37 protein-coding genes (2 of these 37 only partly in view) are annotated in these 57,671 nt (G+C 32.8%); 3 read left to right on the top strand and 34 right to left on the bottom strand.

Annotated elements, in window-relative coordinates:
- The 25 genes from EHE19_RS09695 to EHE19_RS09575 form a co-directional block, all read right to left on the bottom strand.
- Positions 1-545, bottom strand: the 5' portion of a protein-coding gene (locus EHE19_RS09695) for a methionine ABC transporter ATP-binding protein (RefSeq protein WP_137696128.1). The gene continues 466 nt to the left of window position 1, outside the view; only the first 545 of its 1,011 coding nucleotides appear in the window; its start codon is at positions 543-545; its stop codon lies off the left edge, out of view.
- Between the two features lie 189 nt (positions 546-734).
- On the bottom strand, positions 735-1,631 hold the full coding sequence (locus tag EHE19_RS09690) for a MetQ/NlpA family ABC transporter substrate-binding protein (RefSeq protein WP_137696129.1): 897 nt from the start codon (positions 1,629-1,631) through the stop codon (positions 735-737).
- Positions 1,632-1,877: 246 nt separating this feature from the next.
- Positions 1,878-2,756 (bottom strand): thiamine pyrophosphate-dependent enzyme, encoded by an 879-nt coding sequence (locus tag EHE19_RS09685; protein WP_137696130.1) that lies wholly within the window; start codon positions 2,754-2,756, stop codon positions 1,878-1,880.
- Between the two features lie 683 nt (positions 2,757-3,439).
- Entirely contained in the window at positions 3,440-4,609 is a 1,170-nt protein-coding gene (locus tag EHE19_RS09680; RefSeq protein WP_137696131.1) for a transketolase C-terminal domain-containing protein, read from the bottom strand.
- Entirely contained in the window at positions 4,602-4,898 is a 297-nt protein-coding gene (locus tag EHE19_RS09675) for a 4Fe-4S binding protein (RefSeq protein ID WP_137696132.1), read from the bottom strand. Before EHE19_RS09675 ends, EHE19_RS09680 begins: the two co-directional genes overlap by 8 nt.
- On the bottom strand, positions 4,895-5,425 hold the full coding sequence (locus EHE19_RS09670; RefSeq protein WP_137696133.1) for a 2-oxoacid:acceptor oxidoreductase family protein: 531 nt from the start codon (positions 5,423-5,425) through the stop codon (positions 4,895-4,897). Before EHE19_RS09670 ends, EHE19_RS09675 begins: the two co-directional genes overlap by 4 nt.
- A gap of 315 nt (positions 5,426-5,740) precedes the next feature.
- Complete coding sequence (locus tag EHE19_RS09665) at positions 5,741-6,898, bottom strand: pyridoxal phosphate-dependent aminotransferase (protein ID WP_137696134.1); 1,158 nt, start codon at positions 6,896-6,898, stop codon at positions 5,741-5,743.
- A gap of 55 nt (positions 6,899-6,953) precedes the next feature.
- A complete protein-coding gene (locus tag EHE19_RS09660; RefSeq protein WP_171003486.1) occupies positions 6,954-8,270 on the bottom strand; it encodes a phenylacetate--CoA ligase family protein in 1,317 nt (438 codons plus the stop codon).
- A 1,140-nt stretch (positions 8,271-9,410) separates the two neighbouring features.
- Positions 9,411-9,872: a 2-amino-4-hydroxy-6-hydroxymethyldihydropteridine diphosphokinase gene (folK, locus tag EHE19_RS20065; protein ID WP_137696136.1), complete on the bottom strand. Its 462-nt coding sequence runs from the start codon at positions 9,870-9,872 to the stop codon at positions 9,411-9,413.
- Complete coding sequence (folB, locus tag EHE19_RS20060) at positions 9,862-10,239, bottom strand: dihydroneopterin aldolase (protein WP_137696137.1); 378 nt, start codon at positions 10,237-10,239, stop codon at positions 9,862-9,864. Before folB ends, folK begins: the two co-directional genes overlap by 11 nt.
- A gap of 2 nt (positions 10,240-10,241) precedes the next feature.
- On the bottom strand, positions 10,242-11,078 hold the full coding sequence (gene folP / locus EHE19_RS09645; RefSeq protein WP_137696138.1) for a dihydropteroate synthase: 837 nt from the start codon (positions 11,076-11,078) through the stop codon (positions 10,242-10,244).
- 47 nt (positions 11,079-11,125) lie between these two features.
- A complete protein-coding gene (gene folE / locus EHE19_RS09640; protein ID WP_137696139.1) occupies positions 11,126-11,710 on the bottom strand; it encodes a GTP cyclohydrolase I FolE in 585 nt (194 codons plus the stop codon).
- A gap of 513 nt (positions 11,711-12,223) precedes the next feature.
- Complete coding sequence (locus EHE19_RS09635; RefSeq protein WP_137696140.1) at positions 12,224-13,984, bottom strand: hypothetical protein; 1,761 nt, start codon at positions 13,982-13,984, stop codon at positions 12,224-12,226.
- Positions 13,985-14,006: 22 nt separating this feature from the next.
- Positions 14,007-18,899, bottom strand: coding sequence for a hypothetical protein (locus EHE19_RS09630; RefSeq protein WP_137696141.1), 4,893 nt, complete (start codon positions 18,897-18,899; stop codon positions 14,007-14,009).
- A gap of 122 nt (positions 18,900-19,021) precedes the next feature.
- Entirely contained in the window at positions 19,022-22,867 is a 3,846-nt protein-coding gene (locus tag EHE19_RS09625; RefSeq protein WP_137696142.1) for a hypothetical protein, read from the bottom strand.
- A 2-nt stretch (positions 22,868-22,869) separates the two neighbouring features.
- The gene (locus EHE19_RS09620; protein ID WP_137696143.1) at positions 22,870-26,379 is read right to left on the bottom strand and encodes a DUF6603 domain-containing protein; all 3,510 of its coding nucleotides are present in this window, start codon (positions 26,377-26,379) and stop codon (positions 22,870-22,872) included.
- A gap of 219 nt (positions 26,380-26,598) precedes the next feature.
- Positions 26,599-29,811, bottom strand: a complete 3,213-nt coding sequence (locus tag EHE19_RS09615; protein WP_171003487.1) for a M23 family metallopeptidase — start codon at positions 29,809-29,811, stop codon at positions 26,599-26,601.
- A 198-nt stretch (positions 29,812-30,009) separates the two neighbouring features.
- Complete coding sequence (locus EHE19_RS09610; protein WP_137696145.1) at positions 30,010-30,615, bottom strand: HDIG domain-containing metalloprotein; 606 nt, start codon at positions 30,613-30,615, stop codon at positions 30,010-30,012.
- Positions 30,616-31,199: 584 nt separating this feature from the next.
- Positions 31,200-35,543 carry a cellulose binding domain-containing protein gene (locus EHE19_RS09605; RefSeq protein ID WP_137696146.1) on the bottom strand — a complete coding sequence of 1,448 codons (4,344 nt, stop codon included), beginning with the start codon at positions 35,541-35,543 and terminating at the stop codon, positions 31,200-31,202.
- Between the two features lie 121 nt (positions 35,544-35,664).
- Positions 35,665-38,259 carry a dockerin type I domain-containing protein gene (locus tag EHE19_RS09600; protein WP_137696147.1) on the bottom strand — a complete coding sequence of 865 codons (2,595 nt, stop codon included), beginning with the start codon at positions 38,257-38,259 and terminating at the stop codon, positions 35,665-35,667.
- 585 nt (positions 38,260-38,844) lie between these two features.
- Positions 38,845-39,114 carry a hypothetical protein gene (locus EHE19_RS09595; protein ID WP_137696148.1) on the bottom strand — a complete coding sequence of 90 codons (270 nt, stop codon included), beginning with the start codon at positions 39,112-39,114 and terminating at the stop codon, positions 38,845-38,847.
- A gap of 6 nt (positions 39,115-39,120) precedes the next feature.
- Positions 39,121-39,414, bottom strand: a complete 294-nt coding sequence (locus tag EHE19_RS09590) for a hypothetical protein (protein ID WP_137696149.1) — start codon at positions 39,412-39,414, stop codon at positions 39,121-39,123.
- Positions 39,415-39,650: 236 nt separating this feature from the next.
- Positions 39,651-41,588 carry a DNA topoisomerase 3 gene (locus EHE19_RS09585; RefSeq protein ID WP_137696150.1) on the bottom strand — a complete coding sequence of 646 codons (1,938 nt, stop codon included), beginning with the start codon at positions 41,586-41,588 and terminating at the stop codon, positions 39,651-39,653.
- Positions 41,589-41,833: 245 nt separating this feature from the next.
- Complete coding sequence (locus EHE19_RS09580) at positions 41,834-42,952, bottom strand: GGDEF domain-containing protein (RefSeq protein WP_171003488.1); 1,119 nt, start codon at positions 42,950-42,952, stop codon at positions 41,834-41,836.
- 517 nt (positions 42,953-43,469) lie between these two features.
- Positions 43,470-43,904 carry an RrF2 family transcriptional regulator gene (locus tag EHE19_RS09575; protein WP_137696152.1) on the bottom strand — a complete coding sequence of 145 codons (435 nt, stop codon included), beginning with the start codon at positions 43,902-43,904 and terminating at the stop codon, positions 43,470-43,472.
- 796 nt (positions 43,905-44,700) lie between these two features.
- On the opposite strand from EHE19_RS09575, the gene EHE19_RS09570 reads away from it, so the two are divergent.
- Both EHE19_RS09570 and EHE19_RS09565 read left to right on the top strand, forming a co-directional pair.
- The gene (locus EHE19_RS09570; RefSeq protein WP_137696153.1) at positions 44,701-45,840 is read left to right on the top strand and encodes a trans-sulfuration enzyme family protein; all 1,140 of its coding nucleotides are present in this window, start codon (positions 44,701-44,703) and stop codon (positions 45,838-45,840) included.
- A gap of 66 nt (positions 45,841-45,906) precedes the next feature.
- Entirely contained in the window at positions 45,907-47,076 is a 1,170-nt protein-coding gene (locus EHE19_RS09565; RefSeq protein WP_137696154.1) for a MalY/PatB family protein, read from the top strand.
- Between the two features lie 197 nt (positions 47,077-47,273).
- Here the strand turns inward: EHE19_RS09565 and EHE19_RS09560 are convergent, their stop codons facing one another.
- From EHE19_RS09560 to msrB, 3 genes are all read right to left on the bottom strand, one after another.
- Positions 47,274-47,729 (bottom strand): hypothetical protein, encoded by a 456-nt coding sequence (locus EHE19_RS09560; protein ID WP_137696155.1) that lies wholly within the window; start codon positions 47,727-47,729, stop codon positions 47,274-47,276.
- A 239-nt stretch (positions 47,730-47,968) separates the two neighbouring features.
- Complete coding sequence (locus tag EHE19_RS09555; RefSeq protein ID WP_137696156.1) at positions 47,969-48,322, bottom strand: arsenate reductase family protein; 354 nt, start codon at positions 48,320-48,322, stop codon at positions 47,969-47,971.
- Positions 48,323-48,532: 210 nt separating this feature from the next.
- Positions 48,533-49,513 carry a peptide-methionine (R)-S-oxide reductase MsrB gene (gene msrB, locus EHE19_RS09550; RefSeq protein ID WP_137696157.1) on the bottom strand — a complete coding sequence of 327 codons (981 nt, stop codon included), beginning with the start codon at positions 49,511-49,513 and terminating at the stop codon, positions 48,533-48,535.
- Between the two features lie 596 nt (positions 49,514-50,109).
- Here msrB and EHE19_RS09545 point away from each other — a divergent pair.
- Positions 50,110-50,343 (top strand): DUF3892 domain-containing protein, encoded by a 234-nt coding sequence (locus EHE19_RS09545; protein WP_137696158.1) that lies wholly within the window; start codon positions 50,110-50,112, stop codon positions 50,341-50,343.
- Between the two features lie 988 nt (positions 50,344-51,331).
- Here the strand turns inward: EHE19_RS09545 and EHE19_RS09535 are convergent.
- The 6 genes from EHE19_RS09535 to nifH all read right to left on the bottom strand — a co-directional run.
- Positions 51,332-51,823, bottom strand: coding sequence for a NifB/NifX family molybdenum-iron cluster-binding protein (locus tag EHE19_RS09535; protein ID WP_137696159.1), 492 nt, complete (start codon positions 51,821-51,823; stop codon positions 51,332-51,334).
- A gap of 53 nt (positions 51,824-51,876) precedes the next feature.
- Entirely contained in the window at positions 51,877-52,860 is a 984-nt protein-coding gene (locus EHE19_RS09530; RefSeq protein ID WP_137696160.1) for a PLP-dependent cysteine synthase family protein, read from the bottom strand.
- 132 nt (positions 52,861-52,992) lie between these two features.
- Complete coding sequence (locus EHE19_RS09525) at positions 52,993-54,291, bottom strand: nitrogenase component 1 (RefSeq protein ID WP_137696161.1); 1,299 nt, start codon at positions 54,289-54,291, stop codon at positions 52,993-52,995.
- 158 nt (positions 54,292-54,449) lie between these two features.
- Positions 54,450-55,907: a nitrogenase component 1 gene (locus EHE19_RS09520; protein ID WP_137696162.1), complete on the bottom strand. Its 1,458-nt coding sequence runs from the start codon at positions 55,905-55,907 to the stop codon at positions 54,450-54,452.
- Positions 55,908-56,418: 511 nt separating this feature from the next.
- On the bottom strand, positions 56,419-57,351 hold the full coding sequence (cysK, locus tag EHE19_RS09515; RefSeq protein WP_137696163.1) for a cysteine synthase A: 933 nt from the start codon (positions 57,349-57,351) through the stop codon (positions 56,419-56,421).
- A 28-nt stretch (positions 57,352-57,379) separates the two neighbouring features.
- Positions 57,380-57,671: the end of a nitrogenase iron protein gene (nifH, locus tag EHE19_RS09510; protein ID WP_137696164.1), read on the bottom strand. Its footprint extends 572 nt past the window's final position; the window shows 292 of its 864 coding nt (coding positions 573-864); the start codon falls outside the window, past its right edge; the stop codon is at positions 57,380-57,382.

Genomic DNA, 57,671 nt, shown 5'->3' with positions numbered 1-57,671 from the left:
TCCAAAATTTCATCTGTGGTTTGAACATCTAGTGCAGAAGTAGCTTCATCACACAATAGTACCTTTGGGTTAGTTGCTAATGCTCTTGCAATACCAACACGCTGCTTCTGACCTCCACTGAGATTCGCCGGATAAACATGCTCTTTTTCTGTCAATCCTACAATTTCAAGCAACTCTTTAACTCTTGTCTTTCTATGCTCTTTAGGATACTTTTGAATTTTAAGTGCATACTCAATATTTTGACCAACCGTCTTTCTTGAAATTAAGTTGAAGTGCTGAAAAATCATTCCGATTTTTTTTCTTACTGTTCGAAGCTGTTTACCACTGATATTGGTTATATCTTCACCATCAACAAACACATGACCACTAGTAGGCTTTTGCAAGCCATTTATTGTTCTGATGAGGCTGCTTTTTCCAGCCCCACTCATACCAACGATACCAAAAATTTCTCCTTTTTTAATATGTAGTGATACATCCTTAACAGCAGTAACCTTCTTATGCTGTTTTTGCTCAAATTCTACACTAACTTTCTCAAGCCTAATCATAATAATTCTCCATTCTTATGTAGTATTCAGCGAAATAGTAATTAAAAAGTGTATGTTCTTTGCTTGATTGTATCAAACTAACAAAAAGCTGCTTGCGGCTTTTTGCAATGCGAAGAAATCCATGTATGCACTAAATGTTAACTTCGCATTTTTCAAGCTTAATCATATTTATTCTCCATTCCAGCAAAATTATTTAAACCATTCTGGGAAATCAAAATCCTTAAAAATGTTTTTGCTATCAAGAATTACTGTTCTAAATGCTTCAGATCTTACTATTTCCTCAATATCCTTAACAAACTGTGCATCCTTATCAGCTGTTCTCACTGCAATAATGTTTTTATAGGGCTCTTCAAGTTTTTCCTTTGCAACAGCATCGGCCAAGGATAAGCCTGATGAAATAGCATAGTTTCCGTTAATTATTGCAATATCAGCACTTTCTAAGGTTCTTGGCAATTGTGCTGCTTCTGCAGGGGTAAACTTCAACTTTTTAGGATTTTCTGCAATATCCTTTTCAGAAGCCTTTGTTAAGTCAATATCAGGCTTTAATGTTATTAAATTTTCTTGTACTAGGAACCTTAGAGCTCTTGCCAAATTTGGAACATCGTTCGGAAGAGTAACAACTGCTCCTTCAGGAAGTTCTGAAAGTGTCTTATGTTTTTTTGAGAAAATTCCCATACCAGCAGTTGGAATACTGATAACTCTACTTAATTCTAATTTATGTTCTTTTGCAAAATTCTCTAAGTATACAGAATGCTGAAACATATTAACATTTACTTCGCCATTTCCCAGAGCAAGATTTGGCTGAACATAATCACTAAACTCAATGAGCTTTACAGTGTATCCCTTTTTCTCTAATTCAGGTTGAATAGCCAATTTTGCCATATCACCATATGGTCCTGGCGCTACTCCAAAAACTATTTCCTTTATCTCTTTATTTTCAGCATTTTGGGAATCTGAACTTTTTGCTTGTTGTTTTGTCGAGTTTGTTGCTTCTTTATTGTCATTACTATTTCCGCAGCTTACTGCATCTAATCCTAATGCTAAAGTTAAAATGATTGCACTACTTATTCTTAATATTTTTTTCATAATTTTCTCCACCTTTCATAAATTAACTTTTTAAACCTTAGTCTTCCAAGCAAAATTTTGAGCTTTTTTATTTAGAAGAAATCAGACTTTAAATTTTAATATTTTTATAAGGCATCAGCCTTCTTCTAACTCCAAAATATTAATATTAGAATTTATAAAGCAGTAATTTCTGTATTAAAATGACTTAATCAAGAAATTGGTAAGCAGTTTACTGAAATTAAAATTCTAGTTATGGAATAGGCCTTATTAACTGCACATTCGCTCTATAAATTCTAGTTTTTGGTCTCTTTGTTTTTTAATTATTTCAATGTCTTCATCAGTTACATGCTTAAATCTTGATTGCTTTTTTAAATATTCTTTAATGCTTGTAAATTCATGTTTTTTCTGATTCAATTTATATACACCGTCTTCATATTCAGCTAAATACCATAGCCCGCATTCAATAGCTTCTCTAGCAATTGATACTGTATCGCTACTATCTATTCCCCATCCTGTTGGACAAGGTGCTGCAACATGAATATAGGATGTGCCATTTGTATTTTTGGCTTTTTCAACTTTTCTGATATAGTCAGGTATATTTCCGATACTTGCTGTTGCAGCGTATTTTATATGGTGGGCTGCAACAATTGCAAACATATCTTTCTTATTATTAATACTTCCATGTATGTAATCACCCGGAGGTGTTGTTGTCGTTCTTGCACCGTAAGGAGTCAGACTACTCTGTTGAACTCCCGTGTTCATATATGCTTCATTGTCATAGCATATATAAATTATTTTGTCGCCTCTGTCAATTGCCCCTGATAATGCTTGAAGTCCAATATCTGCAGTGCCTCCATCACCTGCAAAGCCTACTACATTACAATCCTGTATATTCAAAGCATTTGCAGATGCTCGTATACCAGAAAGCATTGCTGCCGTACTTGCAAAAGGTGATATTAATGCATTAACACCAAAGCATAGCTGTGGATATACAAAGCCTACTGCTGACATACAACCAGCAGGTAATACAACAAAAGTATTTTTCCCAAGCACCTTTAGTGCAAGTCTTACTGCTAAGCTTCCTCCACAGCCTCCACAACCCTTATGACCGTAGAAATATTCTTCTTGTTCTAATTTATTTAGCATACTAACCTCCACGTCTAAAATTGACATAAAGAAAAATGAACTTTTTGTGGAGGTACGCATCTGATTTATGACTGCATACACATTTTTTTCAAGCTAACCTCCACGCCTACTTTAAGCATAATAAACAGTGTAACTTTTGTGGAGGTACGCATCTGATTTATGACTGCATACACATTTTTTTCAAGCTAACCTCCACGCCTACTTTAAGCATATTAAACAGTGTAACTTTTGGGAGGTACGCATCTGATTTATGACTGCATACACATTATTTTCAAGCTAACCTCCACGCCTACTTTAAGCATATTAAACAGTGTAACTTTTGTGGAGGTACGCATCTAATTTATATTTGCATACACATTTTTTTAAGCTAACCTCCACGTCTAAAATTGACATAAAGAAAAATGAACTTTTTGTGGAGGTACGCATCTGATTTATGACTGCATACACATTTTTTTATAGCTAACCTCCACGCCTATTTGGTAAATAAAAATGGTAAATCCATCAATTTGCATATTAATTAAAAAGTATATATCTATTGCTTGATTGATAAAAAACTGCAAAATAGCTGCTCAAATTTTTCTGTAACACGAAGAGAACAACTATCAAAAGCTATACGAAGCATTTTGAAGTAAAAAATAACTATAATACGAATAATTTAAGAAATATAAACTTCACATTTTTAGCTAATCCGTAACACCTACAAAATTTAATGTTTGCACTTTTCTCCCAGAATCTATACTAATTAGTTCTCTAAATATATTCTCAATATCATTAAAGCTAATATTTTTACCGCCCAAACCAGCAATATAGTTAACCAACTCTATTCCTGCTGACTTTAGTGCATCTGCAACATTTGTATAAACTGTACCATGATATCCAAAGGAAATATCTTTTTCTAGAACACCAACTTTTTTTGCGTTTTTGCAAAGTTCAAGAATTTCTTTATCTGGAAAGGGGCGCATAAATCTTATTTTAACAACACCTACTTTAAGCCCCTCATTTCTAAGACTATCTACTACGTCCTTAACCAAGCCAGTTATGCTGCCTAAAGTTATTATTATAGTATCAGCATCCTCAGTTTTATAACCTACAGCTAAGCCTCCATAGCCTCTTCCTGTTATCTCTTTATATTGTTTATCCAACTCTGCTATAATTTCTTTGGCGTCCTCTATAGCTTGCTGTTGCTGAAATTTAAATTTTATATTATCTGCAGGACTTGAAGAAAAAAATAAGTTCTTTGGATTATTTAGATCCATTTTTCCTTCTAGGTTAAACTCAGGCAGAAACCTTGAAACCTGTTCTTCGGTAGGTACCTCTATTGCTTCAAAGGTATGTGTAAGTACAAATCCATCTAAATTTATCATCACTGGAGTTAGTACCTTATTATTCTCTGCTATTGCATAGGCTTGAATTATCATATCCAAGCTTTCCTGAGCATCCTCCACATAAGCTTGTATCCAGCCGCTGTCAAGCAAAGACAGCGAATCTCTTTGGTCTCCAAAAATGCTCCAAGGCAATGCTAACGCTCTGTTGGCATTCATCATAACTAGTGGTACTCTTCCTCCGCTTGCATAATGCATAACCTCTGCCATATACAGAAGACCTTGAGAGGACGTTGCTGTGAAAGTTCTGGCTCCTAGTACACTTGCTCCCATAACAGCAGCTAATGCAGAATGTTCAGACTCAACGTACATATACTGTGCATCTAGTTCACGCTTTTCAACCATTTCTGCTAATCTCTCAACAACTATCGTTTGTGGAGTTATAGGATATGCAGCTATGACTTTTGGCTTTGCAAGCTTTACAGCAAGCGCAACAGCTTCATCGCCAGAAACAAAAACCTTATTACCCATTAGCTGTAACCTCCTTCTCCATTATAATTGCAGCCCTCTTGCACTCTTTCGCACAGATACCGCAGCCCTTACAAAAGCGATAATCTATTTGTATCTGATTATTCTCTGAAAAAATAACTCCTTCTGGACATACTAAATAACAAAGCTTACAGTTATTACAAGCATCAGCACTTATAACTGGTTTTTCATTTCTCCAACCCTCCAAGGTTTCCGTTAAGTGCATTGCAGGACCATAAGTACCAACGGGAATTTCTCCGGAGAATTTTTTGTTTACAATTGCTCTAGTCATATCTTTACTCCTTCAATAGCTTCAAAAATGTTTTCTACAAGAGTTTTATTTTTTACAGCTAAACGCTGAGGCATATCGTAATCTATTGCAGAAAGCAGATTCTCACGGGAAACAATCTTTGTATTTGCCACTAATACCGCAAGCATTGCAGTATTTGATATTGGAGCACCTAGAAATTGTTCTGCTGCATTGTTAGCATTAAAGCCTATAATATTTTCTGACTCTATGTTCTGTGATGTATTAAGAATTATTTTTCCATTTGGCTTAAGCTTTGTAAGCAGTTTGTCAGTATATAAGCTGTCATCAAGTATTACAAAATAATCGCTTAATTCACTTTGACTTCTATCCCTGATGGGTTTATTATCAATTTTGGTATATGCAAATACTGGAGCACCGCGCCTCTCAGGTCCAAAGCTAGGAAAGCTTAGTGCATATTTGTTTTCATAGAGACTTACAGCTGCTCCTAAAATTCTAGAGGAAGTAAATGCCCCTTGCCCTCCTCTTCCTAAAAAAGTTATCTCAATCATTTTTTAATACTCCTTTTAATGCTAACAGATGGGCTTTGTTAGTTTACATAAACACAAGCTAGATATATTTAAATTAACTGCAATATATTATGAAATGGATAATCAAGAAAACATTAACATATGATACTTCGTTTGAATTACATACATCCAGCATTGATTCAACAGTCAATATGAATCAATATCAATAGAACTATATGATAATTTTCCAGTGTAGTATGGCAACATTTTTGTTTCTATACAACAACCTTGAGTACATCTAAATTTGTATGTTATTCTATAGATAATTTAAAATATATAAAAATAAATATTAAAAAATTAAAAATGTTTTCTTATATTTTGCAAACGCTCAAGTGCCTGTTCTAGAGTTTCTTTTTTCTTTGCAAAGTGGAACCTAATATAATTATTTATATTTTCTTTAAAAAAGCTGGAACCTGGAACACCTGCAACACCTACAGTTTTTGCTAATTTTTCAGCAAACTCGTTATCATTCTTTATACCAAATTCGCTTATGTCTACCATTACATAATAAGCACCTTCAGGTTTATGATATTTAAGACCTATTGCATCAAGTCCATTTAAAAATAGCTCTCTCTTTTGGGTATAAAGCTTATTTAATTCTATGTAATATTCATCTCCGAAGGAAAGTCCCGGTAAAACAGCTTTTTGCAATGGTGCCGCCGCACCTACAGTAAGAAAATCGTGTACTTTTTTACAGTTATCTATAATATTTTTGGCAGCTATAACATAGCCGAGTCTCCAACCTGTGATGGAATATGTTTTTGAAAGTGAACTGCAGGATATGGTTCTTTCAAACATACCCGGTAAGGAGGCAAAGTATATATGCTTGTTTGGTTCATATACAATATGTTCATATACTTCATCAGTTATTACAAAAGCATCATACTTTGTCACCAATTGAGCTATAAATGTAAGTTCTTCCTCTGTAAATACCTTTCCTATCGGATTGGAGGGATTGCATAATATTAATGCCTTAGCACCTTGTTTGAACGCTTCTTCAAGCTGTGCCTTGTCAAAGGTAAACTCAGGTGGATTTAATGGAACATATATTGGCTCCGCACCACAGAGAATTGTATCTGCTGCATAGTTTTCATAAAAGGGTGAAAATATAGCTACTTTTTCTCCTACTTCACAAACAGACATCATAGCAGTCATCATGGCTTCTGTGCTGCCACAGGTGACCACTATATTTTCATCTGGATTTATCTTAATATTCATAAATTTCTGCTGCTTCTGTGCCAGAGTTTCTCTAAAAAGCTTGGAACCCCAAGTGATTTCATACTGATGCGGTCCTTCTAAAGCAACCTTTTGAAGTTCTTCTATTAATTCCTTTGGCGGGTCAAAGTCTGGAAAACCCTGTGCAAGATTTATTGCACCATATTGATTTGCAATTCTTGTCATTTTTCTAATAATAGATTCTGTAAATCCGTCTAATCTGGTACTTAATTTTGGCATATATACAACCTTCCTCTGCATCCATAATTGGTACTATAAAATAATGAAATTGTGCTTACTTATTTTCTCTAATATCCACTATTCTTTTTGCTTTATGAGTAGCTCTTGGAAGTTCACCGTCATTAAGCAAAATAATTTCTTTAGGCTTTATTCCAAGATGTGTTTTAAGTTCTTTTGAAATAATGTCTATTAATTTCTCATTTTCAATTGTTGAAGTTTTACGTTTTTCAACCTCTACATTAAATTTAGTAATGTGATTATCAGTAAGTACTGTAATCCTATATTCGCCTGTTAAGTCCTCTATATTTCTGATTACTACTTCTATGTCACTTGGAAATACATTTACGCCACTGCAAATAAACATATCATCTACTCTTCCAACAATGTTAATTCTCTTGTGGGTACGTCCGCATCGGCACTTTTGATTGGTATATGTAACAATATCTCCAGTTTTAAATCTAATCATGGGCCTTGCTTCTTTTCTAAGTGTGGTAAGCAGCATTTCGCCTCTTTCACCTTCTGCAACAGGCTCTCCTGTCTTTTCGTCCACTACTTCAACTAATATATGATCTTCTGCAATATGAAGGCCGTCATGATATTCACATGCACCTGCGCAAGCTCCAAATATATCAGAAATACCATAGAAGTCATATACTGTAGCACCCCATAAATTTTCAATAGCTTCTCTAGTTGCTGGTATTGAACCACCGGGCTCTCCTGCTACAATAATTGTTCTTATTGCTAACTCTTTTTTAATATCTATACCTTTTTTAATTGCTGTTTCTCCAAGATACCATGCATATGATGGCGTTGTCCAAATTATATTTGGCTGATATTCCTTTAGAATAAATAGAAGTCTGTCAGCTGGAATTGTACCGGCCCAAATACAAAGCGCTCCTAAGTTTTGTGCTCCGATTACATCCGGCCCTCCAACAAATAATGAAAAGTTTAGTGCATGTATGTATCTATCCTTAGGCCTCATGCTTGCTGCCCAAAAAAGCCTGCTCTGTACATCCTGAAATTCATCAAAATCAATCTTGGTAAAAGGACTAGCTGTAGGTACTCCTGTTGAGCCACTGGATGAAGAAATAAAAACAACCTGTTCTTCATCTACTGTAACTAAATCACCAAGTATAGGTTTTTGGCTTTGTCTATCTCTTATAGTTTGTTTTGTTAATATCGGAAACTTTCTTATATCGTCAAGTGTTTTTATATCTTCTGGTGATAAACCAGATTCATCAAAGACTTCTCTGTAGTAAGTGGATTTTTCATATGCTAATTTAATCTGAGACTTTAGTTTTTCAAGCTGATATGCTTCTAATTCATCTCTTCCTATAGTTTCAATTTCTTCTGCCCAATATTTTTTCCCCATAATATTCCCCCATTTATTCTTCTTTGATAAAGAAGATTCATACATTTTTTATTTCATAGTATTTCTATGTGAATTGTATAGATTTACTTTATATAAATATACAGCTTAATTCTATACATGTCAATAGTAAAAATTAAAAATTTGATTCTAATGTTTTTGCAAAATTCAACATAATATTCAGTGATATGTTATAGATAGAAAACTTTGAGTTTAAGCAAGAGAAAATTTGATTGATTAAATAAAATAACTCGTTATGCTAGTTTATTTAGGAATGGGTTTTCAGAAAAATCATTTATTGCATTTATTGGTATGCAAGTACAACTTAGAGAAATGGGTTACTTGGTTAAAGATATTTATTTGAATTTGTAGGCGAAGAAAAGCTAATGTCTACTAACGAAACGAAGAACATGGATGCTGAATGTAGCTGTTGATATAATTAACTATCTCATAACTTATTTAATGATAAAACATTATATGTGCTGTTACCAAACAAACTTGCTGCATCCCGATGTTTTTTGCAAAAATAGTACGCGAGTGTAATATATATCTAGTTGCGATGCTCGGTTAGAAATTGAAGCTAGAAATAATAGGAACTGAGTTTGCAGATAAATTACTTATTGCATTTATTGGTATGCGAGTACAACTTAGAGAAATGGGTTACTTGGTTAAAGATATTTATTTGAATTTGTAGGCGAAGAATAGTTAATGTATACCAACGAAATGATGAAGCTTGGATGCTGAATGTAGCTGTTGATATAATTAACTATCTCATCACTTATTTAATGATAAAACATTATATGTGCTGTTACCAAACAAATTTGCCGCATCCCGATGTTTTTTGCAAAAATAGTACTAAGTAGTAATATATATCTAGTTGCGATGCTCGGTTAGTAGTTGAAGCTAGAAATAATAGGTGAAGAACAAGTATTACAGCCGACACAGCGAAAGTCAGTAGCTGTGAGTATTAATCCGAGACAAGGAAGTCGAGTTTAATACGGTCGGCGGAAGTGCTTGTTCTTCACCGTAATTATTTCAGCGTCAATTTCGTGAGCAAGCAATAGATATATATTGCACTGGAGTACTAATATACTACTGATATATTATTTCTTGTCTTGCAACAGACACTTTGTATGAATGAAGTTACAATGATATGTCTTCAATAGTTTTTTTCAATACTGGATGAAAGGCTTTTGGTGCAATTTCCTTTAGAGGCTTTAATACAAATTCTCTCTCATGCATTCTAGGATGCGGAATAACTAAATCCTCATGATTTAAAACTAAATCCTCATATAAGAGAATGTCCAAATCTATAGTCCGAGGACCCCAATGGATAATTCTTTCTCTTTTCAGCTTTTTCTCGATATCAGAGCATACCATAAGCAGCTTATGAGGAGATAATGTTGTTTTAACTTCAACAACTGCATTTAAAAAATCTGGCTGATCTGTATATCCAACAGGAGCTGTATTTAAATATGATGAGATTTTATTTACCTCAACCTCATCATTTTGCTTCAACATTTCTATAGCTTTATTTAGATTATCTTCACGATTACCTATATTTGACCCAAGAGCTATATAGGCAGTAGCAATTTTACCAGTCATTTCTGTCACCTCGTTTGCGCTCAAGCTCTACAGCAGCATATTTCAGATGCTGTCCCATTGGCGCCCACGGCTTTTTTAATAAAACCTTTACCGTTTGTGCATTTTTAAATCTTTTAAATATTCCTTCAATTACTTTATATGCAGCTGTCTCAATTAAATCATAGCTTTCCGACTGCAAAACAGCAACAGCTGTTTTACAAACTGCAGAGTAATTTATTGTGTCGTTAAGGTTATCGCTTCTAGCTGCATTTTCTAAATCAGCACCTATTTCAATAGAAAGAACAAACATTTGCCCCAATGCTTTTTCTTCATTAGCGACACCATGATAAGCATATATTTCAAGATCTTCAACAATTATCTTATCCATTATTAGGATTTCCTTTCTAAACAATCTATAATTTTTGATACACGAACATTTTCCTTAATATCATGCACTCTCACTATGTCACAACCCTTGATAATTCCAGCAGCAGTTATTGCAAGCGTTCCTTCCAGCCTGTCATTAACCTCTAAATCAAGAATCTTGCCAATGAAGGATTTTCTAGAGGCTCCAAGTAAAATTGGATAGCCTAGTCTTTTAAATGCATCTAATTGTCTCATAACCTCCAAATTCTGTTCAAAGGTTTTTGCAAATCCAATACCAGGATCAATAATTATATTTTCATCCTTGATTCCCGCTTTGTGCGCCAGTTCTATACTTTGAGTCAACTCTATGAGCATGTCCTCAATAAGGTTATGATATTCTGTACCAGTAGTTCTATTGTGCATGATACAGACAGGCACATTATATTTAGCTGCTACTGATGCCATTTGGTCATCATATTTTAAGCCCCATACATCATTAATCATATGGGCACCTGCATTTATAGCTGCTTCTGCTGTTTTGGCTCTGTATGTATCAACTGATATTGGAATATTTAGTTCTTTGCTTAGCAATTGAATAATTGGAATAACACGCTCAATTTCTTCCTGCTCTGAAATCACAGTACTGCCTGGTCTTGTTGATTCACCGCCTACATCAATAATGTCAGCACCTTCATCAACCATACGTATTGCCTGTTTTAAAGCAGTCTTTTCATTATTGAATTTACCACCATCTGAAAATGAGTCAGGTGTTACATTTAGTATACCCATTATGTAAGTGCGTTTACCCCACTCCCATACATTTTTTCCAATATTAATAAATCCTTTGTGCTTTACTGTCATTTAAGTTTCTCCTATATATTTCAAATCTTTTTAAATCTATTTCAACTCTATTTTAGCATCATAAACAATTTGCTATTTATACTGTCATCTGATTCAAACTTTCCACGCAAAGTAGTTGTTTTAGTAACTGCTTTAGTGTTTTTTATTCCTCTAGCAGTCATGCATGCATGTTGTCCCTCAATTATAACTGCAACATCCTCCGAGCCAGTAACCTTCTGCATTATTTCAGCTATATCAGAGCCTATTCGTTCTTGAAGCTGCAGGCGTCTTGATACCATGTCAGCAATTCGTGCTATTTTACTTAGTCCGATAATTTTCTTATTGGGGATATATGCAATAGTAGCCTTCATATTGTACATCAATGCCAAATGGTGCTCGCAATAGCTAAATATCTCAATATCCTTCATAATAACCATTTCCTTATTATCCTCAGGTATTTCTAAATCTTCTTCAAAGGTTTTATTAAACATTTCTGCAATTTCATTATTGGTATATCCTATGCCTTCGAATATTTCTTCGTACATTTTAGCTACACGAGCAGGGGTATCCACAAGCCCCTCTCTATTTGGGTTTTCGCCAATTGCCAACAATATACCTCTAATATGTTCTTCAATTTTTGCTCTATCTATCATTAGTATATTATACCCCTCTCATACTTGGATGTCAGATAATTTTATGTATCTTCGGCTTCAATCTGACTCCATTTATTTTATTTTGCTTCAAAAACTGTAATAAAGTCTTCAATATAGTCTGCATTTTTATTTTATCAAAAACAACACTAAAATGTACTGAACATTTATCTATTAAATAATATTTGTAGATTAGACTTATGGCTGTTTCAGGCATCTTAAATCACCAACAGCAATTTTTTTAACTCAAGCTTACAAGTAGTTCTCACTCAAAAAAAAAGAACCCCTCGGCTCTACTATAAACAACATTTTAAAATAGAATAAATAAACTGCCCCATTAAATTCCGACAATACTATTAAAATTAGTTTTGTTTATAGACAGGACTTCGCGAACTGTCTTATTTAGTTGTAATTCAACTAATTTTTATATTAGACTCTATAATTACTTGAATACTATATCATTTTTTTTAATTGTTTACAATACTGTGCTGATAACAAAAATAAAGAAAAGGCTGATTATTCAGCCTTATCATATTCTAATCCGCTTGAGCCTTCACCTCTGCCTGTCTTCTTTTGCTTAATTCTGCATAAAAGAGTTTTACCGTCATCACACCGTGTCACCATATAATTTCTTGTAACTTCAATGCCTTCTGCTGGTATTTCTTCCTGCGAAATATTAATGTCATCAGAAGAATTCAAAATTTCTCCAAAAGGCTTTAAATCTGAAGACATCAAGAGCATTTGATAAATGTGTTCTGGCTTTGATGCAGGTGTAATAGGTGCCTTAGGAACCAATGGGAAAAAGTGCTGCGGTATTTCACTAACTAATTTATATTCAAGCAGTTTTTCTGTATATGAATTGCTATTGTGCTTGTCTTTATCAGTAACGGCTTTGCTCTTATTTGAAGTATAGTTTCTATTTCTGTCAAACTTACGCCCATCAGAACTTTCAACATGTTTTTCTACAGCCCATGCCATATTTGCCATTTCATCTCTGAAGAATTCCACCTGCTCTATTGCTTCACTCTTATCAATATTTGCTCTTGGGTATAGTAACAACCCCTGATATGTTTTTTTATTATTTGAATAGCTTTGGTTGAAAAGACACCAATCATTTAAATCACCACTTGAAGAACCACTTACAGGGAAAATTTCCTGTTCTTCTCCAAAAGTATTTTTAACTTTGAAATTTTTGATTGTATAAATAGCACCAATAGGAAGTTCCATAGGAATCAAATACCAATCGTTTCCATATGCACATGCAAACTCTACAACTAACATTCTGGCAATATCATTTTTCTCACAATCAATTTGTGCAAAATTCACCTGTGCATCCTCGAACTCCCACCAACGAGAACATGGCATACCTTGATATGTAAGCATGGTAGGTAATCCTTGATGACTTTTTTTATAGCTATCATCCATTCCAATAAGCTTTGGCATGTTAATCTGAAGCTTTTTATATTCTGTATTGGAATCATCAATATCCATGCTGTACCAATCAAGTTGACTGCCGTTCCATTCGTCAGCCTTAAATATTATAGATGTTCCCTTTATATCTCTAGCTTCAGCTTTAAAGCTGTATTCCATTCTCTCATTATCCCATGAATCCTCTTGATCTGATGAATAATACATAAATGAATCAAACCATTCTATCCATTCACAAGCAACCTTCACAAAAGCATCTGCTTCATTTGATGGTATATTTAATTTTGAATCTGGAGTTTTATTTCGTTGTGTATTTCGCAGCATTTCTTCAAGTGTTTTATAACCGGACTTATCTAATGAAAATACATTAGGCAAACCAAGCATCCTATCTGAACATCCTTCAAGCAAATCAAGCAAATATTCTCCAGTACTATCAATGATATCATTTTCATTTCTTTTCAGAGGAAACTCATTAACAATATTTTCAATAACCTTATTGCTTATATTATTTTCATAACATATATTAAGAAACTCCATTCCTGCTTCAGCTACTTCAAAGGGCAATAATTCACCCTTTTGCTCCGCTCCAGCCAAATTCTCCAAAGGAACTCCTTTGATTTCTATATAGTTTCCATTTTTTGTCTGAAACGTAACTAAAGGAGCTGCATTTACCTCAATAGATACATCAATAGGAGTTCCGGCATCTTCTCCGTGAAATTCACCAATCTGCCATTGTCTTGCAATCATCCAAGCTGGATCATATACACAAGCCTCCAAAGAGGGGGTCATATTATCGCTTAATGGGTTTGGCTCAAGCCTTGTCCATGTTGTAATTGAAGGGTTTGGCATTATTATCATCCTTTCTTGCCATTTATTCCATCGGGAAAAGTTCTGTTGATACTGTATCTTTATTTAAATTATTTGTCAGGTATATTGCTGGCAATATCTGCCCCAAATCATTTAATTCATTTCTCCCTACTGAACGGATTTTCGCTAGTTCAAGTGTTTCATGCAATACCATTTCCAGCATATCGGTAGTCCATTTCTTATCATTAATATCAGGCTGAACTGCTATTAAAATTGTCTGAGGAGGCTCTGAACCAGGGCTATCATAATGAAATGCAATTCCTGTTGTCTCCTCTTTGTTTGGAATAGTCTCATTCCATTCATCTATAACAAATCCTGAAACAGAATTATAGTCCTCTTGTAATTTTTCTCCGAATATTACAAGATTTAAGCGAGATCCATCTATTCCATTTTCATTTAATGTATTACCTACCCATTTCTCATTTTGAATTACGGGTAATTGTATAGCTGAAAAAGAATTCATTATATTAATTCTTAATGCAGAACCTGCTAAAAGGTATCTATTAAAGACTGCCGCACCTCCGTGAACTCTAGACATATTGCCAAACCATCTTCTTACAGCAGATGAGGTTGCAATTTTTCGACCATTATAAACTGCTTCATTGAAGGTATCAGCATTCAATATATTGAATCTCGGTGTTACTAAAAACTCTCCGCCGAATACTGTTCTTATAATTTCAATATTATATTTATTAATATCACTAATATTATTTTCTTGTGCTGCTCCGTTGGATATACCTGATTCACTATTAATCAGACTATCTAATTCTTTAATACGTTTTTTAATTTCGGCTTCTACAGGATATGCACTTTCCTTTGTATTTTTAACCGCAGCTTCAGCAGCTCCGTTTATGCCTAATTCTGAAGCTTCAGTAAACAGCATATAGGCTTCTTCCGTTGAAACAATCTCATCCGAAGTAATGTATTGAGATATTCTGTCATGTAATCTTCTTAACAGGTTATTTGCTGACTGAGCAGAAGCAGTCAAATTCATATCCTCCACCTGTTCTATATATCCTGCTTCTGGTGATACAAAATCATCGGGAGTTAATGCCCTTGATTTTCCTAAAACCTGCCTAACTAAAGCGCAAACTCTCATAAACTCTGGAACTGTGATCTCATCTGGCGAAAAACTTTTATTTACTGCGTATTCTACCTCAGCTGAAAAATCAAGAGGTATATTGTTCTTTTTACATGCCGCAGCAATAATTGATAATTTGATAATTAAAGGAATTACATCACTTCCTGTCCTAGCTTCATAAACATAATCAAGAGCACAAAGTTCACATTCACTTAAATAAATATCAGTGTCTATCATAAGCTCTTCACCTTTATTTATTTTTCCATTTTTATTTATCTTTACTTTGCATCTTACTTTTTTAGGTGATGGCAGCAATTTTTGAACCTGTGCTTCTAGTTCCTGAGAGTGTACTGCTCTATGCCTTCCAGATGTATTCCACAAACCTGATATCTCAAAGCCACAAGCTTTCAATGCTATAATCCTGTGAGATATGTTTTTACCTGTCCTTGGTGTTTTTGTAAACTCTAGTTGTGGTATTGGGCCTTCCCCTTTAGAAAGCATATTTAATATAGCTGATGCTCTCTCTGGATTACCATTTACCGTGTGATGAACACTTTCGGCAATAAGAGCATCAGAAACACAGTCAAATGCATCTTCTAAAGCATCTAACGCAGCAACTACAAGGTTATACTTTGCTAGAGAGTTATGCTTTATATTATCGAGTAAATCTATAATTGCAGGATTGCTTGAATTGTCCTTCCACATTTCATGAAGCTTCAATCCATCCAAAGTATTAGGCTTTGATAATACATAGCTGTTTGCACCACTTGCATCATCACTGCTTTCAATAACCTCAGCTTCTAGCGGCGCGATCACTCTAAAATCATCAATGTACTCATCTGCCTGTCCTTTATGAAGTTCCTTTTCGAATAAGTATCCTAATAGACTAGAAAGTGTTTGCCCCTGTCTCATACCGTCTAAAAGCCATTCTGCTTTTCTTACTCTAGAAGAAGATAGATTTATTGCACAAGAGTTACCATTATCGCTTGCATGCGCCAGATATGCACTTCTTAACACTCCTGCTGTTATAGCCTGCCTTATAGAAGGAGCATGTATGAATCCATCTTGTGTTTTATTCATATTTGTATTGCTTTGCGCATTAGAATGTTCTCCTTCCTGTGCTTTTAAATCCTCTACCCATCCAAAGCCTCCAATCAGTGTTCCTTCTATTCCTCTGTCTCTTATTTCCGACAAGCGGCGTGTAGCAAAAGATGTAATCCATGCATCAAGTCGGTGAGAAGCAGAGTCAAGGGTTTGTCTTACGAGGCGATCTATCTGTTGATAAGAAGCATCTTTTATGGTTTCAACTGCCTCCATAAACTTTCTCAAACCATATAGAGGTGAATCCTCACTGCAATTTTTATAATTTTTTTCTATATATGTACCTACAGTTATTGTATTTGCTCTTATAGGACGATTTGTATTTATTACCGTATTTTCTATAGTAATTCTTCTATTAAAAAGTTCCCATACAATGCGTGATGGTTCACTACTGTCTTCAATCTTCATATTAATAAGGTCTGCATCAAGATGTTCCCAATCCTTTAGCTTGTTATTATCTTTAAGAATACTAATAGCAGCATCAACAAGCTCTCTTAAGCAGCTGTGACGCAATAGTAAATACAAAAGAGACTTGGAATTTTTTAAGTTATCAGGCATATGTTCATCATCATTTTTAAGTGCCTCTAACAATGTTACATTTTTTGAGCCTACAAACCAATCAAGAATTTCTTTGTCCTTTTCCCCAATTAATGGTATCGATACAGTTAAAATATCCTTTGTACCTACAAATGAATTTATTCTTGGTAGCCACGAAATCCCTAAAGCATCTAAAATCACTTTATTTGAAGCATTCAGTGTCATTTCCCAGTTACCGCTGACTTCCTTATTAGTTATACGAAGAATACTTTTAACAAATTCATAACTAAGCCTCATTGAAGCATCAAACTCTTGACTTAAAGGACTTGTCATTAATATTGTAAGTAAATCAGACAATTCCTTGTTTTCAGTTTCATTTTCATTACAGCCTATTCTTGGAACATTTGACACAGAGGGAAGCCATACTTTGCTTTTTAGTACATTAATTGCCTTTACTAATTTCTCTAGATTATTCTCATTTTCACTAGGCTTCCAATTATCTAATGACATTACAGGTAATACTCCATATGGCTGATTTGCAATTCTGATAGCAGGAAGAGGCCCTCCAGGTCGAACATATTTAGTAAAGTGTTTTCTTCCTACTTTAATTGAATCAGCCGAGTAACTAAGAGCACGTTCTCCAGCATACCAATCATTTTCTGGAGAATCATCCATTTTTATAGAATTTCTCCACTCCCATCTTAAATATGCATATTTGGAAACCCTATCGAGATAAAGCTGCTTCTCTGCCCGTATCCAGTCTGAATCACGATCTCCAATAATACTTCCTCTTTCTTTCCATTTTATGTATGCCTTAAAATTTATGGTCTGAATAATTTCTCTCCTTAAAGCTTCTACATTTATGTTAATATAAGGATTGGCTTGTTTTCTAGCATAAACCCACTGCTGCAAAAATGTATCCCAACTTTCATATCCTTTCTGAATATTTTCAGCTTTTTTAAGAGCCTCTTCTCTAGTATACGTTTTCTTATCTATATATTTATAAATTTGTTCATTATACACTACTTCTGCAATAGCTTCAAGTTCAGACTTCAGCCAATCTTCTCTTTTCAATCGTTCTCTTTCTAAATAGTTAAAATATGCTCTTTCTTCAATTTTCGAATAGCTGCAAGTATTACTTGCATATTCTCCCTCTGATTCAACAAGCATTTGTGATAAAAAGTAACCCCAAGTAGAAGCCCATAGCCCTTCATTTACAGCTTCAGAAAATAATTCCTCTCTGCAATGTCTGTTAGCAGCATAAACAAACGAGTTAACTTTTTCATCAAATTGTCCTGTTTGTGATAAGCTTATACCCATATATTTTGCAGTTCTTGAAGCAGAAGATTTTTCATCAGAATTAAAATCATCCTGTTCAAAAATTGAATAGCCTGAAATGTATTGCGGATCACTTTTGTCATAGCCACTAAAGGTATTTTCAGTATTATTGGTAGGAGTACCCGGTTCAATATATCCAAAGCCATCAGTATAATAGTGAGCATTTAGTACTTCTTTCAGTTCCTCTGCTCCACTTGCACCATTTTGATTTTCTTTAATTCCATAAACTAATAGTCTGTCAATCCCATTAGTTTTCATTTCAGAAGACAACGGAAGCTTGATTGCCATACCTGCATCAAGTGCCTTATTAAAGTCAATAAGCCAATCAATTTCTGTTTTAGTACTTAACGGGTCTATTGAGATAGGCAGAGGCGTAATTATGTTTTTACCCACCGCAGTAATTTTCTGATTTCCAAGTATAGCAACTGCTCTCCATTTAGTAGGCAGTAATCTTACTAACGCTGGCCTTGTCCATGAACTATCCTTTAATTCAACATTTGGAAATTCAATAGCATTGTTAAGATTAGGTTTCATTATTCGTGCTACCCATGATGCTCTCTCTGCTCCTAATGTGCTAACAAGCTGATTCCATAAGTCATCTTTTATATTCACATTATTTTCAGCATTCAACAATTGGGTCCAGAATTGCTTACCCATTTCTTTTTCAAATTCTGTTAGCTCTTTTTCATGGCTGTCAATATGAATAATGTCCGGATAAATGCGAATATGTAATTCATCAGGTTTAGTTCCTTCTTTTCTTTTATAGGGATAAAACCTTGTTTCAAGTCTTATCGGAAAAAATGTAATGGGAGAAATTCCCGAAAATAGTATCTCACTCATTTTTAGCCTCCGTCTAATTCATATAACTAAATAATTCATATTTCCCACTTGAATATTTTATCTTATCGTTGTTCAATCTTATAAATGGTTTATCAATGGTTTGTTTCTAACAATAATTATGTTTACGGTTTTTCCATCAATTTCGTAGCATGTATTGCCACCTGAACAGGTCTCTGTAATAAAATATGTGCTAGATGTGCTGAACTGAATGCCCATCTGTGTGTTGAACTTTTTCCTAATGTGTCAGGCAGCTGCTTACCGCTGAGACTTGAATCTTCTCCGAAATCTATATAATTATTTTTTGTGTCAATCATTGACCATTCTAAATCTTCCCATTTTGTTAATTGATCTATATTCACTGGTTCATTATCTTGATTACTTTCATTTGCGCCAAAACGAGGAGCAGTTGGATGCTCTTGAAAAATAAAATACCAGCCATCATATTGTGAATTGCCATATACTTCTTCAGGTGTTTTGGTAAAAGCAAAGAAATATATATCAGGATCAATTTTACTGCTGAAAATAGGGAATTCTTTCTTTTTCTCAGTGTCAATAGTTCTTTTGCCACCTGATTCTTTTGCCGGAAGAGCATAAAGCATAACATTTGGCAATCGTCTTAATAGCTCACCGCGTATAGTGAGAAATAGACCTATATTGTCATTTATAAGATTATCTCCTAGCTTTTTAGTTTTCTTCCATTTGTTAATAGGAGCTATATCAGGCAATATATTGCCGTCTTCCGATCGGTTATCCCAGAATCTATTAAAATAAGTAGCTGAAAAATCAGCAGGATAGTTTCTCCAAAGAAACTCATTACTCATTTCGTTGTTCATTCCTATTAAAAATGCTTCAATAAACTTTTTATTGGGTTTAAGTACTGTAACACTATTATCGGGAATTGATTTAGCTCCTATTAAGAAATTCTCAGGATTCATACTCCTAAGCAGCTCATTGACAGGCTGAGTAAATCTAGGTACTACAGCAATTGGCTGCAATCTCTCGTTCACATTGCTCGATATTGAATCAGGCAGCTCAAGAGTTTCACCTATTTTTTGAACAATGGCTTTTTGTGGATTAATTTCCTTGCGTATTTCTTCAGCAATGTTATCAATATCTAAGGCTCCTATTGAAGTTTTTTTATTATACATAAAAATATTATTAAGTCTATTTTGTGTTTCCTCTACTTGATCTAAGAATTGTTTAGTAAACTGCTGAAGCTTTTCTGCACTATCCTTATCTGATATACCTAATATAACCGAAAGTGGTGTACCTGTATTTTCTTTTCCTTCTGTTAATACAGGAACAGGCTTACCCCATTCTAACACATTACCTTCATCATCGACATTATAAGCTAATCTATAGAAACATTTACTAGCCTCGCCGTCTTTTATAGAATAAACAAATAGTAAATCTGGATTGGTTGATTTCCTAAAGTCGCAGGCAGTTATTACTCCTGACACATATCCTTCCGGTATTATCCATTGAGATGATTCACGTTTCTTTACAACATTGCAGTTTTCATCTAACGTAACAATTAATAGCTTTTTTCCAGTCAATATATATATATGGTTGTTATATGCATCCATGCTTATGTCTTTATCACAATCATATCCAATAGGTATATGTTTCCATCCATTACGCACTTTTCCTTTATTATCAACATTAAGTCCTATTGTTATTCCTATTTTTTTACAATTACGTGATTTAGCTACAAAGATAATATTATACTCGTTTTTTACATACATAACTGACACACAGGGCCTACTCATATCATATATAGAACTGTTATTAGAGTAGTAATTTTCTTGAGCAAATATATAACTCATATACTCAATATCATACCAATCTTTTGAATTACTTGGATAATAGTGGCTCATTGGAACTGTTTCACATATATATCCTTTATTCCATGTGTAATAGCCATTTAGAATGTAATACTCTTTATAACTATCTGAAGTTACACTGAGTCGGAAAAGTGCATTTATTGTTATGTATTCTCCGTTTATTTTTTTATATGTTACTGCTCTGCTGTCATACAGGATATTTTTAGACCCCGCATAGGCATGTTCAAAAAATTGTATCCAATTTGTGCCTGACAAATAACCGTACATGTTTTCATTCATATTAAAGCTTGCGCTAAAGTTTAGATGATGCTTTGCGTCAATAGCTACACATGTTCCTTTTATTATCCTTCCTGATTTAAAGCCTATAATTACATCAGATACAAACTCATTTTTCAATTGTTTTCCTTTATTATTTTCTATATTTAATTGTTTAGCTACTGTATTTTCTATTTGAGGAACAAAAGACACCATTGAAATAGCATTTCCAGAAAGTTCTTCAATGTTAATACTTCCTAATATCGGCTTCTTTTCAAATATCAAAGCAAAATTACCCTTAGCAAGCTTCTCTGAAGTATATTCCAAAGGATTTACTTTTTTTATTAACTTTTTATTTTTAATTCTCTTAGAAATTTTTCCACTTGGTCTTGCAAGCTTGCGATACTGAAGTGACATAACTCCTTCTAGCGTCATATTAGTATAAAGTTCCTTAAGACCCTTTGCTATTGTGCTTTCAGGTTTACTCTTATACAGCATAGCCGTATGTGCTGAAGCAGTCAGGCTGATAAGACTGCTGTTTGAAAGAGCGGCATTGCTGCCGTTTTCCCCAATTCTCTTTTTGTAAATATTATGACTTGTTTTTAGTGCCAGCTGTCCCTGTCTCAATGACTGATTCACTTCTTTTATTTGCGCTGCCTGTTCCCATGCTGATGCCATTAATTCTTCCTGATTTTCTTTTATAACCTGAGTGCCGAGAGAAGCGGCAATGCGGTACCTAGGATCTAAATTAAGCTCCTTAAGCCAAGCGGGTACTCCTGTTTGATTTAAATTACCAGAAAATTCAGTATTTACTGAGCCATAAGCAGGCAAAGGCAGCACCCCAGGCTTTTTTTCAAGCCTATCTGCAAGCTTGTCCGTAAATCTTTTTTTATCTGTTGTACTCAAGCTCCATGTACCAGTTGTTAAATTAGCGTCTACAACCGCTCCTTCAAGATTTATAGTCCATTTATCTTTAGAACTTCCTGAGGCAGCTGCATTCATATTTTCTGCTTCGTCAAATATACTAAGCTTACAAATTCCATTATTAGACTGGTGAGAAGGTTCAAGAAGCTCAGCTAGATACTGAAAATCTCCATGTTTACCTGTTGAAAATCTCCAGCTTGTATAAATAGGTAATTCAACCTCTGTTTTAGAACTATCCCATGCAAAATTCGTTTTATTACTGTTTTCAAGCTCCATTCCCAGACCTGCAATGCGTCCTGCTTCAAATACTGGTACAACAAAGGCTTGATAAAGCTTTTCGGGTTTTAGTCTAATTGGAGAAATAAGTCTTGACAGGTTTCTATCAGGCTTATTTTTTATTATATCTTCAATAGACTCGTCCGCACTATTTATGACAACCTGAGTATGAGCCCAAAGCCATGACCATTCTAATAAAGGCAGTTCATTTACTGGAAGAACAACAGAGGACAGCGGTTTCTTAAAACCAGGAGGAGATATAGTAAATCTATCAGGTTCTTCAATAGTTATGAGACATAACCAAGGATAAAGCCCTCTTTTATTCAACCCATTCTCTGTGCCACCTCTCTGTGGTCCAGTTGTTGAAAGCAACCACGGCAACTCAGGAGAATCAAAATCTATGGACGGAATATAATTAGGAGATACCTCAATTGCATTTTCACATGGCTCTTTTCTGATTATTTGCTCAATATCAAAACCAGTAATATCGCCAGGACCATGAATATAAGCCGTAATTGATTTGCTTTTCCCTGTATTAAGCTGAATATTAATTGGTAAGCTTGTATTAAGAGGAAATTCATTTCCCCCAAGTATATTATTGTTTGTTTCGTTTTTATTTAATTCACCGCCAAGCCCTGTACGAACCCAGCTCAAAAATGCAAGCCCCATATTTATCCCTCCATAACAGTGAGTATATGAGCCTTCTTTACAGAAGCTCTTTTTATTTGTGTCGCTTTTGAAAAGCTGTTAGTAATTTGGCTACTAGTAATTTGTAAGTTGTTGGTTTCAGATTCTTTCTTGTTATCATAAGCTTCAATAACGGAATAGCTATATCTTTTAGTCTTTATTAATAATTCAGGTTCCTTGAAATACTTAAGCTCCTTGTTTTTCAAGTTAGCTAAACCAGCAGGACCTGAAGGTGCTGCAGCTGTTATTTCCTCTGATGACATATGCACTTTTTTTGCAGGCTCAGCATCCTTATTATCTGCAAATATAGTCTCATATTCAAAATCAGTAATATCAAATTGTTCGTCATAATCCACACAGTCAAAATCAATTTCAACACCGCTATCATAGTTTTCAAAAGCTGGTGAAGTCAATTTTTCTGATTCAGACATAACCATAAATTGTGCGGGTGCAAAAGCACTTTGTATTTTCCTAAAGCTGTATGAAGTACTACTATTCCCAACAGTTATACTAGATATATTAAATAGGTTATTTCCCTCAACAGACGAACTTCCGAAAAGCTCTAGTTCAAAATCCAAAGGTACCCGAGTTTGTACAAACTTTAAACCACCAAGCGGATGAACGCGAATTTCTCCTTCTTTTGAATCAGCTGCTTCCTTTAAGGAAATAATGGACAAACCATCAGGTGGTTGAGCTGACCAATTCTGTATGTAAACAATTTCTCTTTCAAGTATTTCTTCAACATTTACTGGCTTTGGCAGCTCAGCTGGTCTTGCTGAACCAATTGTAAAATCCACATTAAAGGTATGGGATACACACAACAATGAGAATTTTGCTTGTCCTTTTATATGCCAAGGCCTAGGTCCACTAAGATGAGCAGCCAGAGTTACTGCACATATACTTTTGCCAGAGCACTTTATTGATACAGAGCTTTTAAAATCAACAGAAAGACCAAAGGGATTAAAATAAATGAGTGTGTCAAAAGCAAGCATACCTTCTGCGCTAAAGCACCCTACTTTAGCATAAAAATCAACATGAGAACCAAATTGAATAGAATTTGTGGTTAATGCAAAGTAAGATTCCATTCTGAGCCGTGCGTCTTTACAGAAGTCAATTGATAAGGTAAGCCTTTTTAAATCAGGGAAACCAATGGGAGGAGTAAACGCAGGGTGAAAGCCACCTATAGATAACACAAAGTCAGGATTGCCCTTCCAGTTTGCCCTAAGTGCCATCTCACCTGAAATCATTATTTTTGCTATGTATGAATCATATAAAACAGCGTCAATAGAAACCATCCCTTTTTCAAATGACACTATTCCCACAGAGTCAAGCTGTATTGAAATAACAGCATCCGTCTCACTTGGCAAAGCAAGCTTCATCCTTCCAAGTATGGCTATTTTATCAAATGAAGGTAATTCTACAAGTATACTTAAATCTAATTTTAAAATAGGTGTTGGAACTCCCCAGCCTATTCGAACCATAGGTGCAATCAGAAAGCAATCTTCTTTTGGGGGGAATATTTTACTGAGTGATTGTACTAATTGGTTAGCATTTCCCACAGGATCAGCAGGAAACATTATATTATCAAGGGCTTTATTCCTGACTCCATCTCTTAGCTCATCAATATCTACAGTCCTATTTAACCCCAGCAATCCTCCAATTCCCATAAGTGAAAAACCATACCCTAACTGAATTGGAGGAATTTCGGCACATATTATTATGAGCAGACTGAAGCCACCACCAAGAGGCTTTCCTTCAGAATCTTTCGTATCCAGAAGGCCGATGGCTGCCAAAGAAATATTCTTTACTTTGAGCTGCAATGCTCCAAAATACCTTCCCTTATCCACATCAATTTGCAGAAAACCTCCGCCACTGACAAGGGATGTTTTAACGGCAAGACCAAAGCCATCAGGTGGTTTAAAACCGAATCCAATATCTGCTCCTCCTAATAGACCTGATTTGCCAAGTTTAAGCCAAGTCTGTATTCCAATATCAGTTATACTGATACTTAATGGCCCCATGCTTGCCCCACCTGAAATAGAAGCAATCAAATTGATTTTGTCATTATTAAATTTTAACTTAAATTTCAAGATATCCAAAAGTAGAGGACCTATTTCTTTATTTAAGTATATTGAATACTCCAGTCCTCCTCCTGAACCAGTCCCTGATTTTATATAAAATCCTTTATTGATTGAAAATCCAAGCTTTATACTAAATCCCTGTTCTATTGTAATATTAGGCAACAGCTTTTGAATAAAGCCATCACCATCTCCAGTCTTTATAACAAGCAATATTTCTCCTATTTCAAATTCAATACCAAAGTCCTGTACATTGTCTTTGTTTTCTCCAAAGAGAATAATTCCTAATTTATTTATACTTAATTTGCTTGAATCTGCATAACCTAAAAGCACTATTTCATTACTGGTAGTTTCCTTCTGGCTTATTTTCAACTTTAAATTAAAATCTACTGATTCAAGAGGATTTTTAAATAAATCTGATATGAATTCAATATTACAAGCAGGCCTTAATATTATCCCTAAGCCGTTATCCAATCCTCCATTTGCATTAAGCTCCAATTGGAGACTGTCACTAATATCCGACTTTGCCTGTACTTCACCAAATATATAAGGCAAAATAGCCATCCCATCAGATATACTGTTCTTTACTATTGGTGATATACTTATGCCTGCTTCACTGTATGTATCTGGCCAATTACCTGCCTGAAGCAAAGGAATTCTTAATTCCTTTACCAATTCATCTGTTTGCATCCCTGTCAAACTGGCTGTTATTTGCTTATCCTGAGTATATATTCCACCAGGCAGTAAATAAGCTCTCATAATTTGTAAAACTCTTTCAAATAATAACTGGAAGTATATATTTTCTCCCTGCTTCCAATTATATTCCTGTCTAATAATTGCTGCAGGATCAGAAAAAACCATAGAAACATATTGCCATGAAACTCTGCTTATCTTAACTTTTTCAGAAGTTTTTTCTCCTGTAAGCGATATATAATTTTCTTCAACAGTGGTTGTAATTCCAACAAGATTTAAAATTGAGTAAAGCTTGGTGTGATTTGAGGATAAATATGTACACAACAAGTAATCCAGCAAACGCCTTGGTAACTCCTCTGCAATATTAAGCAGTGTTTCTGTGTTTTTTACAGCATTTGAATAAACTCTTAAAATTGATTCTTTTAAGCTAAGAATATTTTTTACAATTTCAGTAACTTTTTCAGCCAGAAAAGCAATTTTAACTATTTTATCTGCAGTACTGCTTGCTTGTATAGCTTCGGTTGCAGCTTGAGGAAGCTTTTCAACATTTGAGGCTATAGATGAAAAGCTTGAGCCAATTTCCTCAGCCTCATCAAAAACATATCCCAGCTTGTTAATCAGTTTATTTGCACTATACTTTGAATCAATATGCAAAAGGGGCAACAACACTTTATGCATCTCAAGAATTGCTTTTTCAAAAACAGATTGTGTTTTATCCTGCACTTTTTACACCCCACTTCGTTTTATAGACTAACCAGTATACCTTTTAATAGTACCTTGTGAATCACATAAGCTAAAACTGTATTTAGACATTTGTTTTATCAACTATCAATTGATACTTGTCTAGTACCTTTAGACTTATGTGCAAAAGGTTATTATTGCAATTAAAAAATATTTTTCTATGTTTTAATATCAAATTGAGTAGTATAAATATAAACCTCCCTATATAATAGGAACCATATTATTTAACCATGTACATGCATTTTTAACATTTTCATTTGACGCTTGAGTTCCATTTAAGTACAATTCTATAAATTGATTTACATCATTATTATCAGCTTGTGGGTTAGGGATATTTTGCGACTCCATATATGCCATTATTAAGCCCTGTATAGCCATTCTTGTTTTGTCAGCTGCATTTGTAGTGATATTTCCGTTAATACCTCCGAACGGTGCAGCATTGGTGCCTGAATTTAGGTCCTGAAAGTAACTGCTTGTAGGAATAGCAATATTCGGTTGTTTACCCTGATTGTGATAGACAAATTTTAACTGAGCCTGTAATTGTGCTTTTTTGTCACCATCTTTTTTGAAAATATAAGGACATGCAAAACGTATTATATTGCTACTATCTATAAAAGCTTCACTTTGATGATCAGTATTTCCATTACTTGAATATTCAACTGTAGCTTGATCATAAGGAAATTCCTGAACAGCCCAGCAGGTTTTTAAAACTTCTGCGTCCGAAAATCTACAGCTTGACACTGGTTGATTGTCATTACCATATTTGCATTTACAGGGAAAAATCAGAGGCAATTTATTACTTGGCATTATAGAGGCATTGACTAAATCTCCTATATCGCCGCTAATTGTTGTTATTGCATTAGGTTCAATTTCATTGCCGGAGTCGTTTCTTAACTCAAAGTGTAAATGGGATGGAAGATCGTTATATGGAAGTATATTGCCTGTTCTGCCTGTCTTTGCAATAATTTCTCCGCATAAAACACGTTCTTTAGTTGTGTAAGTTCCACTAGTAGAATCAAGGTGTGCATATCTAAAATAAGGCCCCGCTTTTTCTGTAAGGCGAAGTAAAATATTATGTCCGTAAGAGCTTGAAGTATTATTTTCTATCCTGCCTCCGTGGGAGGCAAAGCAATCTATGCTTCCGCTTGAACCGGAAAACAAATCTATTCCTTGATGCACTCTGTTGGGATTATTATTTGTTTTCCTATGTGTGGGCGGTGTCATATCAAAAAAACCGTAATAATGTCCGAAGGGATTTGCATCACCTGCCGAATATTTTGAAACAATGTGCATATTCAAGTCCTTAATCCAATTGCCCTTACCATCTTTTTTTGCAGTAAAGGCTATATCATTTATTCTGTCATTAGCTGCATCACTCAATTTATCCCATACTGGCTGACACCACTGCATAGCGAATAAAACCGCGTGGGGATTGTTTTCTTCCTCTTGAGTCTTATTAGTATCTTTTTGCTCTATGGCATCTCTTTCCTTTTTGGCATCAAAATATATGTTTGTGTATTCTTCTTTAAAACTGTCTTTGCCATCTTCTCCTATTAACATACTTACCTCTATTTTTTCGGATATCTTAAACAATGAACTGTTAGATTTCTCACTAACCTTCCAGCCAATGCTCTTTCCCCATTCTGTACTCTGGTTTTCATCCCAAGTTACTTTGAAGCCAGTTTCTTTAAATACATTGCTGCTACGCATAATAGGATTAGTCCTGGGATCCATTTTCTGTTTCTCCAATACAACTGGAAAATCATAAAAACCTACTTCTATTGTGATTTTCTCCTGTGTCAGCAGTAATATTCTAGGAATTTTTACATTCAAATATCCATATATATCAGTTTCCCTATGTGACAAATATTCTTCCATTATAAGCTTAACAGCACTATCTAGCGGATTTCCTCCATTTTCGGTATTGAGGCACATAAACGAACAGCCTCTTTCTGTCCAATATTTATTATAGGCTGTCCTGCCCTTTTTCCCATAGTTGCTGCTAGGTGTACCACAGTCGTATTTACTTCTAAGTTTTTTTGTACCATTATCCTCATACTCTTCCTTCAAGTTATTTAAAGCCCTTTGAGAATTAATCAAGTTGACAATGATACTTTTACTACCATTAGTTTCCTTTTCGAATGTATCATCAAATGGTATATCAAAGATACTATCTATATTTCCTATTTTTATTCTCTTAACAGGAGCATTTTTAACAGGTTTACCAGAACGGCAATCCAACACCATGATCTTATATGTCTCAAAACCATAAATAGGCTCGTAATTTTGAATTGAAATAAACGGATATGAAAGAATATCAACTGTTTTTTTTGCTAAAGCATCGACTTTTACCTGATTTTCATTTATAGGAGCATAATTTGAAATTGAATTGCGTAAGCCGTTAAAAAATTCACTACATATAGATATCAAAGCTTCATTATTTTTTAAGAATAATTCCTGCTTAATGTCTTTATATTTATCATTTTTACTTTTAATACTTGACAAGATAGCTGAACAAACCTGTATATTGGTTTTTGGAAATCTAAGAATATTAAACAAATCAATCCTCTGTATTCGTCCATTATCATCCTTATTTGATAAATCAGGATAAACATTAAGTATATTTGCGGCATATTGTGGTGTAATTCCGCAGACACCTAATGGTATCATATATGTATAGTTTAAAAGAAACTCATCGAAATTGTCTTGATTTAAAAAGTTTGCTGCAGATTCACAGGCATTAATTCTGTAATCCTTTGTATTATTAGGATAGGCAAAAATCAACTCATATACAATTGCAGTTAAAAACTTTGCAGGAATGTCAGTTGAGTGAAATGCCCATGATGAAGAAATAGAATTTGCTAAAGAAGGAGGAGGAGCAGCTAAAATTATATAGTTATGAAAATCATTTATAATTTCTCTTGATGTTTCAATGTTTCCAGCTAATGCACCAATATTTATGCCTTTATTACTCTTAATTTTTGAATATAGATTTTCAAGTGTTATATCTAGTTCGATAACATTCTGCTCTAGCCTTAGTTCAATACATGAATCATTATTAAGAACTGTAACCGATACAATCAATTTTCCAGTTTTATTTACATCAATGTATACAAATCCATTCTCAACAGGTGCTTCATTCTTGAGAAAGATATTGGATTTGCCATCTGAATCAACCAAAGTTATATTCCATTGATATTTGTAATTGAAAAATTCGGCTATATTAGTTTCATTTATAAAAACATAATATTCAACCTTATTTACAATAGCTTCACCATTATTTATGCCAACACGAAGAGGTGATGTTAAATTACTGATAAGTGAATACTTACCACAATCACTCAAAACGGCCTGTCCTAATTCATGTGGTGAAAGACCTGATGGAAGCCTGCTCTCAGTTATTCTTAGTCCCATATACATCCATCCTCCAGTAAGTAATGTAAATAAAACCCAAAAATATTATTAGTATTAGTATATTAAAATAATTATGGAAAATCAAGTAATATTTTTGTGTATATTTGACATAAAATTACTAGAATTGCCAATCGCATATTCAAAGATTTCACCACTATACGTTTTTTTATGCTAATATTTTACTTTTGTATATTATATTTATTTACACTTTTCAAGAAATTTTTTAATATTTTCCTCTTCCTTGTCATGCTCGGCGTGCGTTCTGCCCATTCTGTCACAAAATCCAAACAGTGCTACTTCGTTTATATCTATACTTTTTTTCATCCCCTTTATATCCGCAAAGGGTAAGTTATTAACAACAAAAAGTATCTGCATATGCCAGCGTACAAGTGTTGATACTTTTTTTACAAAAGCCGTATCATCGGTCAGCTCTGATAAAAATCTAACTGAAAGCTCAGCTCCAAGCTTATCATGATCATATGATGTTATTCTACCCTTTCGAATCATAGTTGTATCAGGCTTTCCAATGTCATGCAGTAATGCTGCCCACATAAATACTTTTTTGTCTTTACTTATATCCTTAACCTTTGCTGCTTCATCTATAACCAGCATAGTATGATTCCATACATTCCCTTCAGGATGATGCTTTAGAGACTGCTCTGTTTTTTTTAATTTGTCAAGCATATTAAAGGGATATACTTCAAATAATTTAGTTTTAGATATTTCATTAAGGTATGCAGATGGCTGTTGGTCTTCTAATAAATGATTATTTATTTCGTAAAATAATTCTTGAATTGTTGTCATATTAATTATGCAATTCTGGTTTTCCAGCTTGCTTAACTCTCCTTTATATGAATCTCAATATTAAGTTGCCATCAAAATTAAGTAATTATTCTCTTTAGCTAAAATGAATATTAAATAAACATGGACTCAAAGATACCGAAACTGGGATCAGGTAATGAGTCAATTGATGATTATGTACGATGGAAGGCTAGAACAATATATTTAAATATCTAAGCCCCACCGCCCTAAAGGGCTCGTCCTCATTTCCGGACGGGCTAGACCCTCAAAGTACAAGGGTTAGGGTATAAGAATATCATTATAAAATATTATTGCCAGATTTATTCATTACCATGCATATAATAAGAAAATCCGGCAATAATTTAAATATACAAATTAAATTTTATTAGTTAATTCTTAGGAAATACTTAACCAGAAACTAGTATAATGTGGTTCCATACACAAAAATATTTACATTCCAAATTCAACAAATATCTTGTGAGTAATCCATTTAGATAAGTTTGTACATTATGGTACCTTTGTAATATTATGTTTACTGTTCTTTATTATATTCAAATCTATTAGTTGTTTTACTAATTCATTATATATTACTCTCCGATTTTGGAAGGATCGCTTTTGAACCAAATCATATTTATAGGAGTAATAGTTTGTGTTTTAGCATTATAACTAAAAACTTTCCACAAATTCCCACTTGTTGTTGTTGGTACATTAAAGACCCTAGGAGTAGATGTTCCTGTATACACTTTAACAGTAGCCCCTGATTGTGAGAGAGCATTTGATGCTGAATTGCTAATATTACTATAGTCATGAACAAAAAATGAATAATTGGTGTCTGAATCAATTGGAATATAGATAGTAGTTGTCTCAGGCCCATAACTATTGGTATCGTCAACGTCTAATTCTACATACTCCCCATACTTTTTGTTGTAATAATAAACATGGAATAATCCCCCTTCTTTACTAGGACCAATTAAATGTGAATCTAAATCAGTAGGCTGACTTCCCCAAGTTAAAACAATTCTTACCATACCAGAATTCTTAAACTGTTGAGTAATAGTAGCATCTTGATTGCTGATTATTTTTCCTCCTAATATTTTTACATTAATTGTACCTGTTATATATCTAGGTACATTTGCATCTAGATTGCTTCTGTCATCTATAATCTCAAGAGTATAATTGCCACTTTCGGCTATAAGTGAATATGCACCATTAATATCAGTTTTTATCACTTGTAGAATTTCACCTGTTCTATTATTAATTCCTTTTCTTACCTTAATGCTAAACCCAGGTCCAACTTGAAGACCAGTTTCTGCATCTTTAACTACTCCTTTAGCAGTACCATATCCTACATATCTAGTAGAAACTAGTTCTAATGCAAGATTATAAACTATAGGATCGTTATCATAAATAGTTAGATACTCTTCAACAGGATAGTAACCATCCTTAGATATATTAAGTTTATAGCTTCCTATTGGTAACTGGTCTAAAAAATATGCACCTTCACTATTAGTAATTTGAGTTTTTGTAAAACTTGAGATTTCATTTAATCCAACTAATCTTACAATAACACCTTGTAATCCCATATTATTTATTAAATCAGTATCTTCATCAGCTTCTACTATTTTTCCATGTATTTTACTTTTACCTGGTACTGCAAGCATTATATTTTTGCTATCATTTTCTAATAATTTTATTAATAGAGAATTATCAAAATAACCGGACTTAGATACACTTATTGAATAAGTACCTGCTGTCAAACCACTAATTAAGCATTCTCCATTATTCTTTGTGTTATATTTTTTTTGTGGTTCTGAAACTCCATATTCCTTTGCATTAATTGTTATTATTGCATCTGAAATAGCATTCCCATCTTTATCTTTAACTAGTAGTTTCAAATCATATTTTCCTCTATTTATTGTTGTATATAGCTTCTTGTCTAGATTAATAGTCTGATAAGTAATAACATCCTTATATCCTTTTTTAGAATATGTAATTTTATAATTTCCCTTTTTCAAACCTCTAATTTTATATGCACCATTAGTATCAGAATAACACTCTTCATTTATTGAAGAATTGTTGGCATCAGTGCCTACTATACTTATCTTGACATTGCTAAGTGCTTTATTAACCATAGTGCTTGCTGGTTTTTTATCCGAAATTGGATTGACCGCCTCAATTATACCATCATAAACTGTTCCTTCTAATTTAAAGCCATCAGTAGTATACTTGTATTGGAAAATTGGATACTCATACTCCAAAGGTGGCATCTCTATATCAACAGAACCAATTTTCTTAGCTTCTGCTTTTAAACGAAGTGACATTGCAGCTTTTAATAAGATATCAAGCTGAGTAGAAACAAATCCGTCCAACTCAAATTTTGGAAATATAGTAATTTTACCTTCTACTTCTGCCTTTGTTTCAAAAGACACGCATGCTGAAATAATAGCTGGCATAATTCCTGCAGTCATTAAACCAACTTTAACACCAGGCGCTACGCTAGCCTCAAGTTTTCCTTTTCCTTCTATAAATAGCTCTTTATCAGGCTCTGACTGTTCATCATATATAATTAACTCTCTATTAAATCCTAAATCATAAACTGAAGTTCCAGCTTCGTATTTGTACTCTTTTTTATTATCAGATTCTCTTAGTTCAAAACCTTTTTTATATTTTTGGCTATATTCGTAATTTAAACCAATTTGACAGGATATCTCACCATTAATATCCATTGTTAGCATTACTACAATTATAGGTTTCAATGGGATTCTTATCGTATCATTCGATATGTCTTTTACCTTTTTAATGACAGCGGAAACAGGAGCTGTATTAATTCCAATAGCGCCCAGAATAAGTGTATCACTCATATCTACACCAGTCATCTCTGCATTAATATCTAGTGATAGAACATTGTAATCGAATTCTCTTTTATTATCAAATTTGAAATTTGAATTTATCCCTGAAAAAAACATATCTTTTAAGGAATATTTACCGTTAAACTTTATATTAGTTTCTGTAATCTGATCATATGTTAATATGCACTTAATCCATTGTGGTAACACATCATTTAATGTTGGTTTCCAAAAAATTTCTGTATCAAACTTTAAATTATTTAGCCCCACTTTACCATTTAACTTTATTTGGTCATTTTTTGTTGTTTCATCATTATCATTATCATAAATGACACAGTCTAAAAACTGAAAAGTAACTTCATGTGATTTACCTCCAAATGAAACTTTTGGTTCTATCTTAATATTTTCTAGCTTTATTCCTGAGCTATTCCTACTAGAACTAATAGAATTACTATTAGAACTTAGTAGCCTTGGTTCATTTAACACATTAATTCCTGATGAAGTTGTAACATTTATCTTAACATCATTTTTAAATGTTGAGAAAGCTATAGGATCATCTAAGTCGATAGAATTAGCACTTATTCTTATATCATCCTTAAAAATATCCATAAAACCTACATTTTTAAAATAAACAATATGGTAATGTTCATTTGGATACTCATCTTGTGGATATAATTCTTGTAAGTCACTATTCAAATCATTATAAACATAATCATCCAAGAGTTCCCCTTGTCCTACTATCATTTTTACAAATTCGATAGTCATCTTTTCATTAGCTGGTATAAATAAAATATCACCCTCAGCTATATTTCCTTTATCTAGAGCTTCCTTTAAGGGATTTATCTCATCCATAAGAAGAGCAAATCGTACATTGTCTTTGTCATGTTTATCAATCCAATACCCCCTGATACTTTCCATTATTTCAAGGCACTGTGCTTGGTCTGGTACATACATATCTTCTGATAAATTAACTTCTGTACTCATTCTATCAATTACAAAGGATTTTTCAATTACTTTTCCAAATTGAGTACTGGCTATGATTTTAATATCGCTTCTACCTATATGTACATCTAAATTGTCTATCTTCCAATTAGTAGTTCCTTCAGCAGTTCCAGTGATAGTCTCTCCATTACGGCCTTCTAATTCATATTTTACTTCTTCAACTTTTCCTGCAGACTGTACCGAGCCACTTAAATTAATAGTTTTTGTATTAACGACATATGTATCTGTTTCATCCGTTAACTGATCAATTTCAATAACTGGTTTTAAATTACAAGATTTTAGCTGAAAATTAGATATATTTATAGATTCCCCTCCAAGTTTAGCAGAAAAACCTAAAATCAAAGTTTGCCGAGGCTCTATATTGCTATTGTATTCAGCATTTTTAATAACATAATGTCCGCCTTCATGTTTTTCTATATTAGCTGTCCAAAAATTTTCAATTTCTCTATTAGAATCAAATTCTAATATCCAATCTTCTATTGTTTCTTGTGTATTATTTGTAATACTAATTTGACCATTGAAACCGCTTCCCCAATCATTCAAAACTATAAAATCAATATTGTAATCTTCACTTGCAACTGGTTGTTCTTGAATAATTAAACTATATTGTTCAGGTGCAATAATTTCATTTGTCCATTTTGCCTGAAAACCAAATGTTATATTTTCATTAATTGGTATATCCTGAATATATTTCTTATTTTTAACAATATAATTATCCCCTTTATGAGATACGATTTCAGCATTCCAAATATCGCATATTTCATGTTTAAAATCAAAACTTAAGTACCAATTTTCTAAAGGCTTTTCCCCAGTATTTGTAACTGTAAACTCACCATTAAATTCTCCATCCCAATAGTTGTTCACTTTAAAAGTCACTTCGTATCCATCATCAACATATTTTGATGGATTAATTGGGATAGCACTTGGAGTAGTCGTTTGTTGTACAAATTCATAATTCAATACAGATGCATTTGTTCTTTCAGTGACATTATCTTTTTTTTCTGCAAAAGTCTTTATAGGTAATAATGTCATAATTATTGTAAAACAAAGTATATATGCTAAATATTTTCTTTTATTTTTCATAGTCTTTTCTCCTTTATGTTTTTCTAATAAAAAGATATAACTAATAATCTTAGATTAATTATTAACTATATCTTTATTAATAATGAACTCAATATATCAAATTAGTTAATTTTAAATATAATTATAGAATAATAGGAAGTTGAGAATAAGTGCATTCAGTAAATACTTGTTTATCATTAATATTAGAATTAATATCATCAAAAATTACAGTCATTTCGCATTTAAGATCTTTATTTTCGGTCACTTCTTCGTAATACTTATTAATTGGAGCTTTAAGATGTACTGTAAAAAATAATATCCATTCATACAATTCTTCTTCATCTAATTGAATATTACTTGTATTTATAAAACACTTTCCATTTTCTTTTTTAATTTCTACTCCATTGTTATTTTCTGCTACATTACTACCTCTATATATATATGAATATAAATAAGTTCGTTCTCCTGTATTTTTGTTAGTATAAAAAAGCATAGTCTCAACATCCATTTCTTGAGAGTCTTCTTTAGCTTTAAATACTGGATTCACATATTCACTTGCATTGCTATAGTCTATTTCATAACTTATATTATAAGTTGAAGAGTTATTTTTATTATATGCATTATAGCAAACACTAGAAAGTGAATAAGGGACTACAGTTGTATGTAAATTAGAACCAATTATTAATTCTCCCTCTGGTATATTATATAGGTTTATTTCCTCAATTGAATTTTGAGAATAATCATAGTTTTCGGTAAAACCAATATATAGTTCTCTAATATTCTCTTTCCGTAATGCTGCCGCCTTAATATAATAATACGCTTCACCATTTTGATTTTCTATTAATATGAAATTTGTAACTGTATCAGCCTGAGCATTATCATAGGCTGCTAAGGCTAGGTAATTCCCTTTTTCCGCACGAACTTTTATTTCTATGTCAGTAAAATCTTTTAGTGATAACTTTGCATCACCATCACCAAAAAATAATGTTCTTTCTGTTACTGATATCTCTTTCTCGCCCTCATCTTCTTCATCATTTAATGAATTTGTAAATTCAACTTCACCTATACTACATAAACTTGAATCTGATATCTTAATACCTCCAATATCACTATTTTCACTATAACCTCTACTAAAAGCAACAGGTTCTATCGAATTGAATTTTTCAATTCGAGTTGAACTAATTTTATTTACTATACAACTATATTTACTTTCTCTATTTGAAACATTTTCTTTAAAATATTTTTTCAATGATTCTAGGTGAGTATTAGCAGAATAATAAACTTGTTTATTTGCTTTTGCAATAGCCTCAAGCTTAGTTTCATTAATTGATTTACCAACTCCAATAATAATTAATTGAATATCATTAGTGTTTTCTATAAAATTACTTGAATTCCAAGAACCATTTCCGTCAGTTAGTATAACAACTGTTTTCTTAAACTTATCATTATTGGGAGCATATTCCTGTTGTATTTGATTTACTCTTTTGATTGAGGACTTAATACCTGAATCTAAATTTGCCTTAACATTATAATTTGAGTTAAACACTTGATTATAAAAATTCTCACCCTTATAAAAATCACTTACTATGTAAGGTCTAGAATCTATCAAATTACAGCTTTCATTACCTTTAGAAGACGTAGACACTACTCCACCGATATAATTGTATGTTACAAAATAATCATTTGAAATGAAATCTAACAATTGTGAAGCAATTGACTTTCTCTTCCTTTGTGATTCAAGACCCAACTCATTTTGTTCCATTTCTGTACTGATATCAATACCAAAAACAATTGCCCCTATTTTTTCTGAATTTAAGCTACTAGTAGATATACTGTCTGCTAAAGAATCATTATATTTATCCCATGCTCTTTCAACAATAGGCCAAGGTGAAAAATGTTTTACTACAGCAGTAATAGTTCCTGATTCCCAATCAATCTCTTGATTTTCAACTGGTATAAGCGTATTTTCTTCTTCATTAAATTCGCATATTTCATAAATTTTATTAGAATTTTTATTTAAACCATCCTTAAATGTATAACTTATAATTGCTTCACTAAATACTGTATTTACGCTAAAGTCAAAACCTAATCCCGTATAACCATCAAACGTTTTAAATATTTGATCATGGTAATCAGATATTTTATTAATTTGTAATGTATCTATATCATTACCTTTAAGTTCAAGTGTTACAGTAGGCTTTATTTCAAGATTTCCTGTATCCTCAAGCGATTTTTTTATCATATAAATTTCATCGCCATCACTTATTCCGTTTTTATCACTATCACTGGATAACGGATCAGAATGCAATAAAATCACTTCATTATAGTCATTTATACCATCCCCATCCGTATCAACTTTATTTAAATCAGTACCAATCATTTTTTCATAGTAATCAGGTAACCCATCTCCATCTGTATCAACTGTTTTTTCAATTTGTTCATAAATTAGCAAGTATTTTTTTAATAGTGCAAAATCAATTGCATCGACAGAATTATCTTTGTTAAGGTCATAACATTCATTATACTCATTATCTGCCTCTAACAGGTACATTTTAAGTGTTGCATAATCTAAGCTATCAATATCTCCATCATTGTTAATATCTCCATATACTGTTTTTAGTGTTTTGATGTTATTATCAGTACTTTCCGAAATATCAAAAGCAGAAACATTACTCATTTGCATACTTAATAAAATGATAATTATAATACTTATAATAAAAGATATATTTTTTTTCATTTAATTTACTCCTTTGAAATTATATTTTTGTATGTAGTGAAATGCTTATTAATATTTTACATTAGATATTTTAGGTGTAACAATTGAAGATTCAAATTGATTTAATTTATCTGCACAACTATTCTATTTTCAAGGTACAATAATACTGATCATTAAAAACTACAAAATCCAGATCTCGCATCAAAAATACATTGTTTTACTATTTCTTTTGATAATCTAGAGTGCAATAAATTCCTTAAAGATCTACAGATAATAATATATACTACACAAACAGCTTATAGACAAACAGTTTCTAGCATATGAGACTCTAAGTGAATTCATAGACCATTTATACATTGTAATATTATAGCACTTATGACAAAACTTTTATAAGTATAACATAAATATTAACAATTTTAAATATAATTGTATTATAGTTTTTTTTCTGTAGTCAATATTCTGCTTATGTAAAATTTTGAATATTAGATTTGACTTTTTGATTTGATTTATTTATATTGGTCACTGTATTATTTGTGAAAATAGTAGAACTTTTTAAATAGCCTAATCTCTTCATAAGCAGAGTTTTGGCTTATAAACACCATTTAATTAAATTTGCGAATTAATGGAAAAGCTCATTAAATGAATACAAGAATTTTGAATATGATATATAACAAGTGGTATTCTGATATCATTCATAACATCATATAATACAGGTACAGATGCAAGAGCACCATCTTTTTTGTACTGATTAGGATTTGTACCGAAGATTTCAAGATTCTCATCTGAGTTTGGTACCTGAATTGTGCTCCCATCAATAGAATAAATATTAAAATCATTCCACTTCTTTAACTCAGAGTTTAATTCATAGTATTTCATTACCGCTCAATCAAAAATTTCATGAAATGCTTCATGTGATATACCCTGTCTAGCCTTGGAAATAGCTTGTTTAGACACTATAGGAAGCATTAATTCAGGAAAGTCCATCTTAAACTGAGAATAATTAATCGATAAAGATTTCTTTGTAGAATGCATTATAAAATAAAACAAATTAGTAAAAGAAAGTTTTCTAGATCGGGTAAAAGAATTTCCAATACGATGAGCATTTATAAAATCTTTGGATTTAATTAATGCCTTCGATTCTTCTATAATAGATTTAAGTAATACTCTAGCTTTCATTATATGTACCTCGCAATCAAATAGTCATATCAATTGCGAGGCAGCATTTTAGTGTCACCTTGTCAAGTGTTTTTTGATATTTATTTAATTTTTCTTAAGTTGACGACATTGCACGTTTTACGGGTTGTCTTGACTAATTTAGAACTACAAGTTAACTTTCATGTTGTACAAACCAACTTATGAATCATGCACGTATATACTGTCTTATTGGTACTCTCGTAAAAGTGAATAACCCATTAATTTAGAATATTTCTATTGTCTCTTGTGTTCTTGACCTTTTCAATAGACTTAATTATATAGGAATGCAGTTTTTCCATAAAAATTTCCTCTGTAGTTTCCCCATTTTCTATCATTGCAAGTCCTTTTTCCCAGCTTGCTGTCAATGATGGGTTTAAAAGTTCCCTTGCTGTTTTTCTTACAAGTTTAACTATGGCTTCACCCTTCAAGGTTGGCGTAACAACTTGTGTCTTGCTGTGTATGCTTATATGTCCAATTTCCTTCAGTTTTTTGATAATACCTGAACGAGTGGCAGAAGTACCAATACCAGTGGTTTTTATTTGTTCGCGTAACTCTTCATTTTCAATAAATTTTCCAGCCTTCTCCATAGTAATAATCAATGAGCCATCTGTATATCTTGAAGGAGGTTTTGTTTCTTTTTCTTCTAAGTCAAAACCAAGCACTTCGCTTTTTTCATTTTTAACAAGCTTATGAATAGGAGAATCTGTTATTTCTTCCTCATCTTTCTTTGCAGAAACCTCATAAACTTCCTTCCAGCCTAAACTAAGCAAAGTCTTTGCATTAGAAACAAATATTTCACCCTCTATATTGGTTTCAACCTTTACCGTATTATATTGAGCCACAGGATAAAAAGCTGCAAGAAATCTCTTTACGACAAGGTTATATATTTTTGCTGAATCTGCATCAAGGCTTGACAGATTAGCAGTAACATAGGTTGGTATAATAGCATAGTGATCAGTAACCTTACTATCATCAACATATCTTTTTGTGGTCTTATTTACCTTAAGCTCTCCTTGTTCCTTTATTCTAAGTACATAATCCTTAAAGGACTCATTTTTGAAAAGCCCGTTTAAAATTTTAGGTATTTCTGCAACTACATCAGTTGAAAGAACTCTACTGTCAGTTCTAGGGTAAGAAATAAGCTTTTTTTCGTATAAGCTCTGAGCTATTTCTAATGTTTTGTCAACAGGAAGCTTGAACTTTTTGTTTGCTTCAGACTGTAATTCAGCAAGATTAAATAGCAAAGGTGGTTGTTCGCTCTTCACCTTTACATCAACCTTTTTAATGACTGCTTCCTTATTCTTAAGCTTTTCAATTAATTCTTCTGCTTCTTCCTTACTTATGTATTTATCCTGTTCATCTATTTCCTCAGATTTTTTGCCTTTGCTTTTCTTAGGTTGCCATTTACCGAAATATTCAATACCATTATCCTGTGATTTAAAGCTGGCCTTAACACCATAGTGCTTTTGGGGAACAAAATTTCTTATTTCAAGCTCTCTGTCAACTACAAGACCAAGTACGCAAGTCATAACCCTTCCAATAGGTATAACCGAAGACTTGCTTTCTTTTAGGTAATTAGATAATGTCCTGCCGTATTGACATGTATACATCCTGCTTAGGTTCATACCAAAAAGCCAATCTTCTTTTGCCCTGCTATAAGCAGCCTTGGCAAGCAAATCATATTCTCTTATACTTTTAGCCTCATCAATACCTTTTTTTACAGCTTCCTCTGTTTGTGAAGAAATCCATACCCTCTTAGCAGGCTTATCGCTTCCACTTTGTGAATATACAAGTCTGAAGATATATTCTCCTTCACGCCCACTATCGGTACAGCAATAAATCAAATCAACATCCTCTCTGCACATTAAAGTCTGAATTACCTCAAATTGTTTCCCTACTCCTTTTTGGTCTATAACAACATATTTATATTCATTAGGTATTATTGGTAAATCTTCTATTTTCCATTCCTTATATTTTGAATTATACGCATCAGGATAAGCCATAGTGACAAGGTGTCCAAAACACCATGAAACTATCACTTCTTTATTTTCCGCAAAGCCTCTGGCTCTGTCTCCTTTAGAGATATCAAGTCCTAAGATATTCGCAAAACTTGCTGCAACGGATGGTTTTTCAGTTATAAATAATTTCTTACCCAAAATTATCTCCTCATAATTATATGTCTTAACTTATTTAATGCTCAAATACAGCATAAAAATACCATAAGATTATTTGCTAATCATATGGTGTTAAATTTACAGTTATCATTATATCATTTTTTAGCACTATGGAAAACAACAGAAAGTAAAAGAATATACTTTACTGGGTGGTTTTAAACCATAATTGACTTGTATACTGAAAGGTATTTTATATACAGTTCCAGCAAAAAAGTTGAGTTAATATGTTATAGAGCTTTATTTACTGACATACTATATTTCTTCGGAGCAATAACTGTTTTGTTCTTTCCAGACCTCTTTGCTAAATACATAGCTCTATCTGCATTATCAAATAGTTCCTGAGGTGAGGTTAATTCTCCATTATTCTCAGCTAATCCGCAGCTAAAAGTAAACTTGCAACCTTGTGAAAACTCAAAATAATGTTCTGAAAATTCTTTTCTAACTTTTTCCATTATATTAAATGCTTCATCAATTGATATATCTTGAAATAATACAACGAACTCTTCTCCGCCGTATCTTGCAGGATACCCTATATTTGAAGTATATTTTTTTAATAAGTATGAAATATAAATCAGTACTTCATTTCCTTGTATATGCCCATATGTATCGTTTATATATTTAAAATCATCCAAATCTATTACCACTAGCTGCAAACGGCTGCAAGTACTACTACGTTTTAATTTTAATATTTCAAAGAATGCATTATAATTATATAAACCCGTAAGCAAATCATACTTTAATTGCTCGCTTAGTTCCATTTGCTTTGTATAACAAAACTTAACATACTCAGTTCTATGCTTTTCATATTGTATTAATATTTTACTTACAATATAGGAACAAGCCACCACAATTGCAGCAACCACACAGTCAAAAATTAAATATGGATCATCTTTCCTTGTTCCAAAGTTTGCAATTACTCCCGATAATATAATAAAAAAACTGCTAAGTATATGTACTAGTCTAACCAATGCCTTACTTTGGAATAGTATAGATAAAAAAATTGGTACACAAAAAACGCACATTACAGCTGGAAATCTGTAATGTACACATTGCACACACGCACATAGAATACATAAAACTAAAATTGCAGCATAATTTTTTATATTTTCATTGTATTTTGCAGATAAAATAATGTGTCGTCCTGCTGCTACAGCAGTGAAATTGATAATACTGGGAAGAATTATATAACAAGAAATAACTAAAGGCAGTGGTAATACAAACAAACCAGCTATATAATAAAATACAGATATTATAATTTCTGATATAAACACAATACATGCTATAATTAAACAGTGCTTAATTAGCATTTTTCTCCACTTATCATAAAAAGTCGGATTGGCATTCATTGGTATACTCCCTAAATATGTTTTCATATTACTAATTATACCATATCAAATGAAAATTAGCGACAAATTATACATAAAATGTAATATTTTTTATAATAAATAATAATTAAAAATTATATTTATTCAGATCATTTAAAATTAAATATTTTATAGTATTATTTAATAAAAGCGGAGAGTCAGATTTGAAATTGTATAATTGTATATAGATTATATTGTATGCAAGCTAAAATCAAATATAGTTTATGCTTATATAATGATTTTTTATTACTTATGATAAGATGTACTGTATGAAATAATAATTAATGTTAGTGTTTATTAATTTTTGCAAATAGATATGGAGATTAGCTTGCTAACCTCCGTTTTGCCAATACCAATTTTGAATATAAAGATTTAATTTTAATTTAATTGCTATTAATGTCAAAGACTATGAGCAGTTTTTATTGATTTTAGTAATCAGGTATGAAACATACACCTAAGTCCAATAAGTATAATTTGAATCAATGCTTTTCTTTGTGACTTATATGTTATAATTATCAGTTGTACTCTCCTGCCATCTTACTAAATCTGCAATTGTAACTGTATCAACAACGCCCTTAATAGCTTCATCAAGCTTTTTCCAAAGCAAAAGAGTAGCACAACCAGCATTTCTTGTACACTCGTTTACGTCACCTTCCAGACAAGCTACTGGTGCCAGACTTCCTTCAGTTATACGAAGTATCATGCCAACAGTATATTCTTCAGGATCCTTAGTTAAGCGATATCCTCCTTGCGGACCTCTCACACTTTTTACATATCCGGCTTTATTTAAAGCAGAAATAATTTGCTCTAAATATTTGTCAGAAATATCCTGCCTTGCTGCCACATCCTTAATTCTCACTAAATCTCCATTATTATGCAATGCCATATCCAACATTAGTCTTAAGGCATATCTTCCTTTTGTAGATATTTTCATATCAAACTCTCCCTTTATTTAAATGTATGTGTAAAGAATCTTACTTAATAAACAATAGTTAAGTAACAGATGACACAGTAATTCATAATATATTTCTTGTTTATGTTGTTAATATTAACCATATTTTATAATTTCATGTTTTCATACTAGTATAATAGGAATTAAATATATAATACAATTATTATTAAGGTTCGTCAACCTAGTTTATATACTGATGCTAATAATTTAACTAATTGATACTGTTCAGCCCTAAAAAATAAAATTTACATCATATATTTTCATCTTTAGTTATGATTATCTCCAATTTTTAAGAGTTTAAATGCTGATAGTCTTATAAGAGTGTAGCCGTCTGTAAAATTTTTATACATAATATTTAATATTCACTGAAAAAGGAAAACAGCGAAATATTTCTATATATCATAATGCGGCATTGCTTAATCACGAGCTGTCAATAAATAACGTTTAGTAACTCAAAACTGTAATAGATGAAGTAAATGAATATTTAGCAAATACCTAATATTTCCCCGTTACATTTTTTTATATTATTTTCATATTATTTCAATATGAATTGTTAATTTCTTCTTGACTATTATAGTATCATCATTTATATTAATAGTATTCCTACAGTATTAGTATAGTATATATTTTCCCTTAAGATATACATATTTGAAAGAAATAATATAGGAGGCATGCAGCGCAAGAATTCTTTCAAATTTAATGTGCGCAATGTAGAGTTAAGAATAGTTAGAAAGCGTAATAAATAGATTTCTACATTAACTCTATGCATGAATTGATTATGACTTATAATTTTTCAACAAAATGTATTTATGGCAATAATGATGCTACTTCCTGTGATAAATCAGGTGCTATTAGTTTTCCTATTTACCAAACTGCTACCTTTGCACATCCTGGTGTAGGAAATAGTACAGGTTATGATTATAGCAGATTGCAAAATCCAACCAGAGAACAGCTTGAGAAAGTTGTCTGTTCATTGGAAAATGGCTATGATGCTCTTGCTTTTTCAAGTGGTATGGCAGCTCTTACAGCACTTATGGAATTATTTAGTCCTGGTGACCATATCATATCTGGCAATGATTTATACGGTGGTTCTATTCGTTTATTTAATAATATTAATAATAAAAATCTTCTTAAATTTGACTTTATAGATACTAGTAAGGAAGATATAGAAAAATATATTACCCCATCAACAAAAGCCATTTATGTTGAGACACCTACAAATCCAATGATGAATGTTACTGATATTAGTAAAGTAGCAGCAATAGCTAAAAAGTATAATATATTATTTATTGTAGATAATACTTTCCTGTCTCCATATTTTCAGAATCCAATTGATTTAGGAGCTGATATTGTTGTTCACAGCGGCACAAAGTTTCTTGGCGGACATAATGATACGTTAGCTGGATTCATAGTTGTAAATAATGAGGAATTATCAGAAAAATTAAGGTTCATACTTAAAACCGTGGGTTCAGGTTTAGCTCCTTTTGATAGTTGGTTAATTTTAAGAGGTATTAAAACTTTAGCAATTAGAATGGAGCGCCAGCAGCAAAATGCTATTGCTATCGCTCAATGGTTAAAAGCTAATTCTAAGGTGAAGAATGTGTATTATCCTGGGCTTCCTGACCATCCCGGATATGAAATCAGTAAAAATCAATCTCGAGGCTTTGGAAGCATGCTGACCTTTGAAGTTGAAAATTCAGAAATTGCTTTGCACATATTGAGCTCAGTTAAATTAATTCAGTTTGCCGAAAGCTTGGGTGGTGTTGAAACCTTAATTACTTATCCAATGACGCAGACACATGCTGATGTTCCAAAAGACGTTCGAGAAAAAAATGGTATTACTGATAATATTTTAAGACTTTCAATTGGAATTGAAGATGTTAATGACTTAATAAATGATTTATCTCAAGCACTATAATCTTATACAACTAAGCTGCTTAACCTCATGTAATAAGCTATTGTTTTTTGATTGGAGGAATCTTATATGACTAATTTTGATGAAATTATTGACCGTAAAAATACAAATTGTTTAAAATATGATTTCACATTTGAACGCAAGCAAAGGGACGATTTATTACCTCTTTGGATTGCAGATATGGATTTCCGCCTTCCAGATGAAATTATTTCTGATATTCAAAAAGCTGTAGCTCATGGTATTTTCGGCTATAGTGATGTGAAGAGAAGCTATTTCACTACTTTATATAATTGGTTTCAAAAGAATTTTAACTGGGAATTGAAAGAAGAATGGCTTGTTAAAACTCCTGGAATTGTTTTTGCTATTGCTTTAGCAATTAAAGCCTTTACTAATAAGGGGGAATCTGTACTAATACAACAACCAGTCTATTACCCATTTTCTGAGTGTATATTAGCAAATAAGCGTAAGCTTGTAAATAACCAATTGGTATACAAAGACGGTAAATATACAATTGACTATGAAGACTTTGAATCAAAAATAATAAATGAGCATGTAAAATTATTCTTACTTTGCAGTCCTCAAAATCCTACTGGTCGTGTATGGACAAAGGATGAACTTACTCGAATTGGTGAAATATGCCTTAAGCATAAAGTAATTGTGTTATCTGATGAAATCCACTGCGATTTTGTATACCCTGGTAACACTCATACAGTGTTTGCATCAATTAGTGAAGAATTTGCAATGAACTCAATAATATGTACTGCTCCTAGCAAAACCTTTAATATAGCAGGATTGCAGGTTTCCAATATCTTTATACCAAATAAAACTTTAAGAAATGCATTTCGTGATGAATATGATGCAAGCGGCTATAGTCAGCTTAATTCTATTGGACTAGTAGCATGTCAGTCAGCCTATTCAAAGGGTGAAGCATGGTTAAACGAACTAAAAGTATATCTAAAGGAAAATTTGGACTTCGTTAGAAACTTCCTTGCTGAAAATCTGCCTGAAATTAAGCTTGTTGAACCTGAAGGAACATATCTAATATGGTTAGACTGCAGTGGATTAGGCTTAACTTATAAGGAACTAGAAAAAATTATTATAGACAAAGCAAAACTGTGGTTAGATGGCGGTATTATATTTGGAAGAAAAACTGCATTATTTGAGCGAATAAATATTGCCTGCCCAAGGAGCATACTTGAACAAGCATTAAAAAATTTGGAGCAAGCAATTCACTCGTAAATATTAAGTTTCATTTGCAGGAGCATGTAATTGTACATGTTCCGCTTGTTACATTGTAATATTCTGTATAAATAAATTGCCTAGACAATGCTATATTCTACTGATAATAAGGATAAAGATATCCAACAGATTAGATTGTTCCAATAAACTTATGCCCAACTGCAATCAATTAGGTATTTTATCTTTATTTTACAAGTTTATTGTTTAATCATGTTTTTCTTATGTGTTTTTATTTTACTAATGTCAACATTGGCTGATATGTATTGTGACATCCTATCAAAATCTTCCATGAGGGTTTCAATAGTAAATCGTTTAGAGGAAGTTTTAACTAAGATTTTTTCACTTTGCCCAAAATTTGTTATAGAGATTTTCCAATCCACCTTCTCTATTTCAGATACATCAAGGCTATATGACCCAATTACATTTCTTACTGTGATTTTTTGGTCATCTACCGATATTTTAAATAGTTTTGACTTTGCCATGTAGTAGATAAATGGTAATGACATGATAGAGCATAATATATATAATGCAACATGCTGTATACCTTGAAAAATTGTGAATGGTACAGGCAAAAGCACAAAAATCGCTGTCCCACATAACATGTACCAAAAATAAGTTTTTGGTAAGCTTACTGTGAATTTATTTTTTGTCATAATAGATTGTTCCCTTCTATATTTGAAAAAAGACTGCATTATTTGAGCAAATTAATAATACTTGTTCAAAGGGTACTTAAACAAGCATTAAAAAATTTAGAACAAGTAATTCTCTCGTAAATAATTAGTATCAATTGTAAGAGAATGTAATTGTGCATGTTTAGCATTTTTCATTGCTGATTTACCTGACAATGAAGATAGAACTGTACACCCTACCATTGCTCTAATACCGATTCCATTTATTTTCCCACTTTATTTTCCCACTCACTTTCCTTAAAGCCTACCAAAACAAAGTCTTCACCAACAAGAATTGGCCTTTTTACCAGCATACCATCAGTAGAAAGCAGTTTAAGCTGTTCCTCATCATTCATTGTTGTTATTCGATCCTTTAACCCCAATGCTTTGTACTGAAGTCCGCTTGTATTCCAAAACTTCTTAAGCGGAAGATCACTTTTTAGGTGCCATTGACTTAATTCTTCGTAAGTCGGATTTTCAATTTTTATATCACGCAATTCATAAGAAACCCCATGATCGTCTAACCACTTCTTAGCCTTTTGACAAGTGGTACACTTTGGATAACATACAAATAACATTTTTTACAACTCCTTTAATAAATTAATCATGTTCAACTATTCTTATACACTGTCATATTTTAAACAGTCATTTTAATTGCAATTTTTAAAACAGTCATTTTTTTAATAGACAAAATTGACTTTAAATAATTTTATATTAAGCAGAATTTTATATAAACCTATATGAAGAACCAAATCCAAATTGTTATATGCAAAATTCTGCTATCCCTCCTATTTCACTAAATCTAACAAATATCCATACCCCTTTTCTTCCATCTCTTCTTTTGGGATAAAAAGAAGAGATGCACTGTTTATGCAATATCGCAAACCGCCCATTTCTCTTGGTCCATCACTAAATACATGACCAAGATGTGCGTCACCAGTTTTACTTCTAACCTCTATTCTGTGCATACCATAAGTATTATCGTCAAGTTCACGAATCAAATCAGGACTAATAGGCTTTGAAAAGCTTGGCCATCCACACCCTGATTCAAATTTATCACTAGATGTAAAAAGCGGTTCTCCAGTGGTAACATCTACATATATCCCCTTCTTAAAATTGTCATAATATTCATTTCTAAAGGGCGGCTCTGTAGCATTGTTTTGTGTCACAGCATATTGGATATCTGTAAGAGTTTCTTTTAGAAATTCTTTGGACTCTGCCTTGTATTTTATCTGAAAGTCTTCTGCCTTCTCTGCTTTCTCAAATTTATCTCGCCCAATATGACAATAACCATTTGGGTTTTTATCTAAATACTTTTGATGGTATTCTTCTGCTCTAAAGTAATTATCTAATGGTAATACCTCAATTGCAATAGGCTTGTCATACTTTTTCTGAAGTTCATTGATTGATTCAAGAATTGTGTCCTTATCCTTATTATCAGTATAATATATGCCAGTTCGATACTGAGTACCTATATCATTTCCTTGGCGATTTATTGATATTGGATTTATTACATCATAATATAGATTTAAGATAAATTCTAAGCTGACAATGCTCGGGTCATATAATACTTTGACTGTTTCTGCATGACCAGTTTTTCTATAGCATACATCCTCATAACTAGGGTTTTCTGTATTTCCATTTGCATAACCAACCTCAGTGCTTACAATGCCCTTAACTAGAGATAGATATTTTTCAGTACCCCAAAAACAGCCTCCAGCTAAGTAGATTTCTTTAACGGTTTCTTTTGCTTTAACTTTATTATCCATATTAATATCTTCTCCTCTATATAATCTAGACTGTACTCGAGAATAACTATGTATTTATCTTTTGGCTTCACCAAATAAAATTATACTCTTAATTATATATACCCATATTTTTTGTTATTTCAGCAACATTTGAAATATTTTTGATAAAGTTTATTGTATTGAGTTAATATAGAATGAATAATGTAATCTATATACTTTATTAGACATATTTAAAACACACCGTATTGCATTTAATTATTTCATTAATCCTTCGTTGTTGTTATATGATCTTGAACGAACATACATTATTATGAATAACTTTAAGCATAAGTATCTGATAAAATTTACTGTTTTGAATAAAAAACATTCCTTCGTAAATACTAATAAAAAATAGGAGGCTATAAATTGGACACTGAACAAGGCTGAGGTTCCCATTGAAAAGCTTATTGAGCGAAAGCCTTTAGTTTGATATCAATTAGATAGCAAAAAATGAAACAATGCAAATATAAAAATTTTAAATTCAACTTTCCATTGATAAGTTTAATAACTACGATTTTTAAACTTGGAAAGTGAAAGTTTAATTCATAATTTTATATAGCAGATATAGGAGTGATATTGTGAAAGAATCATCTAAAATTGTAAAAGTCAAAAAAAATAATGAAGGAGATATTACAGACGTAATGCTTCAAAATGGCACTATATATCCTATCAAAGAAGCTATAATGATGGCTAAAGAAAATAAAATAGAAGGCGTTAATGTAGGCAAAGCAAAAAATGGAAGAGAATTTCTCAGAAGTGACCCTAACGGATACGAGAGTGATAACCTAGATAACCTGCCGACTTTTAATTAGACTTACTCAATTTAAACGGTTTCTAAGAAAAAATGGCTAAGTTCTATCATCAATGTTTTATATCTACTTGTGTAGCATTAAGAAAGGTCACATTAATAATGGTGTGACCTTTTTACAAAAATTATTATTTTACAATCTCCTATATCCTTTAAAAGGAAAGTCCGGGTGTACTAATCTCCAAACTTGTGAACATAATTTACATTGGTACCATTGTTCGGGAAAATCAGCATATGGTTTCTGAACTAGTACTTCTACTAATTTTCCGTCATTTATAAGTCTTTCGATATAATTTTGAAATTTCTCAAATTCTGTAACAGAGAAAAATTCATTTATCTCTTCTAAACAAACTATCTTTACTAACCATGAAGCATCCATCTACAAGATATGGGATTAATCCTTAGCAGGTGCTTTGCCATTTGTTGTATAAGGTCAAAATAATTAATAAGCATAGTTATATTTTGCTACATTTGCTAGGCTCAGAATACAAACACCTACAGATAACAATTATAAGCATAACTTTGTTTTACTACATTTGTCAGGCTCAGAATACAAACACCTACAGATAACAATTATAAGCATAACTCTGTTCTACTACATTTGCTAGGCTCAGAATACAAACACCTACAAATAACAATTATAAGCATAACTTTGTTCTACTGCATTTGTCAGGCTCAGAATACAAACACCTACAGATAACAATTATAAGCATAACTCTGTTCTACTACATTTGCTAGGCTCAGAATACAAACACCTACAAATAACAATTATAAGCATAACTCTGTTCTACTACATTTGCTAGGCTCAGAATACAAACACCTACAAATAACAATTATAAGAATAACTTTGTTCTACTGCATTTGTCAGGCTCAGAATACAAACACCTACAGATAACAATTATAAGCATAACTTTGTTCTACCACATTTTTCATTTAAAAATATAAGCTCTAAAAATACAAGCACCAACAAATAACAATAAGAGAGTACTATTCTACCTTTTTCTAAGTGAAATGTGATTATCCACTTTTGTATAATAATCAATAATTTTTGCCAGCAAAAAATCAATTTTATTATCTATCTGAAAAGTAGTTATGGCTTTTCGCGCTAACTGTCTTTCAGCGCTGGGCCCAATTTTCTTGCATAATAAGCATCGGCAATCAGAAATTAGAGAAACTCTTTGCTCTATTTGTTCATCAGAATGACCACCACCACAGCCATTAATGTGTAAGTTACTGCAGCTGCCACTTCCACAATTGGAATTGCTGCCACAAGAATTGTTTTCGCTGAAGACTTCCTTATTACCGCACGAGGAAAGCTTATCATCGCTTACCTGGTCTACAGCTAAGCTAGGAACAATTCGCTCTTCTTTGAAAAAATAACTTCCATCATCATTTACTTCTACAATATAAAATATTAAAGAACTTCTGAAATGAGCATTTACATGAATCCCATCAGTTGAAGCAATTGCAATTTTGTATGACATGTCTCAGCCTCCCTTTCATTGTTATTTAAATCATTTATCATTCAAACCAATTGTTATTCAAACAATCCTGTTGACAAATAACGCAGGCCTGTGTCCGCCAAAACAGCAACAATTCGTTTACCTTTATTTTCAGGTCTTCTTGCTATCTGCGTAGCTGCATAAATAACCGCCCCAGATGAAGTGCCTATTAAAATCCCATCTGACTTAGCAACTGCTCTAGCAGCTTCATAAGCTTGATAAGTTTCCACTTCAAATTTTTCATCATAAATATTTAAGTCCATAGTAGCTGGAATTCGCTCTTTTGGTATGCCCTCAAACGCATGTACACCAGTAATCTCCTCTGGCTCTGGATTTTCTTCACTAGGCAGCGAGTTAGGTCCTGGTTGAATGGCTACTATTTTTAAATCAGGATTCTTTGCTTTAAGATAGGCACCTGCACCAGATACAGTTCCGCCTGTTCCTACTGCTGCAACTAGAATGTCCACCTTACCATTGGTGTCCCGCCAAATTTCAGGTCCTGTTGTAGCCTTATGTGTTTCTGGATTTGCAGGATTTGAAACCTGATTTACAAAAAATATATCTTTTTCTTTTGAAAGAACTTCTTTTTCTAATACCTTAATAGCTGCAACAAAATCTCCTCCTGTTTCTTCAAGTACTTTTGCTACAACAGGTTCTTCAGATAACTTAATTGTCTGACCCCCAAAAGCTTTAATAACCTTAAATCTCTCTATGCTTACATTATCCTGAATATACACTTTAAACTTATAGCCTTTTGCTGCTGCAACAGCCGCTAATCCAATCCCTGTATTACCGCTTGTTGTTTCCACTATAGTATATCCCGGTTTCAATAACCCTTTCCTCTCAGCATCCTCAACCATAGCCAATGCAATTCTGTCTTTTACACTCTGATTAGGATTGAAATATTCCAGTTTTACTATAAGTTCAGCCTCTAATTCATTTTGCTTTTCATAATTAGTTAGTTCAAGTAAAGGTGTATTTCCAATTAAGTCTATGATTGATTTATGTATTCCGATCATACCAGTGACCTCCTGTATTGTTATTAAATTAATAAGTAATCTAGAATGCTTTTCTTTTTTATTAACTCAAACCTCACACATATATTTCTATTGTGCTTTAGAATTTTCAATGGTTTGCTGCCCAATTAAATCTTAATTAAATCTGGTTTTTACAACTGAATATATATCCTCTATAAGCTTCAGTCCTCCATCATAGCCTACATAATAACTATTCATAACTAAACGTTCATTAACTGGCCAAGATACATTTAAATAATGTGCATTTGTTTTAGCTGCTACTTCCTTTTCCCAATACCCCCCTAGAATTAACGGATATCCATGATAATCTGTACTTTCTATTTCTTTATGAATTTTGTAGCCATCTGTAATAAAGCTGATTTCAGCCTTAATGTCATAGTTTAAATCCTTAAAATATTCCTCTATATTTTTTCTGTACTCAAGAGGCGTATCATCTGTAATAAACTGTTTTGCAGGAAATAATCCCAAATCATTTACAAGGAACTTTGTGATGCCAAGAGTATACTGGGCATCAGCAACTATCGAGAATTTTTTCGACATAACTCTAGTCTCAAGAAATAAATCTGCATAACGTTCTATGTAATAGTAGTAATAATCTTCTTTTTCTGCAATTAGAGCTTCAACTTTGTCCTTGTCGACACCTGCAAATTCGCCTACTGTACGAAGAAATTTGCTAGTCTCAAATGCACCTATTGGAAGCGTTGGGTAATGTAAATAGGGTATCCCAAATTTTTCTTCCATTAGCTTTACATTTTCAAGACCTACCCATGTTGATACCAACAAATTAAACTGAGCTTCTGGTATCTTTTTAATATTCTTTATTCCTCTCCTATATCCAAATATAGTATTAGGAATTAGTCCTAAATCCGCTACAAGTTTTTCAAGTTCTCTTAAATTTCCAAGCCAGAATTCATCCTGATAGGGTACATCTGCCCAAATATTAACAAGTCCTTTTGTTTTCTTGTCCGAGGGTTCTAAATACTGTTCAATAATTGCATTAATAACCCATTCATGACCTTTATAGTTGTTACCTCTAAATCCTGCTGTAGATGCAAATATAACAGGTTTCTCAGCATCTTCAAACTCTTGGACTACCTCCTCAACAGTATCACCAACAATTTCAGGTGTACATCCTGTAAGGACAACATATAAATCAGCATCAATAATCTTAAGCGAATTTTCTATAGTTGACCTTAGCTTTGTTTCTCCTCCAAATACAACATCCTTCTCATTTATACTGGTACATGGGAATATGTTTGGCGAAAAGTATCCGCTGCTTCCAGACGAATTTGATAGCTTCTGAGCACATCCCGGGCCAGCATGAAGCACTGGAATTGCTCTTTCAATTGCCTGCACAGTTGACATTGCACTCATAGCACATTTATATCTTTGCTTATCTAAAATCTTTGCCATAATTTAATCTGCCCCCCAATTTACTGTCTATATAATAGTTTCAAAATTATTGCTGCTCTAGCTTCATGTTATCAGGTTAGCACGTTATTACATCCTAATGTCTTTTTATAGTATCTCAGCAGCAATTTTCATAAATCAGCATCTATGAACTCAAGTTACTATACATCTTGAATGAATAAACCTGGATCCTGCTTATACCACCACTTCGTATATGGCAATTTAACTCTCTTGGCTAGATTTTTCTCAAAACTTCTATTTCGAATAGTGTTCAAAACTGAATGTGCAAAATCTAAAGTTCCCCTATAGCCAAATATCATGTATTCATCTGCAACATATACAGCCGGATATCCTTGCTTTATTGCCCAAACTGTGGAGCCTGGATGACGTGACAGATATAAATCAGGCTTATATGTATTTAGAATATTAAGTATTTCAAAGTTTTGCTGATCAGCTACACTTACTTGGAAATTTTGATTATTTTCAAGGAGATATTTCATTGATGGCGGTACTTCTCCATCCTCATATTTTTTATCATAATGCCAAGCTGCTCCCCACACCACTTCAATACCTAATTCATTAAGAACTCGCGATACTTCAAATGTATATCCTGGACCCATTGCAAGCACTGCTTTAAGTCCCTTTAATTCTTTTTTTACTTCTTCAATTTGAGGGATATACTTTTCTCTCTCTGTTTCTATATACTTTTCAACCTCTGCTTCTTTATCAATAACCTTGCCTATGGCTCTTAGCCAAGTCTCAAATCCAGCAATACCAAGAGGATTAATAGTTCTTATATATGGAACTCCATATTTTTCTTCCAAGCCATTTCCTAAATAATTTCCTAATGTTCCGCATATACATACTGTTGCAAGTGCCTCTGATAAATGTGAAAGTTCCTCAACAGTGGCATTAGCATATAAAAAAACAGGTTCAACATCAAAATTCTTAAATATATTTATAATTTCATTTCTTGCGCTCTCAAAGAAATTCTTAAAATTAATAGTTCTTCTCTTCTGCTTTGGCGGCTGTACAATACTAGATAAAACAGCGTGATCTGAAATATCAAACCCCGTTGCCCAAATACGTGACTTAAAGCCTTCACAATGTACAGCTGCAATTGGTACATCTATTTCCTCTTTCAATTCTTCAACTATACTATCAATATCTTCGCCAATAACTCCAGTAGCACATGAACTGCTTACAAATATTGCTTTAGGCTTATATCTCTTATAAGTCTCAAGCACAATATTTTTTAAGGAATCACCAGCTCCGAATATTGTATCTTGCTCGTTCATATCAGTTCCAATATATACGGTATTATTAACAATACCTCTTTTGGCAGCAACCTGCTTTGTAACTGTATAAATCTGCGTTCCAGTTACAGAACAACCTGCAGGCCCATGATGAATAACTGCCACATCACGTATTCCGGCTAACTGAGCAAGTGCGCAACCCGAAAGACATGTGCTGGACTGAGAAAAGCATCTTGCGCAGCCCTTAAGTGTTCCGCAACTGCTTTGAGTAGCTAAATCATTTAAATCACCTATATATCCTGTAATTGAACCAAGTCTTGTTTCTCTGGTTCCTATATCAGAAATGTTTAAATTTATTGACATTTTTAACTATCAATCCTTTCAATGCGCTTTACGCACAATATAATTTATCTATAACAAAAAAGCTTAGATTATCTATTCTTTAATAATCACACCATTTATAAACTTTATATTTCTCACACTAATCATAGCTGGTTAATTTTTGGTATAAAATAAATGGGTTCATCAATGAAATGCATCTGCTATAGTTACATAGACATTTTTTATGGTAAATATTATACATACTTGTAAAACTATAAATAATATTTACCCTTAGAAAAAGTACTATGTTCCATGACTTTTGCGTAACTAGCCAATTAATTCTTCCTAAATAAAAGCCATAGCTTCAATTTTTATTTAAGAAATAGCACTTTTTATTAAATATTACTTTTTATTATTAATACATTTTTAAAATAATACTTCTTTTATTTTCATACTATTTCTATTAAAATAGTATGAATTGTTTTTTTATAAAAGGGAACTTATAGTTTAGCAACTATAAATTCCCTAAAATATACTAGTTTATATTTATTTATTAATCAGTGAAAAGTGGTGTAGACAAATATCTGTCACCAGTATCTGGTAATATTACAACAATGTTTTTACCAGCATTTTCAGGTCTCTTTGCTAAAACTTCTGCTGCATATAAAGCCGCACCCGACGAAATTCCTACAAGAACACCTTCCGCTTTTGCAAACTCTCTTCCTGCAGCGAAAGCATCATCATTTTCTACTGTGATTATTTCGTCATAAATTCCAGTGTTCAAGGTTTCTGGTACAAAACCTGCACCAATACCTTGTATTTTATGAGCCCCAGCCACACCCTTTGATAATACAGGAGAAGCTGCTGGTTCTACGGCTACTACTTTGATATTCTTATTTTGTGACTTTAGAAATTCACCTGCACCTGTGATTGTTCCTCCTGTTCCAACACCTGAAACAAAAATATCTATATTTCCATCAGTATCTGCCCAAATTTCCGGTCCTGTTGTTTTACGATGAATCTCTGGATTTGAAGGATTTACAAATTGTCCTGGAATAAATGCATTTGGTGTTTCCTTCGCTAACTCTTCAGCCTTAGCAATTGCACCTTTCATGCCCTTTGTACCTTCTGTTAATACTAATTCTGCGCCATATGCTTTGAGCAGATTTCTTCTCTCTACACTCATTGTCTCAGGCATTGTTAATATAATTCTATACCCCTTTGCTGCTGCTATTGCTGCAAGACCTATACCAGTATTTCCACTAGTTGGCTCAATAATAACAGAACCTTCCTTTAATGTACCTTTAGCTTCTGCGTCTTCAATCATAGCAAGAGCTATTCTATCCTTTACACTTCCAGCAGGATTAAAATACTCTAGCTTAGCAATTAACTTTGCATTGATATTCCTGCGCTTTGCATACTTCTTAACTTCAAGTAATGGTGTTCCCCCAATTAGTTCTGATACACTTTCATAAATTTTTGCCATAGTACAACACTCCTTTTATATAATTATTTTAAATACGATAATCATCAGCTAAATCCATAAGTCCATACTCTACTAAAATTTCTTCTAACCTTTCCTGTGTCATTGGGCTTGGAATAGTAAAATATGTATTATCTTCAATAGCTCTTGCAAGATTTCTATATTCTTCAGCTTGCGCTGCGTCTGCCTTGTATTCAATAACAGTTTTCCTTCTTATTTCAGCTCTCTGAACAATATTGTCTCTAGGTACAAAATAAATTAGCTGTGTCCCTAATTCTTTTGAAAAGGCACGAAGTAAATCAATTTCCCGATCTACATTACGA

The organism is Ruminiclostridium herbifermentans (assembly GCF_005473905.2).
In the GTDB taxonomy this organism is placed as follows: domain Bacteria; phylum Bacillota; class Clostridia; order Acetivibrionales; family DSM-1351; genus Ruminiclostridium; species Ruminiclostridium herbifermentans.
This window is presented reverse-complemented; position numbering and strand designations above follow the sequence as displayed.

Bases quoted from the DNA above. Each gene is read 5' to 3' on its own strand.
- EHE19_RS09690 (WP_137696129.1), bottom strand. From the start codon at position 1,631: ATGAAAAAAATATTAAGAATAAGTAGTGCAATCATTTTAACTTTAGCA.
- EHE19_RS09685 (WP_137696130.1), bottom strand. From the start codon at position 2,756: ATGCTAAATAAATTAGAACAAGAAGAATATTTCTACGGTCATAAGGGT.
- EHE19_RS09680 (WP_137696131.1), bottom strand. From the start codon at position 4,609: ATGGGTAATAAGGTTTTTGTTTCTGGCGATGAAGCTGTTGCGCTTGCT.
- EHE19_RS09675 (WP_137696132.1), bottom strand. From the start codon at position 4,898: ATGACTAGAGCAATTGTAAACAAAAAATTCTCCGGAGAAATTCCCGTT.
- EHE19_RS09670 (WP_137696133.1), bottom strand. From the start codon at position 5,425: ATGATTGAGATAACTTTTTTAGGAAGAGGAGGGCAAGGGGCATTTACT.
- EHE19_RS09665 (WP_137696134.1), bottom strand. From the start codon at position 6,898: ATGCCAAAATTAAGTACCAGATTAGACGGATTTACAGAATCTATTATT.
- EHE19_RS09660 (WP_171003486.1), bottom strand. From the start codon at position 8,270: ATGGGGAAAAAATATTGGGCAGAAGAAATTGAAACTATAGGAAGAGAT.
- folK (WP_137696136.1), bottom strand. From the start codon at position 9,872: ATGACTGGTAAAATTGCTACTGCCTATATAGCTCTTGGGTCAAATATA.
- folB (WP_137696137.1), bottom strand. From the start codon at position 10,239: ATGGATAAGATAATTGTTGAAGATCTTGAAATATATGCTTATCATGGT.
- folP (WP_137696138.1), bottom strand. From the start codon at position 11,078: ATGACAGTAAAGCACAAAGGATTTATTAATATTGGAAAAAATGTATGG.
- folE (WP_137696139.1), bottom strand. From the start codon at position 11,710: ATGATAGATAGAGCAAAAATTGAAGAACATATTAGAGGTATATTGTTG.
- EHE19_RS09635 (WP_137696140.1), bottom strand. From the start codon at position 13,984: ATGCCAAACCCTTCAATTACAACATGGACAAGGCTTGAGCCAAACCCA.
- EHE19_RS09630 (WP_137696141.1), bottom strand. From the start codon at position 18,899: ATGAGTGAGATACTATTTTCGGGAATTTCTCCCATTACATTTTTTCCG.
- EHE19_RS09625 (WP_137696142.1), bottom strand. From the start codon at position 22,867: ATGGGGCTTGCATTTTTGAGCTGGGTTCGTACAGGGCTTGGCGGTGAA.
- EHE19_RS09615 (WP_171003487.1), bottom strand. From the start codon at position 29,811: ATGGGACTAAGAATAACTGAGAGCAGGCTTCCATCAGGTCTTTCACCA.
- EHE19_RS09610 (WP_137696145.1), bottom strand. From the start codon at position 30,615: ATGACAACAATTCAAGAATTATTTTACGAAATAAATAATCATTTATTA.
- EHE19_RS09605 (WP_137696146.1), bottom strand. From the start codon at position 35,543: ATGAAAAATAAAAGAAAATATTTAGCATATATACTTTGTTTTACAATA.
- EHE19_RS09600 (WP_137696147.1), bottom strand. From the start codon at position 38,259: ATGAAAAAAAATATATCTTTTATTATAAGTATTATAATTATCATTTTA.
- EHE19_RS09595 (WP_137696148.1), bottom strand. From the start codon at position 39,114: ATGAAATACTATGAATTAAACTCTGAGTTAAAGAAGTGGAATGATTTT.
- EHE19_RS09590 (WP_137696149.1), bottom strand. From the start codon at position 39,414: ATGAAAGCTAGAGTATTACTTAAATCTATTATAGAAGAATCGAAGGCA.
- EHE19_RS09580 (WP_171003488.1), bottom strand. From the start codon at position 42,952: ATGAATGCCAATCCGACTTTTTATGATAAGTGGAGAAAAATGCTAATT.
- EHE19_RS09575 (WP_137696152.1), bottom strand. From the start codon at position 43,904: ATGAAAATATCTACAAAAGGAAGATATGCCTTAAGACTAATGTTGGAT.
- EHE19_RS09570 (WP_137696153.1), top strand. From the start codon at position 44,701: ATGACTTATAATTTTTCAACAAAATGTATTTATGGCAATAATGATGCT.
- EHE19_RS09565 (WP_137696154.1), top strand. From the start codon at position 45,907: ATGACTAATTTTGATGAAATTATTGACCGTAAAAATACAAATTGTTTA.
- EHE19_RS09560 (WP_137696155.1), bottom strand. From the start codon at position 47,729: ATGACAAAAAATAAATTCACAGTAAGCTTACCAAAAACTTATTTTTGG.
- EHE19_RS09555 (WP_137696156.1), bottom strand. From the start codon at position 48,322: ATGTTATTTGTATGTTATCCAAAGTGTACCACTTGTCAAAAGGCTAAG.
- msrB (WP_137696157.1), bottom strand. From the start codon at position 49,513: ATGGATAATAAAGTTAAAGCAAAAGAAACCGTTAAAGAAATCTACTTA.
- EHE19_RS09535 (WP_137696159.1), bottom strand. From the start codon at position 51,823: ATGTCATACAAAATTGCAATTGCTTCAACTGATGGGATTCATGTAAAT.
- EHE19_RS09530 (WP_137696160.1), bottom strand. From the start codon at position 52,860: ATGATCGGAATACATAAATCAATCATAGACTTAATTGGAAATACACCT.
- EHE19_RS09525 (WP_137696161.1), bottom strand. From the start codon at position 54,291: ATGGCAAAGATTTTAGATAAGCAAAGATATAAATGTGCTATGAGTGCA.
- EHE19_RS09520 (WP_137696162.1), bottom strand. From the start codon at position 55,907: ATGTCAATAAATTTAAACATTTCTGATATAGGAACCAGAGAAACAAGA.
- cysK (WP_137696163.1), bottom strand. From the start codon at position 57,351: ATGGCAAAAATTTATGAAAGTGTATCAGAACTAATTGGGGGAACACCA.